We start from the raw sequence: 41,723 nt of genomic DNA on the forward strand, positions 1-41,723 counted from the left end.
GAGGTCAAGCTGTTTAATTTCTGCTAAAGACCACTGCTCACGAAATTGGCGCAGGGTATTCAAACAATAAATTAATTCAGCCAGTAAATGCTCAATCTCTCGTTCAACAGAGTTTGCTGGTTGCATGGTATCGCTCCTTTGATAAAAGGAATTGATTTCCCAGAAGGGAAGAGTCAATCCCTTTTGGGTTATGCAAAGAAAATTGCACCGATTCATCGGTTGATTTTGCCAAGTTATTAATGAAATTAGGCGTAAGCCTTCCTAGAGTGTAAGTACTTAAACTTAATCCATGAGTTAAATCCTACAAAGGCAGCATTTAACTATATTCCCGACTAAACGTTCTGCCATAAATTAGGGAAGAAGATGGCATTATCACAAGACTAGGAAACCTAGTTTCACCAGGATCTCACCGGCTCATCAGCTGTGTTAATTTTTTTATTCTAACAAGCAAAAAAAGAAAAGCAATGGGGGTGCTCTGGTTGTACCTAAATATACCTATTTGATACTAAAAATTTTTTAAAAGCTCTAGCCAAGGTAAATTTTAGTAATACTCAATCTTGAATGCCCAAGCTCTTGACTAATGCGTTCTCTTGCAAGTCTGTCCCAATCTTTTTCAAGGAAGCTCAGCTCTCTATAGTGTTTCCCTCCCTGAATAGGACAAAGTAATCCATGGCCATTTTTGTCATAATGTTTGGTTATTTCAAGGTATCTTCTTTGGGCATAAGCATATCGAAGTCCATGGCATTTACTTAAATCCATTTTGGCAATGACTTCATGATAGTGGGATAAGTGGCTTTTATAAGATTTTCCAGGCGGGATTAAAGAATAGCCAAGGGGTATTTGTTTCATAGCTTTAACTAACCACTGTCTTTGCTGCTCATTTGTTAGCTTAATAGTGCGGCCAATACCTCCTTTAGTCCAGCTAGGTTTAATTACTAAGTCTCTTCCTTGCCACGCCTCGCTAATTATAATTTTTATTGATTCTTCGCGGCGAAGGCCAAAAAGAGACTGAGCCTCTAAGGATAAACGAATCAACGGATCTGAACATTTCGTGAAATCGACATTATTTATTACTTTATTATATTGAGGGGCATAGTGTCGCTTGTTAATTTGATAAGCGCTGTTATCTGACTTAATTAATTCAGGCTTTTTTAAGACAGATGCTATTTTACGTAATTTAGCCATATAGTTCTTAATCGTAGCGGGATTTTTATTTTGTTTTTTCCAATGTTCAACCAAGATGTAGATATGTTTTGGCTTTAACCCTTTGATATGTGTTAACTTATAGCCAAGCTCGTGTAAGTCTTTGATGCAGCGATTAATCATGTACTTCATATCTGCTTTACTGGCGTAAGAGTAATTATGAATTTTTTTTAGGCATTCATTAACGGAGTACTGAGCGTTTTTAAGTTTAGTTTTACTCATTAAGGTATCTCCATAACGAATCCCGGGATTTAATGCCCATTTCACTACGAATTAACCAATAGGTTTCATATTTCCCTAATATCGGCAAAAGATATTGATACATCTGTTTTGCGTATAAGTAACGCCATGATTTTTTGAGTGGCAAGGCATACTTTTTCAGTTCTTTTCGCCAGGCAAATTTGGTTTCTTCATAACCGTTAAATTCAACAATAGCTTTTCGCTGAGTTAGCTGCCTAATTTCAGAGAGAATAGTCTCTTGTGTTTCATTGCGAATAGGAATAGTTCTATCCAGAGAATTAAAGGAAATATTGCGGGTTATCCAGAGACTATCCTCTTGGATATGAATTTCAGGTTTTACGTAAATAGCTTCTTGAAAGGTAAGGCCGAATTCTGTTTGAAGCGCCATAATTAAGCGTGGTATCTGTATATCCCACTCTTTCCAATGGTCATGCTGAAGTTTTAACTTTCTACGACGTTTTTGGCTTTTACTTAATTGTAACGATTTATTATCTATATTCGTTAATGAGCAATCAATGCTCTTTAAGTAACGCCTGACTATAGTCATATGATTCATAATCGTGCCAGTTCGTAATTTACTTCTTTTCCAATAGGCTATTAATTTATGAATATGGAGCGATTGAAGTGCGTTCCAAGATGGTGGCACATCACCAACCGTGTACAAATCATCTATCATCTTGCGAATGACATAAGCTTGCTGTTTTCTTTCTTTATAGCTGCCTTGACTAGCTAATTTTAAATATTGATTGGCAGTTTGTCTTAAGTTGTATTTTCTCATTCTTTTATTCGCTATCAATAATATATCTGCCCTGTCTTTGGTTTAGTGTTGGTCGAGCGGCTCACTCAAAGATGAAACCTGGCCAAAGCCATAAAGCTCGAAGTAGGGGGCAAATCAATCGTTATAAGGCAAACGAACTCGCCGAATTACAACAGTTTTTTTAGAGTTATCTCCTCCTTGTTTAATAATGATTAAAGAAAATGACAAAACAATGGGCCTTGTCATACAAGTCCATGGTCAAATTGAAATAAGTTGACTTAAGCTCCCGTGGGAGCTTTCCTGTCGAATGACAGAGTATCCTAGATGGGTTTCCCGACTTAAACGTCTAGCCACAGAGTTAGGGAAAGAAGTGGCTTTGCATAAGACGTCAGATGACGTTTCGCCAGAATTGCATTGGCTCATCAGTTATGCTGATTTCAAATTAACAAAGTGGAGCTTGCTTCGCAAGAGATTTTAGAAAGAATTTTGTCCAATCCCAATTGGCGGGATCGGACAAAATGGTTAAAGGTGTTGATTTTACGCGGTAAAATCAAGGCGTTTATTCTGCGTCACTGCATATAAATTGCAGTGACGCAGCTAGAATTGATTTTCTATAACTTATCCATTAAATATGAATTTTGTAAAAATTTTAAAAAGAATAACAAGCTTATACACCTTAAACTATTAGCTTCGCTGTTATAATTTAAATCAATGCCATGTAAAATCCCATGGCGATTAATGGGGCCATATAACTTGTCAGCTCGCTGCCTTTCCTCTCTTGTTTTTGTATTTGCAGTTATGCTGGATGGGTTTGATAATAACTCCAAAAAGGCCTTCATGAGAGATGTATTAATTTTTGAATTTTTAATTTCTCCTATCCTCTCAGAGAGGCTCTTGCCTCTTTTTTGAGTAAAGATATGTAATCCAAACATATCATGGCAGATTCCATCAGATTGAGCTAACAATACAGGAATGCATAAAATGTAATTAGATTCTTTATGTGCACTAATAGTAGTTTTTAAAATTTCAGCCCTATGAGGCCAAGTTGTATATATTTCGCTTTCTTTCTTCATTAGTTGATGTTTAACGAACTCCATTAATGCTTCTTCTATTTTATATTCTTGCTGTTCATCTCCATTTTTGCCAATATCCTTAATTGCCTTGGCTAAGCTTACTATCTGCTCGTTATACAATTCTCCAGAAATATACCAACCTCTTTTATTAAAAAATGGAATTAATATTTTAATATAGATTTCAGAGATTCTTTGGTTGTCTTCTATTTGTTTTTTATAAAATTTTGTTGCTGAATTTAGCAAAAAATTATTTTCTATATCTTGGATTGCCTTAAAAAAATTAGTTATTCCCATTTTAGTAATAATCTCATCGCTGAAATATTTATGCTTTATTAATATAGTTAAATTTTAGATGATTCTGTCAGCCATTTCTAAATTAAGTCTTTAATCCATTGCTCTCCTTTCACGGATGGAGGGGCTGCTTGTCCAAATTCACTAAAAAACTGGCTTGTTATGGTATTACCTATTAGCTTTGTACCAGAGTTTCCTAATTTAACTCCTAATCTGTACGCTTCTGCTCGATTAATCTTTTTAAAAGAAGAAAGAACTAATATATCAGTGGGTCTTGTAATTGCTACATATAATAGCCTTCTTTGCTCGGCAATCTGGCTGTTAATTTTAGAGTGAGCTTTTTCATTTTGATTAATAAATGGAATTAAACCTTGGACGCATCCAGTTATAATCACTACTTTATTTGTTAAACCTTTGGATTTATGTAAACTCATAATCCTCACAAACTCTCCTTCTTCTGGCATTTCAGGCTGAGTAATTATATTTTGTAAATAATTAAAAATTTCTTTAAGCTTATCATTACCTGATATGATTAAATTATTTTCAAGTTCTTGTAGTTTCCATAAACAGGCTTCTCTGATAATTTTTGCCCACTCTTGATTTTCTGGAAAGAGAAAATCAATTATTTTTACAGGAGATAAAGTGCCCATAGAAGTAAGTTTTTCTTCAAGTATTTTAAAACGCTCAAAGATTTTCGATATTCCTGATAATGTAAGCTTTTTTTTGTAAATTTTTCTAAGAGTATCAATAGGATGATCGCCTAAGGTTTCGCAATAATCTCTAAGTTTCTTGTATTCACCAGCATTCCAGCTAGGACTTTTACAGCCAAGCCAATATCTTAAAGCTACCCGGTCTCTCTGATCAATTAAAAGTCTAAATAAGCTAAATGATTCTTGAGCTTCTTCTGTCTCGAGTGCTTCTTCGGAATAAAAACTATGAACTTCTATGTTATGACATTTAAGTCTGTCTCTGATACCATATCCTGTGAGCCGCCTAGGAGTAAGAACCAAGATATCTTTTGCTTTATAGCTAAGTTTATAAATAAGATAACTAATATATTCTGAGAGACCCTCTATCTCTTTTTCAAGACTTTCCCATTGAATAATATTAATTTCACCCTCGCGATTATCATTTCGAGGAATAAGCCTTGTGGTAACTCCATCAGGATGATTATTTAGTATTAAGTTGTTAGCGATGTTTACAATTTTTTTTGGGCAGCGGCGGCATTCCTCAAGATTTTCATCATGAGTATTTGCATGAGTTAGGTTAAATTCTCTTATTCCTTCTGGATGAGCAAAGCGGAACCCATAGATTGATTGATCTTCATCACCGACAATTACTAAATTAGTATTCTCTGATAAAACATCTAAGAGGACTTGTTCAGCTCTATTCAAATCTTGATATTCATCAACAATAATATGGGTATATCTATTAAGTTCATCGCATTGCGGATTTTTTTGAATATATTCTAAAGTTAGTGGTATTAGTTCCCCAATTAACATGCCCTGGTGGAACTTCAGCCAACTAATTAAGTTGTTATGAAATATGCGATCGATTGGATCAGTGGGCCATCCTGGAGCTTGAGATTGTAATCTTGCCCATGCTGCCTCAAAAGCAGAAATTCTTTTTTTACATTCTGTTATATTACCAAATTTCTTATTGTCATTTAATAAGTCTTTTAGAAGAGGGGCTGCTTCAAACAATGGAATTCCGCGTTTAGGTGATGTGATTAAGGGCCTTGGCGATCTTTGTAAGAAACTAAAAACATCTTCTTTAGTTAATATCTGGAAGGCAAGAGAGTGTAATGTTCCTGAATTAATTTCTTTACAGTTAGCAATTTGCATATTATTTAAATCATCTACAGTACCTTTTGCAGCAGCTCTAGTGAAAGTTACTGATAAAATACCTTTTGGATCCGCGCCCTCATTAATTAGTCGAGCGATACGTCTCATTATTGCAAAGCTTTTTCCAGTTCCTGGTCCTGCCATAACACGTAGTGGGGTATTATTTACTCTGGCAATTTGTAGAGCTTTTCCCTCAAGATTTATATCCCAATTCATTTTATTTCCTTAAATTGCTCTCCCTTTGAAATTTCTGAAAGAAATTTATACTCTTATATAAATTATAGTTAAGGCATCAGGAAAATATAAAAATTACAGATAAGAAAAATACTGTGGTATTGAGGAAAATTGGGCTCTACTCCAATAGAGGAAATAATCTGTCTACATTGCTTCTACATGGAAAATTCTGAATTTCGAAGAGTTTATGTAAGTGCTTAATTTTAATGGCGTCCAGAGGTGAAATCGAACCACCGACACAAGGATTTTCAGTTCCATCTTATTTGGTGTATATTGAAAACCTCGTAAAAAGGTTACATTTTGCTTATATAATGTAAAAGTATAAATTTGATTTTTAACAGTAAATTTTATATAATTTCTATTAGGATTCAATGCCTATCGGCATTTGAACTTACCGAGGCTTCGGTCAGCTGAGCCAGCGTAGCGAATCAGCGCCCATTCTTTTTTAAGTACTCAATACATTGTTCTCTGTTCCAAAGTGGTGATGTTTTAATAGAGTTGATAGTTTTATTACTAGCTAGATAACAGGTAATGAAATTTCCTTTTAATACATTGTTATTATTGAAGCTTAGTTCAATAATAACTACAAAATCTTCAAAAATGACGCTAACTCTCCTTGATTTTTCATAAACTTTTTTTTCATTATTCCATCCGAAAAATAATAAAGCATCAGGGTGCATCAAAGTTGATTTGATCCAATCCATTCTTTGAGCTCTTTCAGGAGAAAATTGATCTTTAGGTCCTTGCCGGCGTTCTGAATTTTCATAAAAAGCATGACCAAATCTTTGTGGCTTAAAATATACTCTAATATTATCCACTGTAAAAATTTCAGCACGACAATAGATAGACTCATAATGGTTTTTATATTCTAAAATGCTGTTAAGTATTAGTAAGGCTGGCTGTGGCAATTTACCAACCTCCACGTAAATTTATTTTAAAAACATTAAACTTGCTTTCTCCTCTATAGGTAGGTTCAATTAACTTACCTAAACTATTTTCCATTTTTTGGACTAATTTTTCTTTGACTCCTCCTGTTGTTAAGGTATTGTTTATTTTCGCTGAAGCGATGCCTAATAGTAAGTCAGTAAGCTGAATTAAGACCACTTTTTTGGAGGGCAAACCCTGGATCTGTTTAATATCAGCAGTTAAGTTAGAATTTTTTAAACAATCTTTTAGTACCTTTAAACGGGTCAGATCCCTATTAGTTTTTAAATCGCAAAAAATTTGGTATCGATTAAAGTCCAAAATCCAATGATGTATGAGCTGATAATAGAATTTGTAAAAACCGAGCTCATGATCATTATTATGCCAACTTTGATCAAAATTATTGTTATCGATAGCAATACAGCGAAATCGCAGTTCATTCCCATAACTTTGAAATAAGTCAATTAAACTCTCATAAAATGAAAATTTTGAATAGTTAACCTTTCGCCATTTGATTTCTCCCCAAGTATTATAGGTTTTACGAAGATTCCATATTTTATTTTTTAACTCTTCACGTAAATTGGTTGGTAACCATAGGCTGCCAATCATTAGATATTGTGCTGTTGGCAGTTTAGAGGAAAATAGCTCTGGATGATTTTCATCACAGTAAACTTCAAAATCCATCAAATAATCTCTCAAAATTTAAGATGATTTTTTCACACTCATGAATATTATCCTATTAACACTGCTAATAATACTGCTATTATCTTTATGCAATTTTGAACTCAAAGGCAACGGAATCCGAATCTTATAAATCTCCCCGCCATTTACCAAAACAAACGCCTGTCCCTTAGGCAAAGAAATAACGTCATTCACTTCAATCATAGAAATAGAAGAGGTTTGAACTCGATCTTCATTATTTGTATTAAAATAAACATCGTCCTCTCCGTGCGGAGTGTCATTCACCATAGACACCTGTGTATGATCAACTACACCTACTTGTGGTAATACTTTGATTAATAAATTAGCCGTTTCTTCATTTTTAACCCTTAGCATGATTAGAGTATTAAAATTACCTTTAGCCGCTTCTGCTTTTGCTTTTGTGCCAAGAGATACTTCTATGTCCTGTAATGTTTGCGCGTAAGCGGTGACTTGGAAACCTGCGCCTCCAGCTTTATTAAGGATTTTTACAAACGAATCTTGGATTATTTCGGATAATTCGTCACAGTGAAGATTTAAGCGATAGTGGGTATTGCTTTCTTTGTAGAGCTTACCTGCAGTTGAAACTAGGTCAGATAAAAATGCTTTGCCAACTGCTTGGGCAATATTCGGATTGGTTAAGCTATCCAGGCCTATGTAGATTACTTTTGTGTTTTTAATTGCTGTCATTAACTCAATTTCATTATCACTTTGAGTAAAAGAAAAAATACTAGATGCGTTGCTTTTGTTGATTTCAGATAGAACAGGGCCAACGCTGGCGGTAATTTTGTCATAGTAATGTTTATCCATAATCGCTGCGTCATAAAGATCAATTAAAATCTGATCATGTAGCCTTTCAACGTTACCGGTAGTGATTGTTTTGCTGATATGTGCTTTAATGTATTGAATGACTGCTTTTGTTCTATCCATAGGGGCATTGTTCTTACTTTTTCGGTGGCTGCGTTCCTCAGATTGATTAAGAATGATCTCAATTTCTTCGTGATAGTTTGAATAGCGATTTGGCATAATAGCATCAGCATAAGCCATCAGTAGTTGATCTAAACGGCTAATATAAAAAGCAATAGATTTATAAGTAATAGGCTGCTGCATTTCCTCAAGGCAAATGGCTACAATATTGATATATTTCCAGGCAAAGGCTGCGAATTGTTTGCCTTCACCCTCAGCAGCAATAGCATCTGTAATGCGTGTTGCGACTTCACTAACTTGGTCATAATTTTTTAAAGGGTTGTATTGGGCAGATAGGTCTGGAAAGCCTAAATGAACAATACGGAAATCATTTAATCTGTTCGATACTTCGCAAGCGGCATACATATCGCGAACTAAGTCTAAGTCGCCTTTGGGATCAACCACAATAACTGCGTCGCCATTTCTAATATCTTGGTTAATTAAAATACTTGCAAGCCTTGTTTTTCCTACACGAGTTGTACCGACAACAAAAGTATGTCCTACGCGTACCTCTTGCGGAATATACACTGATGAATCTTTTTCACCTAAACCATGCAGAAAAGGGCTGCCACCGACAGGTGGATCTGGCCTAAAAGGGTTTAATCTGGAAGGGTAATTAAGCCATTTAGCTAAGTAAGTGTTTTCGTGATTCTGACAGTATTCTCTTGCAGCTCGATAGTATTTACTGCGCTGCATAAACGATTCGTTCTTGATTTGCTTAATTTGATGTAAACGTTGAGTGTGGTGCGGCAACCAGCGGAAACCTTTACCTAGGAATAACCATTTTTTTGATAAGGGAATTTGCATAGTAGACAATGCGTAGTAAGGCATTGCTAATAAACGCCAATGAAATCGTTTAATTTTTAAGCCTTGCAAGCCTCTTAATAAACTTAAACAGCTTAGTCCTGTTGCTGCATAGCATCCCATGCTTTGTGTTAAAAGAAAAAGATGAGGTTTGTGTAGTGCAAGGAAAGCTAGCGCAGCACAGGTCAAACTAGTATAAAGTTCAGTGGGTTCGCGAAGCAAGTTTTCAACTGGATAATCTGCCATGTGGCTACCTCCACCAAAATAAAATTTCAGTAAAGAGTAAGACTACTAACAAGGACCAGCGGTTACGTAATGCTAGCTTTAGTTGATCCGAGGTAACTTCATAGTTTTTTCGATTAATAATAATTTGAATAAATTGAGGCCAAAAAAGGTAAAGCGCTAAATATAATAAAAGATGGCTTATTAGAAAATGGACATGATAAATTTGTAAAAAATGCTGGGCTGCCTGTAAAGGCTTACTTAACTGTAGTACTTGCGGAATAAGTAAGAAAAGCAAGAAGGCTGGTATAAGAAATTTAATTAAGACTATAATGGTTGAACGTAAATAATACAACATGGAATGTCTCCTTATGATTAAGCCTATCAAAAGTCATCAATCCATGGCCTCTACGGCATTTAAAATCCTTTGGAAAATGTTAGTTTTACTACTACAGGTAGTATGTCTATTTGCTTCAGATCGTCGCTCTAATTCGCGCTATTTACCTTATCAAGCGCAAGATCTTTATAAAAAAGGTCTGATAAATGCTGCAGAATACAATAGAGCAATAAAAAGCGATCTCTTATAATCTTCCTGCACTAGCTACTTTAGCACCTGCTCTTAAAACTTGAGTACCGGCATGAGTGGCATTTTCACTGTGAACGTTAGCTTCATTAATTAATCCCATAAGACCCGCACTTGCTTCACCACCAAAATGGCTTGAAAGCTTTAACAATAAGAAAGGGGCGATAAAATAAAACATCACCGCTATATTACGCATGGCAGACAGGGCCTCATTTTTGCCAAGTGGATCTAAAACGCTTCTCTCCACAAAGCCCACTAAATGCCAAAGGTATTGGATAAAGATAGCCATAATAAATAAACCACATAAACTACCTAACGCCCTAGGGCTATAGCCGCTTAAAGCTAGAATAATAGGCGTCATAATAATTAAAAAGAAATAAAGAAACGCTTGCATAACAGGAAGTGTTTGCATAATAGCTTCTCTTTTTAAGGGGGTTGCTGTCCAGGATTTGGCCCATTGTCCTGCATTAACTAGGTTTTGGGTAATAACGCTACTGAATGCGCCATTGGTGTTATCCATTAAATTTTTGACACTATTAGATTGCATGTCGCGGCTGTCATTTAGCAACATTTTGGCAATATAATCTTCAGAAGTTAGGTTAGAGTTCCATGCTTTAGGATGGCTGTTTTTAAAGGTTCGCACCCTATCTAAGACAGCAAAGTAGTTTAGATGACTGTCAAAGACACTTGCATTATTAGCCACTTGCACTAAATCATTGCGAAGTTTTAACCACCATTGATTACAGGTTGGATAGCCTTCGTCGGGTAGATGTTTCGCATCAATATCACCGCGTTCTGCGGCATTTTCTAAATTACTGTTAGGTGCTTCTTTAAAGCTAAATCCAGGAACAGGTTGGCGCGCGTGAATTTTATCGTAGTAAAGCGTTTGATAGACTTTTGATCCTACCCATTTAAGATCTTCCTCACCACCGTATTTTTTGAGAATGTCATCAATTTTAGCTTTGTCTTGAGATTCGCTGTAATAACTATTTCTCGCTTCTAGAAAACATTGTCGATGAAATTTTAAAGCTGATTCACGTACATCTGTTGGAAGATACGTTGAAATCAAATCGCCTTCTATGGCTTGTAAGCTATCAGAGCATCCAGTTACTTTCATTAAGCTATATGTTAATCCGGACATGTAATTCTGTAGAATAGCAAAGCCAATGGGCATTTTGACATTCGATGTTAATACATCTGCAAATGCTTCATCGTAGGTTGTACCGGTATCTTTTAGGATAGAAGTTTTAGCATTACCTTTAATTCCACACATGGGTTTAAAGTTTAAGGCTTTTTCTTCTAAAGGAACGCATGGATAAACGAAAATAGCGCAGATTAAAAAAGTAACGGCTAACTCATAGAGAAAATTATTTAGTGCATATTCAGCCGCATGGTGGGTTGATCCAGAAGGAGCTAATACATTTTTCAAAAAGCGATAAGCTACCATTAAAAACCCTAAATAAAGCAATCCTGTTTGCCAGAGCGCATTAAATAAAATTTCATACTGTTGCCAGCCTAAGTAGGTGGTATAAAGAGATAGAGGGCTAAAGACAACCATATCAAGCTCCCTTATTCTCAGGTTTTAAGTATACAGCGCCATTTTTAACAACAGGTTGTTCGTGGTCGTCACCTGGTAAGCCTTTAGCAATACCTTGATGTCTTAAATCCATTAGCACACCAAGCGTTTCTGTCATCATTTTTTTGCGGACTTCATTTTCGAAAGCTAATGAATGGATATCATCGTCAAGTTTCTTTAGTGCGAAGCGCACCATATCTAAAGCGGGTTTTAGATTTTGAACTTCTTGAACCTGTAATCCTGCTTGAAGAATACGACGCATCATTAGCGCTTTATCTAGCATATTTTGTACAGCAATCTCTTCGGCAAGCTTAGAAACAGTTAAAATCTGCTCCTCTCGTGACATACGCTGAATGGTCATGATGATTTCATCTGTAATCATGAGATTTGAGGCACTAACGAGCTTTAATTTTTCTTCTGTAAGCGGCCATTTTCGATCAACGAGTTGCCAAAGTGCTCTAGAGACATTACTTGTGCATGTATTGCTGCTATCGCAACTTTGTAATAGAGCTGATAATCCTATACCGGCTTTAGCATCATGATAGGCTGTTTTTGTTTTATCTTCAGTGGCACTAACATGAATATCGCCTAAAACTTTCACAGCCCAATTAGCTGCTTCAGTGGGGTTTTTCCAGCTTTGAGTTAATGGTATTTTCGCGATGGGCGCTTGTTGATTATCCAGAGGGATTCGATTCAGTAAAATATTGTAACCTGCAATGACAACATCATTAATTACTTTAATTGGCCTTTGATATTTTCCACCAGCGTTACCTTTTTCTCGGCCGATCCAAGGTAGGCCATACTCATCTCTCTTTTGAGCAATGGTTTTAGCTGTTTCGCGCACATCTACGTTACCGGTTTTAGCGCGCTTAGCTGCTTCAAGCCAGCCTTGACTGTCTGAAACAGACAGCATACTTTCCATAGGTGATTGGCCTTCCTCTAGTGTTTTTTTAACATCTTGGCAATCTTTAACTTTAATTGAAAATTCATTTTGTGCGCCAGCTGCGGTGTTTTGTAAAACGTTATATAAGGCTGGCATTGATTGTTGTAATTTATACATAGGAAAACCGGCTACAGAGCCTTTTAAGTTTTCAATAATGCCCCCAGGAATATTCATAGCGGATGATTTCATATCCTGGAAAGTATTAGTAATGGAAACCACTGGATTAAAGCCGTTGCAAGTAAAGCCGAGTCGACTATTAACATGCCCACCAATTGTTATCGTTTGATCAGTGTTTACTGGCGGAATATATAAATTAGAAACACCACCTAATTTATAGTAATAGTCAGATTCATTAGGAAGAAATGAACCAGCTAAGGCTGCTGATGAGGTTAAGCTGGCAATAAGTAAAAATATGGGCTGCTTCATTGTTACACCTACCTTTTTTCTGGGTGTTTAACTTTTGGAAAGGATAAAGATGCGATGTATTTACCGCGGTGCTGAACGCAGCCACGGTATTTACGCCAAACCACGAAAACATAATTACCATTACCTGCTATATCATCAGCATTGCCGAAATCCTTTGCATTGGCAGCATTTATATTCCGATTTCTAGGGTAAACTTCTTGCCAAATAACATGCTTTTGGCGTGGATCAAAAGTGACATTGGCAACAACACAGTTTTTACCACATGAGTTCTTAGTGCTTTGTGTAACGTGTAGGCTATTTCTATTGGTAACGATATCGGCAGCATGCATTGCAGCAACCACTGATGCGCGAAAGCGTGAGGGCTGAGTAACGCGCATAAGCCTTGGTACTTCATGTCCCCAGATATTTCCTAGGCTACCAATATCATGATTAATAAGCAGATAGGGATGAGTAAGCATATAAGCTATTTCTGCTACTTCCGTTCTATCTGAAACAGCATCGGCTTCACTGATATAATACGGGTAGCCATAATGTGTTTCTGCACGGTGTGATAGATAAGGAATTTGATAAAATCCCGCAGGACTGCCAATTACATCAACAACTCGAGTACGCTCATCATTAATATGCATATTGTTGATCTGGCCAGCATCATCGCCAAAACCTAGATCAGAACCAGTAGCTAGTTTATAAGCACGCTGATAGAGTGCTTGACTTCCCGGATTTTCAAATAATGCTTTTGCCTCAATCCATGGATTGGTCTCAGGTCGATTAGCAACAGTTATAATTAAATCAGGTAAGAATTGTTCCACTGCTGGAACGGCTACCATTTTCGGTGGAAATTTTCCTTCTGCCCAAGTGCAGCTACCAATAATTTTATAATGGGAATTACTTAATGTTTTACTTAAAACGCGTGTGGCGATAGTAAACGTATTAACGGGATGTGGTGGCTTAATACTTTCTTTAGCTTGTGCGGTTAAGCAAGTCATTATAGTTAAAATGGCTAGATTAATCGCTGTAAAAGCAGTCCTCTTGTTTTGGTTTTTGATTTTTGTTTTCCAAGCGTTTAGCAATAATTTCTGCAGCCTTAAGGACATCATGTTCTTTCTCCAAAGCATGTCGCTCTGCCTTTTCTGTTTTTTCATTCATAAGTAAGGCAAGTAAATAGCGAGGTGGAATAACACGAAATAATCCCTGATAACGTGAACCTAACAAGACAGCTTCTGCATACAAGCCTTTTTGTGAATCAATATCCCTGATTAAGGCTTCCTGCTGCGGTGTTAATTGTTTAAATCGTTTGACATCATTAATTTCTTTTTCATCCAGACCTAATAAAATCCAGGTCTCAATAAGCGATAGAATTTTAGTGGCTTTTTCAGAATTCATATCAGTAACGTTCTGTGTAATAGCAGCAAGCCACAAGCCTAGTTTTCTTGCGACTTTAGCTACTAATAAACACGCCGTAACCACTGATGGAATTTGAAATTGCAGATGTGATTCATCAATAAAAAGAAAAGTAGGGCGGTTATCATTTTGGGTTGCTTCTGCCATGCCAAGTATTCTTGGCAGCAGAGACACCATCACTAGTGCTAGTTTTCCTGGCTCATCTTTTATAGCCGAAATATCGATATGAAAGATATCAAAATCACCTAAGGGATCTGTAGGCACATTAAAAAAACGTGATTTGGCGCTGTTTATTACATAACTGTTTAAGCGATCATGCATATCCAAAATTCGGTCTTTTTTACGTGCAACTGTTTCATTCTCCATACGTCGTTTAAAAGCAGCTACGATATGCTCTGTTAGCATTTGCGGTATGTCATTCTTAAAGGAAGTTAAAATGGCATCACTTAAGACTTCGATTAAAAGTGTTTCATCAGCTAAAGTAAATTGCTCTTCTTCCAAAGTATTTGCTTCGGTAATCATGGTGCGTAAAGCCAAAGCAAGCTCTGCAAGATAAGAGCGAGAATAATTACAAGAAAGCTCAATGGGATTAGCCGGTTGCTCCAAATTTTCTTTCAAAGCCATTATCTTTTGCGCAATTAAAGCGGCTTGCTCGGAATTTAGATTATCAGTAATTTCAGGAATGGCTTTGTAAGCCTCACAAAAAGGATTTAACGGAACGGCTTCACCTTTTTTATTGCTAAGTAATAATTGTTTGGTATTTTTGCCATGAGCTTTAGCATGAATAAGCATGCGATCAAAGGAGTTACCCATTTCAAATAAAACGATGCGAGCACTTTTAATGGCCATTAATGAATTAATCATCCAGCCAATTAAGACAGATTTGCCGCCACCTGAATTAGCAAATATAGCGCAGTGAGAGTTTTGGCTAATAAAATCAGTATGTAATAAATCAAATAAAACAGGCTCACCTAATCGATTAAAAAAGGTAAAGCAAGGTAGGTGTTTTGCTCCTTGATTGCGGCCATAAACAGGTAATAGGGCTGCGAGCTCTGAAGCATATAATAAGCGATCAAAGCGTAAAAATTGGCGTGCAAAGGTCGGAATAAAATTAAAAGGAAGTGCACAAAGATAACTATTTAATGGATGCAAATCATGTTGCGAGGGTATAAGTGGCATTTTGGCATCCACAAATAGATCTTTTAATTCTTTTTCAATATGAAGCACTTTTTCTTCGGTTTCTGCTCGATATAAGACAGCTTGATTCACCCAAAATAAGCGGTTTCCAGTCGCTAATTCATCACGTGCTGTTTTAATGTCTTGTTTTACTTGGGTTGGTTTTAAGCTTGTTCCAATAATGCCTTTCTCTAAGCGTATTAAATGTGCGTCTAAGGCATCATCATGACTAAATATAACTTGTATAGTGTAGGTTGCTCCTTCTGGTAATCGATCTAATAGGGCATAGCGATGTTTAGGATTGGCTTGGGGTCGCTCGCGAGACAGTAGGCCGATATCAGGCGCTTCGCGTAAGCCATCAACATATAAAATTCGATGATGGCAGCTATCAAAAATAAAGCCTTGATTCGTGCTTTGTGGTGGCGTAAAAAATACAGCTTGTGCAAGCGTATATCCAGCAGGTTTTTTATTAATGGGATAAGGAAAACGAGCAAGCAGTTCTTCTATATTTCCTTGCGTTAATTGAGGATTTGGATTAAACCAACGCACCCACCAATAATAATAGTCTTTACCCGTTAGGCGTTTTAATTGTAATCCAGGCGAACGAAGTTTATTTTCAATTTGTGCTATAACATCGAGATGTTCAGCAAACGCTTGTTCTCTCGTTGACTCTAGCTGTTGATACAACCGATAAAACAAAACTCGAATTCGCCGACGTCGACCGCGATAAGGCATGCCTGTTTTAGGATCATGAAAGAGTCCTTCTTCTCTGGTCATCTTAGTCATTAAATCGCCCAGTCGATTGCAATAATCCTGAGTAAAGGAATCATCAATAAGGCTGGAATTAATATGTTGTTTAATGTGTTTTAACACTGGTTTAAGACAGTAATCATCGTTAACAAACATTTGCATAACCCAAGGGTCTTCTTTGTAAATAGGTACAACTGTGGCAAAGGTTTCCTTTACCTTTTGAAAGACTGCTTCTAGGTGGTCAGGTGAGGAGGCTTCTGCTGGAATACTGGCAAGTTCAAAACCAGAGCCAATACTAACGCCATCTTGTAACAAGAAAAGATTTTCTTTATCGCAGAAATCAACAATAGTCCATTGATCAGGTAAAGAGGGTAGATTATTTTGATAGCGTACTTTAACCGCCTTCTCGGTAACTGGAGATGAGCTATATTCACCAATCAACCAGTTATTTAATGACTGTAACCATTGCTTCATAGCTCTCCTTAATAATACTCTGATGCGAGAGCAAACTGATTTTGCTTATATAGGAAAAAGCTAGTTGTATAACCTGGCTTAATTAATTGCTCATCACCAATCAATGCTATGTGTGGAAAGACATAGATTGGGATTTGTGGATTATCTAAGGGTTTAAAGAGTGATTTAATTTCATTAGCTGCTGTGCGAGTATAGCCAGAATAGTGAATTGGTTTTGCTATATTAACAGACCAGTGCTGTGTGGGTTTTTCAATACTTTGCTGGTAAAGCTCACTAACTGTTAGGCCGCCTTCCGGTAGGGGTTGCGTTGATTTGATAGACGACGCACAAGCACTTAAAGCGAGGGCACTAGCGCAAACTAAAATCATGTAATGTTTGTTGTGATTGACCATAATTTAATACTCTCCCGTTGACATCTTTATCGAGGTGAATGGTTTGGGTGATATGAAGTGATAACTGGGTCGGTTTATAACCGACTGGTGTTAAGAAGCTGGCTGGTACAAATACCATATCAAAGCTACCTTGAATGCGCTTTTCAAGCCACTCAGCGCCCTTTATAGAGCTTTGCGATAAGGCGTCGCCAAGTGCATAATTTCTTAACGAGCCTGTTGGTGTGCTAGTACTGCCATTGGCATTAGCGGTATAAGACATTTGCCATTGTGATAAGGCATTGCCAAAGCCTTTCATGCCATCGGCAGTAATCATGGCTGTTAAAACTTGTGGGGCGTTAGTAAAGTATTGTCCTTTAATGCAAGGGTTACCAAAGGCAGTAGTTAGATAGCCTAAACTCTCATTATTAATGAGATCCGCTGTACCGGTCATCTGTTCTTTGCCAACCGTTACAAAGTGGCCATCAGTAAAAACAAATAAAGCAGAGGTAACGTAAGCTCGTACACAGCTGATATTATCAAGAAAAGATCCAACTCCAATAGCATAGCCATTTACTTTCATGCCAGAAATAGATGGAGGAAGCGCAATACCATTGGCTGCCATTAAGTCGCCACGATTAATAATCGCAGAAAAAGGAAACAAAGGTTGCATGAGTTTTCCTTCGACAGGAACTTCGCCAATTAAGGCAGAAAGTAAAGTGGTATGCCCTAAGTCAGATCCTGCAGGAATGGTATAATAAGGAATAGTGGTTTTTTCTTTCTGCTTTTTAGAAAAAATCAATTTCTTAGTAATAGTTTTCGGTCTTGAGCTAAGACGTTCCCAGTAAGCTTGTTCAGCCTGATTACTTTCTTGCTTCATCAATAGTTGGTCAACATCTTTAAGCAAAGTATTAGTTGCTGGTTTTGAGACATGGGTAATTTCAACGGGATAGGCTTCAGACTCTGTTTCACGAGCTGATTTTAACGCCTGTATTTCCTCTTTTAATGTATTTAATTCTTCAATTAAGTGCGCATCAGGTAAGGATTGACTTTCTAAGGCTTTATCGTTTGCTGTTTGTTGCGCTTTCTCAAAAGACAATAACTTTTGCTCTGTTTCTTGTAAGCGGGCAGCAACATCGCGAATATTGTCATTAAATTGACTGGCAATTGCTTCATTAAAATTATTGGGATTAGCTGTTTGTTCATTAGCTGGCGTTACTGCATGATGATTGTTTAAGACTATTAAAGCAGTAATGCCAACTACACTTCCTGTTAGTACTTTTAGGCCTAAGTTTTTTGTCATCGCACAAATTCCTTATCTGCAGTAAAAGCATCATTGAAAGGGCGCTCGGAGACGAGGAATAAAGTGGTAGTATCATTTTCACCACGAGGCTCTAGTGTATTAGTAGGGTAAAAAGATGCTGTTTGCCAATGCCCGAGCAGGCGACGAAGATCTAAGGTAATTTCTTTCTTTAATAGGTTTTTTAACTCAACTGCAGTGACATAAAGGCTTCCACCTTGCCACGAAATTAAGGGATAGGCTGCAACACTTGCCCCGTAAACAAGGTTAATTTTACGTTGTGTTTGCATGGGAACGCGATTAACGCCTTCTGGAATAATTAGAAGACGAGCTGGCGCGTAAAGAGATTGGATTGCAAAGCGAGTGAGTGTAACGGCGTTAAAATCAAAATCAACAGTATTGTCTATTTTGTCATGTTCACTATTATGACTTTCAAGTAGTACGTCAATCGGTTTTGTAGCTACAATATTTTCTGATGCAGATAAAGTTAAGATAATAACGTCGCCCTGTGGCATCAGTTGCACTAGCAAGCGCTGATTAGTAAAAGGTTCTTTAGCTTTTAAATAAAGGCTATCTTGTACTTTCAGTACAGCTATTTTTTCATCGGCTTCATTATCAACAATACTAATGGCTTGTGGAAAATGGATAAGCCGCTCTTCGTTTAAGGAGAGCGTTATGGGAATGGGTGTTTTATCCCAAAGAACATGGTCAGCATCGAGCGCAAATGTATTAATGCTACAAACTAACATCATTAAGGCAATTAAAAATTTAAATCGAATCATGTGATTTATTCTCCAGGGGGTTAGCAAGCAGGTCTTCTATTAATTTTTCAGGTTGAGTGTAGCCATCTAGTGCTAATTGGAATGGATTCTCGAGACGAGATAAATTAACTTTAACAACACGTACGTGGTAGTCGACTACTTTATCAGCGATAACAACCGGACTATTATTCTTTAGGCGTTGTGTAATCCGTAAAACAAGGTGTACTTCCCAGGTATTATTACCAAGCGGTTTAACATCACCATTTTCAATAAAGCGATAAAGACTTGCTACTTGTGTCCTATTAAATAACTGGGCATCTTTATAAGCTTTAAGCGTTTGATCTAGAAGCTTGCGGTGTCGGGTTGTAAAATAATAGTGAAAACCGGCAAGATTAGTAGAAAATTCTTTTTTGCCACCATTTGACCACGTGTTTAAAGCTGGCATAAGGGTCGCTACAAATCCATGAACATACTCTGCTGGAATATGTTCTGCTTTGATAAGTCCGCCATTAGCTGCCATGCTAGGCGAAAGCCAGAATTCATAGCGTTTTGGTAAGGAGTAAAGCGTGATAATCAGCCCTAAAATTATCACCAGCAATGAGGCAGTGAAGGCTAGCATTAAGCGATTTAGTTGATTTAGGCTGTCAATTTTTTGCCAATATTTAAACATCATGTTGATCTACCAATTTACTTGTTTGCCAGACACCTTGATAGTAAAGATAAGGTGAGCGTTTAAGACCTAACCGTATAAAAAGAAGAAGTGTTTTTTTCATGACATAACCATATGGTTTGCCTGCTTTGATATGAGCAATCCATTTAGGAATAATGGTTATTGCTAAAATGAACCCCAATAAAAAACCGACGCATCCTAAAGCCAGTGGATAGCCTAAAAGTAAACCAATAAAAACTAATAACAGACTTGATGTTGGCGTCGCTATTAAAACTATCCAAAATAATTCACGTAAGCTTAGCCCTTTATAGGCCTCATAATCGTGAGATAGATGCCTTGAGGAAGGTCGGTTTATCATATTGGCCTTAAATTTTAAATTTAGTGATCATGAGATAGCCGACATAACCCGCAACGATACTTATAGCGAGGTAGGTAATGCCCATAACGGCAAACATGCCGAATGACACCATTGACCCATCGTTCTTTTTAGCTTCTTCTATGCCATGTTGCACAGTAGTGATGAATTTAATGAAGCTAATAACAGATGCAATAAAGAGTAATAGACCTAGACCTTGTTTGACGTAGTTACTAGTAACAGTCATCAAACTTTTATTACCATCGCTGATGTCATCTGCATTAGCTACTTTAGGAAACCAATTATCGGCTAGTAACGCTGGTGCATAATTTAAGCCGATAAAGCTCAGACTTAGTCGCTGTGTCCATTGTCTTAATTGGCTGAGTTGATTTTTCATAGTTAATTCCCCTTAACGATTAAAATGAGTATAAAAAGACACAGTCCTATGACTAAACGCACAAGGCGTGAGCCAAGAACAATGAGGAATCCTTCTTGCGCTTTTTCAGCGCTATCCATGAAATAATTAATGCACCAAATGACAGCGATAATAGTGAGCATAATAGCGATAAAGCGAATGCAACTTGAGAAAGTGCTAGCAGTTATATCACCGGTAGCTTGTCTGAAACTTTCTGTAAATGTCTTCGCAATATCTACTTTGTTCATGCCTATCTTCCTATAAAGTCAAGCGCTAATGGCTTAACTGTTTTAGGTTCTATTGCTGGTTTGTTAATGTAGTCAATTAGCGTGTTGCGAATTTCTAATAAATCCTGACGTAAGCCGGGATGGAAATTGCCATCAGCGCTCTTAAAAGAATCAATATGAAATTGTAGGCGATTTGTAGGATCTACTTCCTTTTCTGCTTCATCTAGCAAAGGCATAATGGCATTAATTTGGTTAATTACGCGCACTAAAATTTGATTTAACGCTGCTTCACTCGCATACAGACAGGAATTAAATGTCAGCGCAAAGAATAAAAGCCAATATTTCATTTCATCTCCTATAAATACTTTTTAAAACGGCTAGCGGTTATTGAGACAATTACACTCAAAAAAATACTGACAGGTACAAAAACCAATGCAGGATTCACACTAATAGGCATAGCTAGCCATAATGCTAAAAGCAGCAGTAAACCGTGTCTAAAATAGTGATTTAAGCGGTGAAAAACATAAGATGATTCTCGCCCAAGAGATGCTGTGCGAATGGCGCGTTGATTTAATCCATCAACTAAACCGGCTGTTGTAGCCATAGCGAACAGAGGAATGCTTGCAACTAAAATCATGACCTTAACGTATATTACAGCGGTGGTTATACAGATAAGGCTCCAGATTTGTTGGACTACTTGAAATACATTTATAAAAAGATCATCAAGATCAGAATCTGCATGAGTCAGCAGGTTATCAAATTTACTTTTTATAAATATACCTGTACTTTCTATTTTTTTAGTTAATTTTTGTGTAGGTATGCTTTTTACTTTAGAGTCAATGTAGTTAGCAATTGAAGCATCATTAAACTCTGAAACGGCAGAAGACTGCTGGCTAGCCAGTTTGTAAATACGTTGCCAAGCTGTATTAAAATCATTTAATCCCCAAAGGCTTAAACTCCAGCCTAATAAAATTAACCAACCTAGAAAAATAAGTAAAAGTAGGTTGAACACCATTCTTTTTGAACGCTTTTGTTTAACCTTTTCTACTGCCATATTTCATCCTCATGAGCAATAAAGGGGTAATGACTTTCATGAAACATAATCAGCAGTTCATCAACGTTAGCAGGTAAGAGCGGGGCTTTAATTAAGCGTTGAAACTCCTCCAAGCGGTTAGAGTTATCAATGTTGGTTATAAATCCAATAGCATGCTTTTCTTCTAATTCATGGGCATGTTCTTTAAGCCAATTAAATGAGAAAGGATCGCCACCGAGAATAAAAAGAGGTTGAGAAAGATGAGTAAGATCTATTTTTCGTCGCTTAATATGACCTACCTGGGCTTGGCTATTTACAGGTAGTCGAGCATCTAGTTTTTCCTCTAATTCTAAAGATTCAGCACTAACCTGATTATGTACTGTTTCTGTTTGATGGCTAAAGCAAACAGTTGCTATTAATAAGCTGACTACAAATAAAGATTTTGTTTTCATTTAAAATCTCCCTAAGTCGACAATATTGGATTTGCCATTTTTTGCTAGAAGTAATAAAGGCGTGAATTTATTTTTTATCTGAAGAGAATCAAAATTTAGAGCACCATGGTTAAGGGTAATACGACCACTATTGACTAATTGCTGTGATAGTTGGTGCTGGTTAGCCCATAATTGAATCGCCGCATCATCACTTTCTAATAACATGATGTGTAAGTAAGTATTAGGCGTACTATTGATTGCATCGATAATGCTTAAAATAATACTTACAACTGAATCATCAGGCTTAATAAAGAAATATAATATATCGCCTTGGCTTAATTGTACGGGCTTATGTGCATAGGGTGAGTAGGGCGTTGGATCAAAATTTCCAACGACGGGAATATTAGCAAAAAGTTTATTATAAGCTTTATAAAAAGCATTATTCCAAGCAATATTTTTTGCTACTTTTTGAGCTTCTTGCTCTGCTGCAAGTGTTGCAAAATAATTACGTTCTATCTCATTACGAGCATTAATACCTAGAACGTCTAAGGGAGTTAAATTTAATCCTTTGTAGTAAAGCTGACTTCTATTTTGCATTAGAAGTACGTAGCGTTTTTCTTCTTCCAACGTCAAACCCCAAACTTTAGCTTCATGTATTTGGTTAGGATTTAAAACAAGTTCATTAATATTTTGATCAGAGGTTATGTCTTCTTGATTGGTAGTTAAACCGGCGCGAGCTAACGTTTGATCTTGTATGGTCAATGGATTTAAATTTTCAGAGCTAATGCCGGGAATAAGCAGTTCAGCTTGTGCTGTTTGATTTATTAGCCAGATGAGCAACAGAATTTTATTTCTAACCATGCTGCTCTCCACTTTCATCAAGCTTCACAACAACATGTTCTTTATTTTTATTTTCAAACTCAACGCATTGCTTACCAAAATCAATATGTAAAACATGCCAACCTGCTAATGAATCCCCTTTTTCTAAAGGAACTGTTTTGTAGTCATAAGATACATTGATAAGATTAACATGTTGGATGTTATCAATACTTATAAGTTGGAAAGGTAGAGCAGAGATAGGAAGATAGTGAATAGGATTTTGTTTCTTATCTATGGAGTTTACGACCTGATGGATATTTTCTAATTGTTTTTCTACCTCATTGCGATTATTAGTTAGCAATTGATACTGATTAATTTGGGTTTCACCATTAACTTTAAGCTGATCGATTTTGGTTGTTAACATATCTAGCTCTTGATTTAATGAGGTTAAATCAATTTTTTCACTTGGCTGCTTTAATTGCTGGTGGATACTGTTAAGCTGCGATTGAATATCGTTTAAGATAATCGTTGTAATTCGAGTATTCTTATTAATTGCTTCGCTTTTATTTTTAATGACCAGGCCTTCACTAGCAAAAAGAATCATTAAAGTGATAAAGGCTAAATGTTTATTAATGCATTTCTTAAGGTAAATCATATTTAACCCTTTAATTGATGTTTAATGGTTTGTTGATAAGCAGGTTTTAATTGAAAATTAACTTCGCGTTGTAAATGATCTTCTACCAGGGCAAACACTTGGGTCCCAACTAATATTTCTAACCCTTCCTTTACAGAAATAGGGCCTAAATTTCTTTGAGTTTGTGGTAGCTTTTTACCCATTACAATTTTTAATATATTGGGCTGTTTCTCTTTAGGTGCTAGCGTGTAACCTGAATATTGCAGCCAGTAGTCGACTGCATCGGCAATTGTTTTAATATCTTGTGAAAATCGTATTTGCTGTATTGCAAGAAGAGGATTAATTTGTGCAGGTAATGGTTTATTAGCAACAGTTGTGTATCGATTAATTTGACTAACATTGGCAGCTTGAGCCATTAATGCAACTAAGCTCAATGAAATAAGTATGAAAATTTTAAACATACACAAACTCCAGCCGGGCTGATGCCCGGTTATCTAATTTGGTTTAGTTGATATTTCTGGTGTAGCTATTAGTTGTAGACTTTCCCTTTTTTTAAGAAAAATCTCCTTGCGATCAACATCGATATGCTTAGGGGCTCTAATACCTACAGCGATATTTCCTCTACGAATATATAAAATCTTAATTTCTATTTGACCTTTGTCGATTAGGATTTGTTCACCAATTCGGCGGGTAAGAATAAGCATGAAACTCTCCTTAATTAACCTTTTAAAATGTCTAACATGGCTTTAATGTTTAATTCAGCTGCTTCTAAAAAGGCTTGCTTATCAAATTCTTCGGCTGATTTGCGAAATATATTTTTTTGAGAAATTGATTTGCAGCATTCAATAAATTGCGGCAGTGTAGGTGGAAAGTGATGGCGCTCACGAAATATCAGTAAGGCATCTCTAATAGTTCGATTATCAAAACGCTGTAAAGCAGAAGACCATTCTTTTTTAGTAACTATGAGTGCATGTTCATTTTGAAAGCTACTCCACCAGATATAGCCATAAATAGCACCTAGGCGAGTAAATAGTGTATCTATACGTTTATCTTGTATTTCAGTTTTTTCTGAGGAGAAAGACATTTTCTGGATTTGATCGTCTTGGCTCATCTTCGTCAAAATCGAAGTCGGCGCCTGCGCATTCCTTCCAGAAAAATTCGCTTGTAGATTTTTTTCGAGAATATGTTGTAGTTTTTGCATGTTTACGCTCCGAGGTTGTAATAGGTGTAAGCTCGTCCTTCCAGCATTGTTGAGCGAGCCAGTTAGCAGGATATTTCCAAGGTGGAACCCATTGGCCAGCTAGTTGTAACTCATCATGGTTTTTGACCTGTGCATGAAGTGCTGTAAGTATTTCGCTTAAGAGGGTGTCATCGGGGTTAATCTTTTGAAACTCTTCTTGAGCTTTGTCTTTAGATTTTTTATGTGGATAATTTGACCAAAATTTTTCGAATTTTTGTAAAAGATATAAATAATTATTATCTTTATGAGGTGTGACGGCTTTTTGCAATTTACCCATGCTGGCTTTTAAAAGTACTGCTGATTCTACACCCGTATTTTCAAGGCATTTGTTAGTATTTAAGGTGATGGTTTGGGCTGACGGCTTTGTGACGGCTTTTTTTTGAGCAAAATAATCTAACGAAGCTAATAAGCATTTTAAAATTAATTTTTCATTTGTTGATTGCAGCCGAATTAAACCAGCCCGTTCAAGGCCAGCAAGTGCACGTCTAACTTGTGCGCGAGAATAAGTTACACTCTTTATTCCTTGATGGGACTCAACAAAAAGTTGTTCAGCGATAGATTGATGGCTAATACCCCGATCAAGTCCAACAACGCCTGTCTTTATATTCATGTATGGCTTAATGCCTCTTAAGTAAGCAAGCTGCTGTACATGTGATAATTCATACAGTGCTGCTAATTCTTCTCCATTGATCATGAAGTACATTGCATCCTCTTACATTTTGTAGTCCAATTACACATCATTTCGGGTAGAAAGAATGGTGAAAAACAATTTAATTAACACTAAATGTGTATTAATACTCAATTCGAGTATTTAGGATTAAACATTAACACATATTGAGAAGTAGTCAATATCTGATATGATGTTTTTGAACGGTATGGATCGTGAGTAACTTATGAGTATTAAAGAGAAAATAGGAAAGCGTATTAAGGATGAACGCCTAGCAAAAGGTTTAACTCGAAAAGGGTTAGCGGAATTAACGAATGACCTGAATGTTTCGCGTATTAATAACTATGAACGTGGTGAAAGAACGCCAGGTCCGCTAGAAATAAAGCAGCTTGCTAAAGCCCTAGAAGTATCCGCAGCGTTTTTAATGTGTTTATCAGATGACAAACAAGGCGCCTTGAAAAAATCGCCTGGTTTAGGTGCTTTAATTCCTATCTTAACTTATCAACAAGCCTGTAACCCAGTTAAGTATATTGATCAAATTAAACAAGATACTTATTCAGAAAAAGTAGATTTAATGTCTATTTCGCCAAAGCTAAGTGAGCGAATTAGTGAATATGCTTTTGCTATAGAGGTGCAAGATTTAAGTATGATTCCAGAATTTAGGGTAGGGGATATTCTTATTATTGATCCACAAATATTACCCAAGCCTGGTGATTTTATTGTGGCTCAGCTCAATGAAGAGAAAGAAATTTTAATTCGTAAATATAAACAGCTTTCTGCTACTAAGATGAATCCTGAGTTTGAGTTAATTGCATTAAATGAAGACTGGGCAAGAATATCAGTTAGTTCCGAGGTGAGCATAAATATTATTGGAACAGTAATGAGTTTAAATAGAACAATGAACTAAAAAGTAATTAACTAGAAGATTTAGAGTTAATTTAATTTATTGAAAATCAGTTGAGAAAGTTACATGACCATCATTTTAGAAACAAAAAGGTTAGTTTTGAAAACGATGGCACTTAAAGATTTAGATTCTTTATTTGCTCTTCGCTCTGACCCTTTGGTAATGAAATATATAGGTAGTGGAAACTTACAAACGAAAGAGCAGGTCAAAGAGCTCATTAACCTTGATCAAAATTATTTTAAAGAATTTGGTTTAGGTTTTTTTAATGTTTTTAATAAAAGTGATGGTGATTTTATTGGTCAGGCAGGGTTGTTTCATTTAGGTTTTGATGTTAATCAGCCGGAAATTGAAATAGCTTATCGTTTGTTTCCAGAATATTGGCTCAAGGGTTATGCGACTGAATTAGCTATTGCTTTAATTAAATGGGGTTTTAGAGAAAAGAAGCTAGATAGAATTATTGCTATGGTTCATCCTGAAAACGAGCAATCAAGGCGAGTATTAGAAAAATCTGGGATGAGCTATGTTGAAATGATTAGTTTTCGGAATAATCGGCTCCACTGCAAAAACAAACTTCTGAATTATACTTGAGCAACTTACTCATGAGTTTCTTTCCATTAAAAATCCGGAGTTCAAATGGCGTCATTTTGATGGAGAGGTTATTCTGCAATGCGTACGCTGGTACTATAAATATGGAATTAGCTATCGAGATTTAGAAGAAATGATGGCAGAGAGAGGCCTGTCCATTGATCATACAACACTCTATCGCTGGGTTCAGCACTATGCCCTGAGCTAAACAAACGACTAGACTGGTATAAAAAGCGTTATGCAAAGCGGTGGCACCTCGATGAGACCTATATTAAAGTAAAGGTGAATGGAAATACCTGTATCGAGCGATTGATGAAAGTGGGCACACGATTGATTTTTATCTGTCGCATCGTCGCGATGCTAAAGCGGCGAAAAGGTTTTTGAAAAAATTAATAAAGAGCAATCCTACCTGTGACGTCAGTATTATCAATACAGATAAGAATCCAGGTTATAATTACGACATAAATGAATTGAAACAGGAAGGAAGTCTCTCTAATCAAGTCACCAGCAAATCAAATATCGTAATAACCGCTTAGAAGCTGACCATGGCAAGCTCAAACGCCTGCTTAATCCTACGCTTGGATTTCACTCTATGAAAACCGCTTATGCCACTTTTAAAGGGTTTGAAATCATGCGCATGTTTAAAAAAGGACAATTTAATATCTGGATGTATGGTAATCGAAATGAAGTCTCTTTCATCAATGAACAGTTCGGAATTTACAGTTGAGATCTACCTAAAATTTAACTTTTCTTAGCTTTGATAATTTTTGCAGCGCGGCCTATTGAACAACTCTGGAAAATAATAGCTTGCGGATGTCATTTAACTTAATTACCAGAAAAAGCTATAATTCCTGATAAATCCAGTCCTTCTCAATTTAATAAATCCTACAAACAAAGCTGAACAAACTGTTTTTTATAATATCCGAGCTGCTTAGCGAACTCTTTAGCCCTTTTTCGAGCTAATAAAATGTCTTTTGTATTTGATATTACACAAATATTATCAAAATAAGCTTAACACTTTAGCACATTTAATTTGAGACATTGATTTGCTTTGACAACGACTAAAAGATAAATAAATTTTATAATCTTGATGATGAAGTTTCAAAGAAATGATAAATCCACCCGAAATTAATCAATTTGATTAATTTATATACTTTTTGAACTAATAATGATAATATAACCCCAAGTGATTAATTATTCACAAGGTAATTAAAAGCACAATAATGCTAGCAATGAACCTTGGTAATCAGAATTAACCGTAATGAGGAGATATTATAATGCAATTATCACCCAATGGACTTATATTAATACGCGTAGACTCAAGTGATATTGCAGTTGATGGCTCTTTTATTATTCCAGAAAGCGTTAATACAATAGGTGATGGCGCCTTTTATAATTGTCTAGCATTAAAAAAACTAATTATTTCAGATAAAATAAAACAAATTGGTATCAGTGCTTTTGAAAACTGCAAAAATTTAGAATTTCTTAAAATTTATGCCAGTATTACTGAGATTTGTGCGAAAACTTTTGCTCACTGCGAAAAATTACGCATATTAGTTTTGCCTTCAAGTGTTACTAAGATTAGAAGTGAGGCATTTAGGAATTGTCAGGATTTATGGTGCCTCATCCTCCCGGATGGTCCTCTTTACATTGAATATTCTGCCTTTGCTGAATGTATAAACTTAAGAGCTTTAGTTCTTCCAGCCAACGCCCCAACTATTCATCGTTATAGCAGCGCTAGATCTAGTATTATTCATACTGAAGGTAATATAGGGCAATATATGTTTGGAGAGTGCCGAAGGTTAGAAACGCTTATCATTCCTGATGGGACAGAGGAAATTGGTAATGCAGTATTTAATAACTGTGAAAACCTACATACTCTAGTTATCCCGGAAAGCATTAAAGAAATTAGCATTCATCCGAGATATTGTACTGATGATGGGGTTGAGGGCTGGGATAGTGTACGTAATATTATTATTGTTAGCCAAGATGTAGAGGCCATAGCACGTATTACCAGTTTATTTCCACCTACATTACAAACCAAAATAACCAACATCGATGTAAATTTAGGCCAAGAAGCTAGCCGTATTCGCAAGGCACAAATGGCTAGAGTCCTTAATGCCCCCCAAACTAGTCCCCTTTTTCGCTTCTTTACTAGTGAAAAGCTGGACACGGAAAAACCAAATAAAATCCAAAGAGAGCGAGAAATGATAAAAATGTACGGGTATTTGTCGCCAGAAATACTAGTCTATATAAATAATTTTTTAGCTGATGAGAATCAATTTGCTCGGAAAGCTAGAATCATGATGCATATTATCCCTTTACCAACTAATAAAGCACAATTAGTAGCATATGAAGAGAAAATAACAGCAATCGCTAATTTATGTATAGAAAAAGCTACAATCGATAAAGCAAATGAGTTAGTTCAGTCGAAACAAGAAGAGGTTGAATCGCATACTCGGTGCTCCTTTGGTTGCCAGCTAATGTAAAAAAAATCGAGCTATAAGATAACGCCCATAGCCTACACTAATTTGATAATTACTATTTTTAAACTTAATTTTCATATGAGGCATTAGAATCTAAATTATTATCTTGATGATTAAGATCATGATCTCTTTTTGAAAAAAAAGTAGGCTTTTGATTGGTTACAAAATAAGTATCTTTTTCTTCATTGACATCTAATTTCCTTTTTTTGTACGTTACTTCCGCGTTACCTACATATTTTTCTAATTGATAAATTTCAGGTGAGTCAATTTTGGAAGTATATAATACCTCAGTAGTATTATCTTTAATATTAATGCAACAGGATAAATAAGCATAAACCGAGCTACACAAGCGAATATCTTTTATGGTGATATTATTTTCTGTAATAAGTGGTATATATTCTGATAGATTAGTTGGAAGCCCGCCTACGAAATAATAACTAATTTCTTTGTTGGGATAATCTTTTTCTATTTCATCCAAACGATCTTGAAAATCATATGGATCATGAGAAAGAAGGATTTTGTCAAAATTATCTTCCTTAATTATCGCTATGATACAAACACAGGGAAAAAGACCAGCGGTACCACAGTATTGCCCATTTTTTAAAATAAATTCAGACACATTCCCTTGTAACACATTCCTATCACCGCTAATAATAAGATTCTCTCTAAAAGCTATTTTTGAAACTTGAGTTCCCAATTGCTGTTCTCGTTCATGATACCATAAAATATATTTTTCTATTCCGGCTCTAAACTGCATAATATCTTGAGAAAAATCTTGCCAATCCCTGTATGTGTTATCTTTATCCTCTTCTACAAAAAAGACAAAGTCATCCAGTATTTGAACAAAATTTTTCTGTATATTGCTTTCCATGCCAGGATTAAACATTAATTCAATTAGGAAATAATCAGCATCCTCATATAAATATGTATTTTCTATTAAAGAATCATTACTTAATTTGTCAACATGATTAGGCAGATTATCTAAGAGAATTTTGAATAGCTGGAATTTGACATACAAATCAACGAAGCCATTTACAGGATTATTTTCCAGCTGATTAATTTGCTGTATAAGAATAGCCTTTTTTTCATCGCCATAAATTTTATTAAATCTACTAAAATTTAATATTTTAAATGTCCTAATTTTTAAAAGCTCAATTTCTGTGTGTTTTTTTAAAACCTCCGCTTTGATAAGTCCTGGCTTTAGTTTATCAAAATGCTTAATGATATAATTTAGCATTTCTAAAAAATTTTCATGTTCTTTTGGAGGTTTTTCTTTAGAGAGTATAATATTTTGCTTAAGCCTATTAATAATTTCTGCCTCATTAACTTGCTCACCAACAATAAACTTTATTTGCTCAATAAGAAATTTTTCATCAAATTCCATTAATTACTTAAACTAAAGGGAATAGCTTAAATATAGCACACTAGTTTCATTATAAGCTGAAGAAAGTATTTTTAAGGGCCGATTTAACTCCATTTGCTGATAATATTGAGGCCTTATTTTGCAACTCTATATGACCTTCATTTTATTCAATTTTTTTTATTAAAATATTTAATTTTAAAAAACGTATATATTTTTTATTTTACTTTCTATAATCAACCCAATACTTTTAAATATGTCGATGCATTGAAATCCTAGTAAAGCGTAGCTTATTAACCTCTTTTCTCTATGACTAAAACAATATCTAAAGAACATGATTTTTAAACGCAGAAAATAGCCTTCTAAGCCATTACATTCATTATAGTTGCAGTAATATGATAGCCTTAAAATCCCTATCAAATTGAGGGTGATTTTATATCTTCTTCTGTTGTTTGCGGTTGCGATTTTTTCATACTAAATTGTGGCCATGAAACAACGCTTGGTAGAGATTTTTTCTCTCGCCAAGCACCAATAGTTTCTGGCATGACTTCCGGATTAGTATGGGGAATTGCATAGTTATATTTCTCTTTTGTTTCTAGGGTGAAATCGACTGAGTTTAAATGCCTTTGAAAATTAAAACTGGCATAAAGATTTAAAATATCACTCATCAGCTCACCAAATTTTCTAGACCAACACGTACCTGATAAGTGATGATAAATTTTATACTCATAACTTTCTACTGCTGCAGCAATGTGTTGGCAGAATTCTTGATTTGCGTTTACTGTTAACTTCTCTCTTTCTAAATTATAGTAATCTACTGCTGCCTCTTTTAAGATTTTTTTAAATTTTATCAACTCATTTAAACTAAAAAAGATACTATTTTCTTTATCACAATCAAGAGAAATTAAATTAATATCTTCTTCTAAAAGTTGAGTAGCCTTGGTTAACTCTAAATTATTTATATTTATTCCAGTTTTTGCAAATGAGGGCGAAATAATCGGCGTAGTCCGCAATTCATTAATTAAATCTCTTATTAACAAGTTAGCATGTAATAAAGTAGTTTTAACTAAACCTGTAAGAGAATCACGCAAAACTTGATGATATTGCTGTCTTATTTTATCTAAATTAAATTCAGTAGTAGGTTCAAATGAAAATGCATCAACATCTGTAAGCTTGTTAATAAGAGTAAAACCCTCATCATTGTTGTTGTCAGAATTAAGCTTTACATGCTGTTGAGCTTGCGTCAATTTCTTATTTTTCTCTTTTGCTTGCGCTACAATCTGTCTCTGAGTCGATTGTAAAGTTTTGTTTGGTGGAGGCATGACTTTATTTCCATGTAAATATTATCAGAGTGCTCATATTAAGCATAAAATAAATATTTTTTCATTAGTATTATGCATGCATTGCGCTGATAACATTTTAGCCATTAATCAACATCAAAGAGGCCCTTCATCAAGCCTTAACAAACAAGTTTGAAAAGACTAAAACAGTAGAACTGACTACGGGGAATTGGTTGTCCTAAACGATTAATAAAGTCTATTAAATTTTGATCTAGCACCGCACTATAATTGCTATCACTGGTTAATGCGTCCTAGTTAAAAAACCTAATTTATTCTCGATCTAAGTTAGGCACTAGCAACAAATCCTGTAGTAAATCTGCAGCAAATAGTGTATTCACTTCTCCTGCCCATTTATGTACAAACATTTTACTAATCTATTCAATCCAGGAATTCTTTAATCAGTGAGCCAGGGAAAAAGAATGAGGATTTGCTGCAAATTTTGCAACTGGCATCAGCAAATGCCCCACTTCTAAAAACCTTTGTAACAAATTACAAGGTGTTATTAAACGAGCAATTACCTTCTAATAACCTACAGCCTAACTTTTAAGTAAGGTACATATTGAATTTGCGTCTTATTTATCAAGCCCTGTCTTGCAATAATTAGATGTTCCATCTTAAATAAGGTTTTTTTGTGAGACACTCAATATTTTTTTAGATTTTAGTAGTAAATTCTAGATTTGTTATTTCTTGCAACAAAGAGGTGCCAAAGCTGAAAATTAATTAAGATTTGCTTGATAGCTTTCTTCTTTAGTTAAAATAGCCTTAATGAGAGATAAACATGTAAGTTGATTAGGAGCAAGAGTTACCTTAAAGAAATGATTTTTTTGCCCTGCTTGCAACTCTTTTTCAAAAAGCTCTATTTGATGTAATAGTGCTTCTGCATCTAAACTTTCTTGCATTGCATCTACTTCATTAACCAATTTGTTTAAAGCCTTTATATCATGACCGGATTTCACTGATTCCCTCAACGTATTTTTTAAAATAAATAAGATACGCTGCTGGGGTAGCAGTGAATGATAAATGGTTTTTTCGTTAGTGTCCTTGGGCAGCAAGTAATTTAGCACCTGCATTTTGAACTCAGGGGTCAACTTGAGAAGATGTGCTGACAATTGAGTAAAAGGAATAAACCTCATTTTTGTTTCTTTTATTGCTTTATTTCGCTCTAAATAAGTTTCAATTAACTTTTTTTGCTCGTTATTAACCAGTGAAAGATTGGTTACTTTAGTAATAGAATAATTAGTTTTTAATAATTCTAATAAACAAGTAATAGACTTTTCTAAAAGCTTTTTATTCATATTAATAAAAGAAAATTGATTGGGTGAATGATATCGCGATAAAACTTTTTGTAGTTGCTGAGTAGAGCCGGATGCTGCAGCATAATGCGTTATATTGAAGCCATACTTGTTTGTTTCTAAAAGTTGCTCCGGATAATTATTTTCAAACCATGTTAACGCCTCAACATTGCCTGACAATGCAGCATAATAACCAGGCATGCTACCTGACTTGTCTCTTTTTAAGAATTCGTCGGGATAATTCCTATAAAACCAGTCTAGTGTTTGAGTAAAGCCCATCCAGGCAGCGTTAAAAACTGGACTAATTCCATTACTATCTCTGATAAGTAACTGCTGAGGGTAATGAGCTTGCATCCAAGTTAGTGCATCAGCAGAGCCAGATAAAGCTATGTAGTGGCCATGAGTAACGTTCCCATAACTTCTCTCTAGTAATTGTTCGGGATAATTTGCTTTGAACCAATCTAAGGCTTTAGTACACCCAGACATTGCAGCATAGTGACTTGCATTTCTACCTTTACTATCTCTTTTTACTAATTGTTCAGGTGAGTTCATTTTAAACCAATTTAAAGCGTCAACATTTCCAGCCCAGCTAGCATAATGAACTAATGCCGCTCCTACATTATCTGTCGCCTCTTTATATTNAAAATTAATTAAGATTTGCTTGACAGCTGTCTTCTTTAGTTAAAATAGCCTTAATGAGAGATAAACATGTAAGTTGATTAGGAGCAAGAGTTACCTTAAAGAAATGATTTTTTTGCCCTGCTTGCAACTCTTTTTCAAAAAGCTCTATTTGATGTAATAGTGCTTCTGCATCTAAACTTTCTTGCATTGCATCTACTTCATTAACCAATTTGTTTAAAGCCTTTATATCATGACCGGATTTCACTGATTCCCTCAACGTATTTTTTAAAATAAATAAGATACGCTGCTGGGGTAGCAGTGAATGATAAATAGTTTTTTCATTAACGCCTTCAGGCAGTAAGTAATTTAGCACCTGCATTTTGAGCTCAGGGGTCAATTCGTGATGATGGTCTGACAATTGAGTAAAAGGAATAAACCTCATTTTTGTTTCTTTTATTGCTTTATTTCGCTCTAAATAAGTTTCAATTAGCTTTTTTCGCTCGCTATTAACAAGTGAAAGATTGGTTACTTTAGTAATAGAATAATTAGTTTTTAATAATTCTAATAAACAAGTAATAGACTTTTCTAAAAGCTTTTTATTCATATTAATAAAAGAAAATTGATTGGGTGAATGATATCGCGATAAAACTATTTGTAGTTGCTGAGTAGAGCCGGATGCTGCAGCATAATGCGTTATATTGTAGCCATACTTGTTTGTTTCTAAAAGTTGCTCTGGATAATTATTTTCAAACCATGTTAACGCCTCAACACTACCTGACAATGCAGCATAATAACCAGGCACGTTACCTGAATTATCTCTTTTTAAGAATTCGTGGGGATAATTCCTATAAAACCAGTCTAGTGTTTGAGTAAAGCCAATCCAAGCAGCTTTGAAAGCTGGACTAATTCCATTACTATCTCTTATAAGTAACTGCTGAGGGTAATGAGCTTGCATCCAAGTTAGTGCATCAGCAGAGCCAGATAAAGCTATGTAGTGGCCATGAGTAACGTTCCCATAACTTCTTTCTAATAATTGTTCGGGGTAATTTGCTTTAAACCAATCTAAGGCTTTAGTACACCCAGACATTGCAGCATAGTGACTTGCATTTCTACCTTTACTATCTCTTTTTACTAATTGTTCAGGTGAGTTCATTTTAAACCAATTTAAAGCGTCAACATTTCCAGCCCAGCTAGCATAATGAACTAATGCCGCTCCTACATTATCTGTCGCCTCTTTATATTCTTGTAGAAAATAGTCAGACACAGTTTTAGATGAGCTAAAAAACATCAATTGCCATGAAGCATCAACGACTAATGGATATTGATAAAATTGCATGGCAGGCTTTAATCGTATGTAGGCCTCATAGTAATTAAGCTGTTCAATCAAAAAAGTACAGGATAGGCCTAAATCAATTAATCGTGCTTTATAATCTAAATTAGTATTGTGCATAATAGACTTGCTTTATCTAAATTAAAGACACTTTATATCATAAGTTATTGAAAAACAAATAAATTGCAAGGCTAATAAATAAGTTATTAAAAAATAAAGTTTTAGTATTATTAGTGAATTAATAGCTTATCTATTGCTTTCAATTTTTTGGTGGAGAAAAAAGTAAACTATCAGTCTATCTTTGGACTTGTATGTTTTAGCTGGCATTATAATTCAATGCCACAATAATAAAAAACGTTCAGCAATCGTTAATCAATTTAAAGAGAGTATTGAAGTTCTTTGGCTCCTCTGCAGCTCTAAACTTAAATTCATGAATTTATAACTCAAGGTGTTAAGGTCAATTGTATTTAGTGCAAAGCATGGAAAACCTTTGATAATTTAATCTAAAAAGTAATAAGCTTTTTTATTACAATTCAATGCTAGGTAATGTCAATTATTATACTTTCTATTTATCTAGGGCAAACAATAATTATACTTAAGCTAAATATTCATACGTTATCTATACTTTTATTAAGTAACAAGTCAATTTTCTCTAAATGTTAAGTTAAATAGTTATTGTAGGCTGCTAGTTTTGTAAGGAAAATTTAATTAATGAAAAAAAGGGGTTTCAAACAAAAGTTTTTAGTAAATATCATTAACTTTCAATTTTTTTTGAAAAGGTTACTAATGAGCAGGTTCAATTACTTTATAAACAACTTTCTAATTTTATATTGATAGTTGAAAGTTTAATAGCGACAGGGCTATGTGTCGTTTTATGGCACAAAAACAATCAACTTTTACTTATATCTTGGCTGTTATATATGTATTTAATCTTAGGAATTGCTCGGGAGTTTTCTTCTTCGAGCTTATCAAAAAAGTAAAAAACAGCTCTATAATTACTGGTTAAATCTATTTTGCCTAAACATTTTTCTTTCTGGCCTTGGTTGGGGTAGTAGTAAAGTAAAGAATATAAACTTTTTTTAATTAATTTAACTAGTAAAGGATCTTACTTGTTGGAAAATAGTTAAAAAATCCGGTGATTTATTTGATAATTTTAAAGGTGGTGTTGCAAAAACAAGTCTATAAGTATCATACTTGAATTTGGGTAGTCTCTATGAGTTTTAAAAATGCATCTGATTTCAAATGGCATCACTTTCATGGCGGTCATTTTGCAGTGCGTGCGCTGGTATTGTAACTTAATAGAATCTCGATAAACCTCTTTTTTAGACTCTATAATTAAATTTATGGTAATAATTTCACTATTTCTTGTTAAAAAGAACTTATCCTTAATTAATAATTAAGTTAATTAATTAGCGGCGAAGTAGAATGGAGTTTATCTTCACAATTTTCTTTTATGATTGGATTTGGATTGCCTAAAAATAGGTACCGATTATTAGCATGGCCGGTTTTATTCTCATTAGTTGGCGAGTCTTTAGCTTGCTGGGTAAGGTGTTTTTTTTCTTCCGTAATCCAGCATTCAATTTGACTTTTTAGCATAGGAAGTGTCACTACACCATTTTTTAAAACCTGATTATGAAATTCTCGAATATTAAAAGCTTCTTTAAGCTGCTCTTTGGCTAAATCTCTTAACCTTTCAATTTCAAATTTACCTAACATATAGGAGGTGGCCTGCCCAGGCAACATAATATATCTATCTACTTCTGCTCCAATAAGCACATCAGAGAGCGTGGTATGTTTTTTAAGGTATGAGATAGCTTCTTCCCTAGTCCAATTCATTACATGAATCCCGGTATCAACTACTAAACGTGCTGCACGCAGTGCTTCATTAGATAACAAACCTAAACGAGAAATATCATCAATAAATAGACCCATTTCATCTGCCAATCGCTCTACATAAAGTGCCCAGCCCTCACCATACCCGCTGTTCCATAAATATTGATTTAATTCAGGTATTTTTTCATCTTCGACTTGCAAGGCCATTTGAAAATGATGGCCCGGAATTAACTCATGAAATAGCGTAGATTCTTGGTCAATTCGGTTTATTTTATTAGGTTCATAAGTATTAATATAAAAAACGCCTGGCTCTTTACCATCCTTACTTGGTGACCTATACTCACCAGGGGCGCCAGTTTGTGCCTTATAAAGTGGGTATGGGCGAATGACACCTTCAGATTTAGGCATCATATCAAACCAAGCAGATACCTTCTCTTTGACTCTGTTAAGCGCTGACAGGTTATAATCTAATATCTCTTGCTCCGTGGAAAAGGTATTTTTAGGGTCATTCATGACTGCTTGAAAAATTTCAAACATAGTACCGTATTTACCAATTTTAGAACCAATATCTTTCGTTTCCTTTTCTAATTTCTCCATATAATTTAAGCCCAGCTCATGTATTTGCTGAAAGCCAATATCTAACGTAGCTTCCTGTTTGACCTTGACTTGGTAAGCTCTTTCTCCTGGAGGTAGAGCAGAAATACCAATTTCAGTTCTGGCCATAGGCAAATATTCATTTTGTAGAAAATCATTAAATTGTTTTAAGGAGGGATTAATTACCGAGTAAATCAACCCCTTTATTTTTTCTTTAAACGCCTCATTATTACTGCGCTCAGCCATAGAATAAAAGGGAGACTTTTCAATTTCTTCAGTAATGATAAGGTTAATTTGATTTATTACTCTCTCAACGGCTGGCTTAGGCGCAGTAAAACCTTGACTAGCGCCTTTCTGTAAGTTAGCAATTTGAGCCTTGACAACTTCGGAAAAATTACACCAACGATTTAAAGCTTTAGTTTGATGATCTTCCGTTTCGACTGGCTGAAGATCGGCAACATCAGTCATAAGGACATGCCAACCATCTAGTGGATTTACGTCCCAAAGGTATGTCTTACAAATACGGCTGTCTTTTTTTGCCTCTAAATGTTCCTTTAATAGGGAGTAGCTCACCTGCTCTTCATCATTTAATTGGCTAACATCTATTTGGTTAAGGGCCAATAAAACACGCTCTTCTTCTTGTTCCCATTGCAAAATGCCTGTAAGTGAAAAATCACAAAAGCTATCAAGCTTGGCATCAGATCGATAGTTTAAAAGTGCCTGCTCAGGGAAATGCCTGAAATAATTTGTCTCATATTCTGTAATAAGTGTAGAAAATAATGTCATTATTCTTTCCTTTGATAAGTTATCACAGCTAGCTTATCTTATATGCTTATTCTTGCTTACTAATTTATGGCAAGGGATGAGAAGCTGCCTTTGACTTTAAATTTTAATTAATTGGCTAAAATAAAGTTAATAATACATACAATGCTTATTATTTGAAATGTACACTAATTTGGGGTGCAATAAAATTAAAAATAAGTAGTTAGTAACGATGAATTTCTATACGGTTATGGTATATTAAAATTTATTATTCCTGCTGCCGCAATTGGCAGTGTTGTAGGAGGCGGTATTGGTTTTTTTGCAGATAGTCAGCGTAAATCTTCACAGTTTGCTGAAAGTAACTATTCTGCTGGGTTCCCCTCTATAAATATATAAAATAGTGGCAGCGTTTTAAATATTATCAAAGAGGCTCTGTTACAAAAATGACTATTAGCTTATAAATTACTTGCCTTATAATTCTATAATGCAATATTTAAATACGCTCTGTAAAATCTACCTTTAAAGGGCGTTATTTCATGGTGATATGTACGCTGGTGCCATTAACTATAGGGATTTGTAGGAAATAGTAACGGAACATGGTCTTGAGCTGGAGCATACAACCCTATACCGTTTGGTTTGCCGCACGCCCCTAAGCTTAAAAAAACGCTCGAATTGCATAAGTAACGTTATGCCAGGTGGTGGCACTTAGATGAAACGGTCGTGTTGCAAAAATAAAAAACTAAAAAAATACAACTATAGGATTTCGTTTAGCTATAGACATGAAATAATTGTTTAATAGAGACTTCATTACTAGCGCCATACATTCCCTGTTGAATTGTCCTTTTTTAAAACTGAACCATGAAAATAGCGCCATTTGAAATCTATGGGATTTTTAAAACTCATAAAAGTAACTAGCTAAATCCTTTTAGTATACAGTTATCTTATTTTTTGCAACATAGCCATTTTTGCAACAGAACCTCAATTTAACTAACCAAACTTGAAGCCAAAAAGAAATTATTCTTTTAATGTTAATAGCAATAGCAGCCATGTATCCTTGAATGTTCAGATTTTCCAAGCCACGATAATGGGTAAGATTTAGTTCATGAAAATTTTTAAGCTCATTTATGACACCTCCAATCTTACACATCCGCTAATATAGCTTTTGCTTATTACCTCGGTAAGAAATTTTTATAAGATTACCAAGCTGCTTAGGCAACCCATATTCGCTTAAATTAAATGGAATTTTATTAAATTAAAACTAATATTTTTTATTATAACAATCTTGTACCGGCTTAATACGTGAGCTAAAGTAATTTTTTTGTAAGGAGTTGTGAGCAATGTCAAAATTACATGATATTTTCCATGAAAAAAATTCAAATATCAATCGCAGTCAAGCAGTAAAAGATCTTATTCAATGTGAAAAGCTTAATATTAATGAACAAGATAAGAATGGGGATACTATATTACATCTCATGGTAAAGGACATGTTCGATCATTATTATAATCCTTATATGAAAGGCCCATTTTATATGGATGGCGTAAACTACAAGGGACCTGGTTTTCTTGATGATCTGGAAGTTTTATTAGCTATGGGCGCTAATCCAACTATAAAAAATAACGATAATTTAACACCTGTAGATCTATTATTTACTGAGCCCAAAAAAGGATCAGTTGTAGATATATCTGATTTAAGAGATTATTTTATTTTAATACAAAAATACTATCCCCATTTTTCTATCATCATCCAGCTAATAGAGTACGGTGCTTATCGTTCATCTGATAATAAAAAGAAGTGGCCAGAGAGCACATGGGTTTCTCCCTCATGGCTGAACGAAATCCTGCCAACGGCAATTGATGAAAGGTATCTTTCTTTAGATTGTTTAAAAGAATTAATACAGTGGATAAATAAGGGAGAGCTTAGAAAAATTGGTACAAAAATTGAAACTGTCAATGAAATATCTAATCGCTTAATCAAGCAAATGAATATTCAGATTTCAGAACCATTTATATTGGAGGTAGTTGAAAAATTAGTGAATGCGCCAAGGAATATTATTCTAAGAGGAATGTTAATTAATGATCCTATATGTCCTATATTCAATCAAATAGAACATCTTAATAATTTTGATACAACCAATTTATTAACTAAAGATCTAAACAAAGAATTTGAAGCATTGCTCATTGAGTATAAGCAGAAATATAAGGTTCTAAATGAAGTTAAGGCTCATCCTGAACCATTAAGCGAAGAAGAGTTAACTTTATTAAGACCTATTGCTGCAACTTTAGATAATACTCTTAATTATAAAATAATGCCGAAAGCATTTAAAGATTTTAATATGCGCTCCAATTCTTCCCAAGAACAAAGATTTATGGAAACACGGTGGAATTTATTCAAGCAAAATAATAAGCATTATCAAAAAGTGATTGAAGATTTAAAACAATCTAAAAATAATATTTAAAAAGTTTTAGATAAATAGATAATCCCATAATGCTCCTTTGCGATGAATTTTCTACTAATACTGCGCGCCATGGAAGGCTGGGCGTTGTCGCAAAAATTTTGAATTTTGCTAGAGTCAGTAATTTTTCAGGTGTGTCCGGCCATGCTCAGTTTCAAATGGAAACATTTTAGGGCGTGTTGCAAAAATAATATGGTTGTATATTAAGCTAATTTAGCTGGTTATTCCTATGAGTTTAAAAAATTCATCCGTTTTCAAATGGCGTCATTTTCATGTCGAAGTGATCATGCAATGTGTACGCTGGTACTGTAAATACGGCATCAGCTATCGGGATTTGGAGGAAATGATGGGAGAACGTGGTCTTGAACTGGATCACACAGCAGTAGGTTTTGTTGCAAAAAATTTTCCCCATTTTTAAAGTAGGATTTTAATGTTAAATAATAACTAATCTGACTTTGTAAGTAGGAATTTAGCTAATTGGTTTAGGTTTCATTATTATTGTAAGTGAAAAAATTTTTTGAATTTTACTAAATTAATTTTTTTGCAACAGAACCATATTATGTTGGTATCAAAAAGGATCCGGCCTGTAGCAAAAGGTAGCGTATAATTAAATGGAAATGAGATATGAAAAACCCTAACCGTTTAATATTGATAGCA

General features: G+C 35.1%; 39 protein-coding genes and 2 pseudogenes. 8 read left to right on the forward strand and 33 right to left on the reverse strand.

Features of this window, described 5'->3' with window-relative positions:
* Nucleotides 1–525: 525 nt before the first annotated feature.
* Together E1P04_RS15435 and E1P04_RS15440 are read right to left on the reverse strand one after the other, a co-directional pair.
* Entirely contained in the window at nucleotides 526–1,425 is a 900-nt protein-coding gene (locus E1P04_RS15435) for a phage integrase N-terminal domain-containing protein (protein ID WP_131783789.1), read from the reverse strand.
* Nucleotides 1,418–2,221, reverse strand: coding sequence for a phage integrase N-terminal domain-containing protein (locus E1P04_RS15440; protein ID WP_131783790.1), 804 nt, complete (start codon nucleotides 2,219–2,221; stop codon nucleotides 1,418–1,420). Before E1P04_RS15440 ends, E1P04_RS15435 begins: the two co-directional genes overlap by 8 nt.
* A 286-nt stretch (nucleotides 2,222–2,507) precedes the next feature.
* On the opposite strand from E1P04_RS15440, the gene E1P04_RS15450 reads away from it, so the two are divergent.
* On the forward strand, nucleotides 2,508–2,678 hold the full coding sequence (locus tag E1P04_RS15450) for a hypothetical protein (protein ID WP_242604488.1): 171 nt from the start codon (nucleotides 2,508–2,510) through the stop codon (nucleotides 2,676–2,678).
* Nucleotides 2,679–2,811: 133 nt separating this feature from the next.
* Here the strand turns inward: E1P04_RS15450 and E1P04_RS15455 are convergent, their stop codons facing one another.
* From E1P04_RS15455 to E1P04_RS15480, 6 genes are all read right to left on the reverse strand, one after another.
* Nucleotides 2,812–3,567, reverse strand: coding sequence for a hypothetical protein (locus tag E1P04_RS15455; protein WP_131783791.1), 756 nt, complete (start codon nucleotides 3,565–3,567; stop codon nucleotides 2,812–2,814).
* 77 nt (nucleotides 3,568–3,644) lie between these two features.
* Nucleotides 3,645–5,624, reverse strand: a complete 1,980-nt coding sequence (locus tag E1P04_RS15460; protein ID WP_131783792.1) for a UvrD-helicase domain-containing protein — start codon at nucleotides 5,622–5,624, stop codon at nucleotides 3,645–3,647.
* Nucleotides 5,625–6,070: 446 nt separating this feature from the next.
* On the reverse strand, nucleotides 6,071–6,565 hold the full coding sequence (locus E1P04_RS15465; protein ID WP_207386046.1) for a hypothetical protein: 495 nt from the start codon (nucleotides 6,563–6,565) through the stop codon (nucleotides 6,071–6,073).
* Nucleotides 6,552–7,250: a DUF3800 domain-containing protein gene (locus tag E1P04_RS15470; protein WP_131783793.1), complete on the reverse strand. Its 699-nt coding sequence runs from the start codon at nucleotides 7,248–7,250 to the stop codon at nucleotides 6,552–6,554. Before E1P04_RS15470 ends, E1P04_RS15465 begins: the two co-directional genes overlap by 14 nt.
* An 18-nt stretch (nucleotides 7,251–7,268) precedes the next feature.
* The gene (traD, locus tag E1P04_RS15475; RefSeq protein WP_131783794.1) at nucleotides 7,269–9,281 is read right to left on the reverse strand and encodes a type IV conjugative transfer system coupling protein TraD; all 2,013 of its coding nucleotides are present in this window, start codon (nucleotides 9,279–9,281) and stop codon (nucleotides 7,269–7,271) included.
* Nucleotides 9,282–9,285: 4 nt separating this feature from the next.
* Nucleotides 9,286–9,615 carry a hypothetical protein gene (locus E1P04_RS15480; RefSeq protein ID WP_131783795.1) on the reverse strand — a complete coding sequence of 110 codons (330 nt, stop codon included), beginning with the start codon at nucleotides 9,613–9,615 and terminating at the stop codon, nucleotides 9,286–9,288.
* 13 nt (nucleotides 9,616–9,628) lie between these two features.
* Here E1P04_RS15480 and E1P04_RS15485 point away from each other — a divergent pair, with 13 nt between their 5' ends.
* The gene (locus E1P04_RS15485) at nucleotides 9,629–9,844 is read left to right on the forward strand and encodes a hypothetical protein (protein ID WP_131783796.1); all 216 of its coding nucleotides are present in this window, start codon (nucleotides 9,629–9,631) and stop codon (nucleotides 9,842–9,844) included.
* Here the strand turns inward: E1P04_RS15485 and E1P04_RS15490 are convergent.
* From E1P04_RS15490 to E1P04_RS15585, 20 genes are read right to left on the reverse strand one after another with little or no spacing between them, the layout of a single operon-like run.
* Nucleotides 9,839–11,398, reverse strand: a complete 1,560-nt coding sequence (locus E1P04_RS15490) for a conjugal transfer protein TraG N-terminal domain-containing protein (protein ID WP_131783797.1) — start codon at nucleotides 11,396–11,398, stop codon at nucleotides 9,839–9,841. The genes E1P04_RS15485 and E1P04_RS15490 overlap by 6 nt on opposite strands.
* A gap of 1 nt (nucleotide 11,399) precedes the next feature.
* Entirely contained in the window at nucleotides 11,400–12,785 is a 1,386-nt protein-coding gene (locus E1P04_RS15495; protein ID WP_131783798.1) for an integrating conjugative element protein, read from the reverse strand.
* Nucleotides 12,786–12,793: 8 nt separating this feature from the next.
* Nucleotides 12,794–13,771, reverse strand: a complete 978-nt coding sequence (locus tag E1P04_RS15500; protein WP_131783823.1) for a TIGR03756 family integrating conjugative element protein — start codon at nucleotides 13,769–13,771, stop codon at nucleotides 12,794–12,796.
* Nucleotides 13,772–13,790: 19 nt separating this feature from the next.
* Entirely contained in the window at nucleotides 13,791–16,586 is a 2,796-nt protein-coding gene (locus tag E1P04_RS15505) for a conjugative transfer ATPase (RefSeq protein ID WP_131783799.1), read from the reverse strand.
* An 8-nt stretch (nucleotides 16,587–16,594) separates the two neighbouring features.
* Nucleotides 16,595–16,978 carry a TIGR03751 family conjugal transfer lipoprotein gene (locus tag E1P04_RS15510; protein ID WP_131783800.1) on the reverse strand — a complete coding sequence of 128 codons (384 nt, stop codon included), beginning with the start codon at nucleotides 16,976–16,978 and terminating at the stop codon, nucleotides 16,595–16,597.
* Nucleotides 16,935–18,257, reverse strand: coding sequence for a TIGR03752 family integrating conjugative element protein (locus E1P04_RS15515; RefSeq protein WP_131783801.1), 1,323 nt, complete (start codon nucleotides 18,255–18,257; stop codon nucleotides 16,935–16,937). Before E1P04_RS15515 ends, E1P04_RS15510 begins: the two co-directional genes overlap by 44 nt.
* On the reverse strand, nucleotides 18,254–19,036 hold the full coding sequence (locus tag E1P04_RS15520; protein WP_131783802.1) for a TIGR03749 family integrating conjugative element protein: 783 nt from the start codon (nucleotides 19,034–19,036) through the stop codon (nucleotides 18,254–18,256). Before E1P04_RS15520 ends, E1P04_RS15515 begins: the two co-directional genes overlap by 4 nt.
* A complete protein-coding gene (locus E1P04_RS15525; RefSeq protein ID WP_131783825.1) occupies nucleotides 19,023–19,685 on the reverse strand; it encodes a DUF2895 family protein in 663 nt (220 codons plus the stop codon). The genes E1P04_RS15520 and E1P04_RS15525 overlap by 14 nt, the downstream gene beginning before the upstream one ends.
* Entirely contained in the window at nucleotides 19,678–20,040 is a 363-nt protein-coding gene (locus tag E1P04_RS15530; protein WP_131783824.1) for a TIGR03750 family conjugal transfer protein, read from the reverse strand. The genes E1P04_RS15525 and E1P04_RS15530 overlap by 8 nt, the downstream gene beginning before the upstream one ends.
* 10 nt (nucleotides 20,041–20,050) lie before the next feature.
* Nucleotides 20,051–20,437, reverse strand: coding sequence for a hypothetical protein (locus tag E1P04_RS15535; RefSeq protein ID WP_207386047.1), 387 nt, complete (start codon nucleotides 20,435–20,437; stop codon nucleotides 20,051–20,053).
* Nucleotides 20,438–20,439: 2 nt separating this feature from the next.
* A complete protein-coding gene (locus E1P04_RS15540) occupies nucleotides 20,440–20,703 on the reverse strand; it encodes a hypothetical protein (protein ID WP_131783803.1) in 264 nt (87 codons plus the stop codon).
* A gap of 2 nt (nucleotides 20,704–20,705) precedes the next feature.
* Complete coding sequence (locus E1P04_RS15545) at nucleotides 20,706–21,029, reverse strand: RAQPRD family integrative conjugative element protein (protein WP_131783804.1); 324 nt, start codon at nucleotides 21,027–21,029, stop codon at nucleotides 20,706–20,708.
* A gap of 8 nt (nucleotides 21,030–21,037) precedes the next feature.
* Nucleotides 21,038–21,736, reverse strand: coding sequence for a TIGR03747 family integrating conjugative element membrane protein (locus E1P04_RS15550; RefSeq protein WP_131783805.1), 699 nt, complete (start codon nucleotides 21,734–21,736; stop codon nucleotides 21,038–21,040).
* Nucleotides 21,727–22,167 carry a PFL_4695 family integrating conjugative element protein gene (locus tag E1P04_RS15555; protein ID WP_131783806.1) on the reverse strand — a complete coding sequence of 147 codons (441 nt, stop codon included), beginning with the start codon at nucleotides 22,165–22,167 and terminating at the stop codon, nucleotides 21,727–21,729. The genes E1P04_RS15550 and E1P04_RS15555 overlap by 10 nt, the downstream gene beginning before the upstream one ends.
* On the reverse strand, nucleotides 22,168–23,007 hold the full coding sequence (locus E1P04_RS15560; protein ID WP_131783807.1) for a TIGR03759 family integrating conjugative element protein: 840 nt from the start codon (nucleotides 23,005–23,007) through the stop codon (nucleotides 22,168–22,170).
* A complete protein-coding gene (locus E1P04_RS15565; protein WP_131783808.1) occupies nucleotides 23,000–23,620 on the reverse strand; it encodes a coiled-coil domain-containing protein in 621 nt (206 codons plus the stop codon). The genes E1P04_RS15560 and E1P04_RS15565 overlap by 8 nt, the downstream gene beginning before the upstream one ends.
* 2 nt (nucleotides 23,621–23,622) lie before the next feature.
* Complete coding sequence (gene pilL2 / locus E1P04_RS15570; RefSeq protein WP_131783809.1) at nucleotides 23,623–24,060, reverse strand: PFGI-1 class ICE element type IV pilus protein PilL2; 438 nt, start codon at nucleotides 24,058–24,060, stop codon at nucleotides 23,623–23,625.
* A 33-nt stretch (nucleotides 24,061–24,093) separates the two neighbouring features.
* Nucleotides 24,094–24,303, reverse strand: coding sequence for a carbon storage regulator (locus E1P04_RS15575; protein WP_131783810.1), 210 nt, complete (start codon nucleotides 24,301–24,303; stop codon nucleotides 24,094–24,096).
* A gap of 14 nt (nucleotides 24,304–24,317) precedes the next feature.
* On the reverse strand, nucleotides 24,318–24,683 hold the full coding sequence (locus tag E1P04_RS15580; RefSeq protein ID WP_165482818.1) for a Vir protein: 366 nt from the start codon (nucleotides 24,681–24,683) through the stop codon (nucleotides 24,318–24,320).
* Complete coding sequence (locus tag E1P04_RS15585; protein WP_242604489.1) at nucleotides 24,658–25,533, reverse strand: hypothetical protein; 876 nt, start codon at nucleotides 25,531–25,533, stop codon at nucleotides 24,658–24,660. Before E1P04_RS15585 ends, E1P04_RS15580 begins: the two co-directional genes overlap by 26 nt.
* Nucleotides 25,534–25,732: 199 nt before the next feature.
* Between E1P04_RS15585 and E1P04_RS15590 the strand changes: the two genes are divergently transcribed.
* From E1P04_RS15590 to E1P04_RS15605, 4 genes and pseudogenes are all read left to right on the forward strand, one after another.
* Nucleotides 25,733–26,413, forward strand: a complete 681-nt coding sequence (locus tag E1P04_RS15590) for a helix-turn-helix domain-containing protein (protein ID WP_131783813.1) — start codon at nucleotides 25,733–25,735, stop codon at nucleotides 26,411–26,413.
* Nucleotides 26,414–26,476: 63 nt separating this feature from the next.
* A complete protein-coding gene (locus E1P04_RS15595; RefSeq protein ID WP_131783814.1) occupies nucleotides 26,477–26,998 on the forward strand; it encodes a GNAT family N-acetyltransferase in 522 nt (173 codons plus the stop codon).
* A gap of 25 nt (nucleotides 26,999–27,023) precedes the next feature.
* Nucleotides 27,024–27,722 (forward strand): annotated as a pseudogene (locus E1P04_RS15600) (IS6 family transposase).
* A 550-nt stretch (nucleotides 27,723–28,272) separates the two neighbouring features.
* Nucleotides 28,273–29,484: a leucine-rich repeat domain-containing protein gene (locus E1P04_RS15605; RefSeq protein ID WP_131783815.1), complete on the forward strand. Its 1,212-nt coding sequence runs from the start codon at nucleotides 28,273–28,275 to the stop codon at nucleotides 29,482–29,484.
* 64 nt (nucleotides 29,485–29,548) lie between these two features.
* On the opposite strand, the gene E1P04_RS15610 is transcribed toward E1P04_RS15605, so the two are convergent.
* From E1P04_RS15610 to E1P04_RS15630, 5 genes are all read right to left on the reverse strand, one after another.
* Nucleotides 29,549–30,865 (reverse strand): hypothetical protein, encoded by a 1,317-nt coding sequence (locus E1P04_RS15610; RefSeq protein ID WP_131783816.1) that lies wholly within the window; start codon nucleotides 30,863–30,865, stop codon nucleotides 29,549–29,551.
* Nucleotides 30,866–31,257: 392 nt separating this feature from the next.
* Nucleotides 31,258–32,163, reverse strand: coding sequence for a hypothetical protein (locus E1P04_RS15615; RefSeq protein WP_131783817.1), 906 nt, complete (start codon nucleotides 32,161–32,163; stop codon nucleotides 31,258–31,260).
* 734 nt (nucleotides 32,164–32,897) lie between these two features.
* Entirely contained in the window at nucleotides 32,898–34,025 is a 1,128-nt protein-coding gene (locus E1P04_RS15620) for an ankyrin repeat domain-containing protein (protein WP_131783818.1), read from the reverse strand.
* A 94-nt stretch (nucleotides 34,026–34,119) separates the two neighbouring features.
* Nucleotides 34,120–35,544, reverse strand: a complete 1,425-nt coding sequence (locus E1P04_RS15625; RefSeq protein WP_131783819.1) for an ankyrin repeat domain-containing protein — start codon at nucleotides 35,542–35,544, stop codon at nucleotides 34,120–34,122.
* A 1,281-nt stretch (nucleotides 35,545–36,825) separates the two neighbouring features.
* Nucleotides 36,826–38,637 (reverse strand): DUF885 domain-containing protein, encoded by a 1,812-nt coding sequence (locus E1P04_RS15630; protein WP_242604490.1) that lies wholly within the window; start codon nucleotides 38,635–38,637, stop codon nucleotides 36,826–36,828.
* A 1,313-nt stretch (nucleotides 38,638–39,950) separates the two neighbouring features.
* On the opposite strand from E1P04_RS15630, the gene E1P04_RS15635 reads away from it, so the two are divergent.
* Together E1P04_RS15635 and E1P04_RS15640 are read left to right on the forward strand one after the other, a co-directional pair.
* On the forward strand, nucleotides 39,951–41,069 hold the full coding sequence (locus tag E1P04_RS15635) for an ankyrin repeat domain-containing protein (protein WP_131783821.1): 1,119 nt from the start codon (nucleotides 39,951–39,953) through the stop codon (nucleotides 41,067–41,069).
* Between the two features lie 226 nt (nucleotides 41,070–41,295).
* A pseudogene (locus E1P04_RS15640) lies at nucleotides 41,296–41,451 on the forward strand (IS6 family transposase); the annotation flags it as partial.
* Nucleotides 41,452–41,723: the final 272 nt, after the last annotated feature.

Origin of the sequence: Legionella gresilensis, assembly GCF_900639865.1 — a bacterium.
GTDB classification, from domain to species: Bacteria; Pseudomonadota; Gammaproteobacteria; order Legionellales; family Legionellaceae; genus Legionella_C; species Legionella_C gresilensis.

What these genes read in the sequence shown, in the direction of transcription:
- E1P04_RS15435 (WP_131783789.1), bottom strand. Translation starts at nt 1,425, where the DNA reads ATGAGTAAAACTAAACTTAAAAACGCTCAGTACTCCGTTAATGAATGC.
- E1P04_RS15440 (WP_131783790.1), bottom strand. Translation starts at nt 2,221, where the DNA reads ATGAGAAAATACAACTTAAGACAAACTGCCAATCAATATTTAAAATTA.
- E1P04_RS15450 (WP_242604488.1), top strand. Translation starts at nt 2,508, where the DNA reads ATGACAGAGTATCCTAGATGGGTTTCCCGACTTAAACGTCTAGCCACA.
- E1P04_RS15455 (WP_131783791.1), bottom strand. Translation starts at nt 3,567, where the DNA reads ATGGGAATAACTAATTTTTTTAAGGCAATCCAAGATATAGAAAATAAT.
- E1P04_RS15460 (WP_131783792.1), bottom strand. Translation starts at nt 5,624, where the DNA reads ATGAATTGGGATATAAATCTTGAGGGAAAAGCTCTACAAATTGCCAGA.
- E1P04_RS15470 (WP_131783793.1), bottom strand. Translation starts at nt 7,250, where the DNA reads ATGGATTTTGAAGTTTACTGTGATGAAAATCATCCAGAGCTATTTTCC.
- traD (WP_131783794.1), bottom strand. Translation starts at nt 9,281, where the DNA reads ATGGCAGATTATCCAGTTGAAAACTTGCTTCGCGAACCCACTGAACTT.
- E1P04_RS15480 (WP_131783795.1), bottom strand. Translation starts at nt 9,615, where the DNA reads ATGTTGTATTATTTACGTTCAACCATTATAGTCTTAATTAAATTTCTT.
- E1P04_RS15485 (WP_131783796.1), top strand. Translation starts at nt 9,629, where the DNA reads ATGATTAAGCCTATCAAAAGTCATCAATCCATGGCCTCTACGGCATTT.
- E1P04_RS15490 (WP_131783797.1), bottom strand. Translation starts at nt 11,398, where the DNA reads ATGGTTGTCTTTAGCCCTCTATCTCTTTATACCACCTACTTAGGCTGG.
- E1P04_RS15495 (WP_131783798.1), bottom strand. Translation starts at nt 12,785, where the DNA reads ATGAAGCAGCCCATATTTTTACTTATTGCCAGCTTAACCTCATCAGCA.
- E1P04_RS15500 (WP_131783823.1), bottom strand. Translation starts at nt 13,771, where the DNA reads ATGACTTGCTTAACCGCACAAGCTAAAGAAAGTATTAAGCCACCACAT.
- E1P04_RS15505 (WP_131783799.1), bottom strand. Translation starts at nt 16,586, where the DNA reads ATGAAGCAATGGTTACAGTCATTAAATAACTGGTTGATTGGTGAATAT.
- E1P04_RS15510 (WP_131783800.1), bottom strand. Translation starts at nt 16,978, where the DNA reads ATGGTCAATCACAACAAACATTACATGATTTTAGTTTGCGCTAGTGCC.
- E1P04_RS15515 (WP_131783801.1), bottom strand. Translation starts at nt 18,257, where the DNA reads ATGACAAAAAACTTAGGCCTAAAAGTACTAACAGGAAGTGTAGTTGGC.
- E1P04_RS15520 (WP_131783802.1), bottom strand. Translation starts at nt 19,036, where the DNA reads ATGATTCGATTTAAATTTTTAATTGCCTTAATGATGTTAGTTTGTAGC.
- E1P04_RS15525 (WP_131783825.1), bottom strand. Translation starts at nt 19,685, where the DNA reads ATGTTTAAATATTGGCAAAAAATTGACAGCCTAAATCAACTAAATCGC.
- E1P04_RS15535 (WP_207386047.1), bottom strand. Translation starts at nt 20,437, where the DNA reads ATGAAAAATCAACTCAGCCAATTAAGACAATGGACACAGCGACTAAGT.
- E1P04_RS15540 (WP_131783803.1), bottom strand. Translation starts at nt 20,703, where the DNA reads ATGAACAAAGTAGATATTGCGAAGACATTTACAGAAAGTTTCAGACAA.
- E1P04_RS15545 (WP_131783804.1), bottom strand. Translation starts at nt 21,029, where the DNA reads ATGAAATATTGGCTTTTATTCTTTGCGCTGACATTTAATTCCTGTCTG.
- E1P04_RS15550 (WP_131783805.1), bottom strand. Translation starts at nt 21,736, where the DNA reads ATGGCAGTAGAAAAGGTTAAACAAAAGCGTTCAAAAAGAATGGTGTTC.
- E1P04_RS15555 (WP_131783806.1), bottom strand. Translation starts at nt 22,167, where the DNA reads ATGAAAACAAAATCTTTATTTGTAGTCAGCTTATTAATAGCAACTGTT.
- E1P04_RS15560 (WP_131783807.1), bottom strand. Translation starts at nt 23,007, where the DNA reads ATGGTTAGAAATAAAATTCTGTTGCTCATCTGGCTAATAAATCAAACA.
- E1P04_RS15565 (WP_131783808.1), bottom strand. Translation starts at nt 23,620, where the DNA reads ATGATTTACCTTAAGAAATGCATTAATAAACATTTAGCCTTTATCACT.
- pilL2 (WP_131783809.1), bottom strand. Translation starts at nt 24,060, where the DNA reads ATGTTTAAAATTTTCATACTTATTTCATTGAGCTTAGTTGCATTAATG.
- E1P04_RS15575 (WP_131783810.1), bottom strand. Translation starts at nt 24,303, where the DNA reads ATGCTTATTCTTACCCGCCGAATTGGTGAACAAATCCTAATCGACAAA.
- E1P04_RS15580 (WP_165482818.1), bottom strand. Translation starts at nt 24,683, where the DNA reads ATGTCTTTCTCCTCAGAAAAAACTGAAATACAAGATAAACGTATAGAT.
- E1P04_RS15585 (WP_242604489.1), bottom strand. Translation starts at nt 25,533, where the DNA reads ATGATCAATGGAGAAGAATTAGCAGCACTGTATGAATTATCACATGTA.
- E1P04_RS15590 (WP_131783813.1), top strand. Translation starts at nt 25,733, where the DNA reads ATGAGTATTAAAGAGAAAATAGGAAAGCGTATTAAGGATGAACGCCTA.
- E1P04_RS15595 (WP_131783814.1), top strand. Translation starts at nt 26,477, where the DNA reads ATGACCATCATTTTAGAAACAAAAAGGTTAGTTTTGAAAACGATGGCA.
- E1P04_RS15605 (WP_131783815.1), top strand. Translation starts at nt 28,273, where the DNA reads ATGCAATTATCACCCAATGGACTTATATTAATACGCGTAGACTCAAGT.
- E1P04_RS15610 (WP_131783816.1), bottom strand. Translation starts at nt 30,865, where the DNA reads ATGGAATTTGATGAAAAATTTCTTATTGAGCAAATAAAGTTTATTGTT.
- E1P04_RS15615 (WP_131783817.1), bottom strand. Translation starts at nt 32,163, where the DNA reads ATGCCTCCACCAAACAAAACTTTACAATCGACTCAGAGACAGATTGTA.
- E1P04_RS15620 (WP_131783818.1), bottom strand. Translation starts at nt 34,025, where the DNA reads ATGAACTCACCTGAACAATTAGTAAAAAGAGATAGTAAAGGTAGAAAT.
- E1P04_RS15625 (WP_131783819.1), bottom strand. Translation starts at nt 35,544, where the DNA reads ATGCACAATACTAATTTAGATTATAAAGCACGATTAATTGATTTAGGC.
- E1P04_RS15630 (WP_242604490.1), bottom strand. Translation starts at nt 38,637, where the DNA reads ATGACATTATTTTCTACACTTATTACAGAATATGAGACAAATTATTTC.
- E1P04_RS15635 (WP_131783821.1), top strand. Translation starts at nt 39,951, where the DNA reads ATGTCAAAATTACATGATATTTTCCATGAAAAAAATTCAAATATCAAT.